General features: G+C 59.3%; 52 protein-coding genes, 5 tRNA genes and 2 pseudogenes (2 of these 59 cut by a window edge). 31 read left to right on the top strand and 28 right to left on the bottom strand.

Annotated features, from left to right (window positions below; genetic code table 11):
• Positions 1 to 808 carry the 3' portion of a methyl-accepting chemotaxis protein gene (locus tag CTATCC11996_RS22390; protein WP_003080838.1) on the top strand. It extends 962 nt beyond the left edge of the window, so only the last 808 of its 1,770 coding nucleotides appear in the window; its start codon lies off the left edge, out of view; its stop codon occupies positions 806 to 808.
• 59 nt (positions 809 to 867) lie between these two features.
• Here the strand turns inward: CTATCC11996_RS22390 and CTATCC11996_RS22385 are convergent, their stop codons facing one another.
• Positions 868 to 2,229 carry a GNAT family N-acetyltransferase gene (locus CTATCC11996_RS22385; protein ID WP_003080833.1) on the bottom strand — a complete coding sequence of 454 codons (1,362 nt, stop codon included), beginning with the start codon at positions 2,227 to 2,229 and terminating at the stop codon, positions 868 to 870.
• On the opposite strand from CTATCC11996_RS22385, the gene CTATCC11996_RS22380 reads away from it, so the two are divergent.
• Together CTATCC11996_RS22380 and CTATCC11996_RS22375 are read left to right on the top strand one after the other, a co-directional pair.
• On the top strand, positions 2,228 to 3,874 hold the full coding sequence (locus CTATCC11996_RS22380; RefSeq protein ID WP_003080830.1) for an NAD+ synthase: 1,647 nt from the start codon (positions 2,228 to 2,230) through the stop codon (positions 3,872 to 3,874). The two genes, CTATCC11996_RS22385 and CTATCC11996_RS22380, sit on opposite strands and share 2 nt — an antisense overlap.
• A 51-nt stretch (positions 3,875 to 3,925) precedes the next feature.
• Positions 3,926 to 4,264 (top strand): P-II family nitrogen regulator, encoded by a 339-nt coding sequence (locus tag CTATCC11996_RS22375; protein ID WP_003056652.1) that lies wholly within the window; start codon positions 3,926 to 3,928, stop codon positions 4,262 to 4,264.
• Between the two features lie 134 nt (positions 4,265 to 4,398).
• Here CTATCC11996_RS22375 and CTATCC11996_RS22370 read toward each other — a convergent pair whose 3' ends face one another.
• Genes CTATCC11996_RS22370 through CTATCC11996_RS22345 form a run of 6 tightly spaced genes read right to left on the bottom strand, consistent with a single transcriptional unit; the run spans position 4,399 to position 7,866 of the window.
• Entirely contained in the window at positions 4,399 to 4,992 is a 594-nt protein-coding gene (locus CTATCC11996_RS22370; protein ID WP_003080827.1) for an LOG family protein, read from the bottom strand.
• Positions 4,989 to 5,387, bottom strand: a complete 399-nt coding sequence (locus tag CTATCC11996_RS22365; protein ID WP_034350025.1) for a diacylglycerol kinase — start codon at positions 5,385 to 5,387, stop codon at positions 4,989 to 4,991. Before CTATCC11996_RS22365 ends, CTATCC11996_RS22370 begins: the two co-directional genes overlap by 4 nt.
• Before the next feature lie 12 nt (positions 5,388 to 5,399).
• A complete protein-coding gene (locus CTATCC11996_RS22360; protein WP_080569928.1) occupies positions 5,400 to 5,948 on the bottom strand; it encodes an RDD family protein in 549 nt (182 codons plus the stop codon).
• Positions 5,949 to 6,006: 58 nt separating this feature from the next.
• Complete coding sequence (locus CTATCC11996_RS22355; protein WP_003080821.1) at positions 6,007 to 6,822, bottom strand: DUF3106 domain-containing protein; 816 nt, start codon at positions 6,820 to 6,822, stop codon at positions 6,007 to 6,009.
• 22 nt (positions 6,823 to 6,844) lie between these two features.
• Complete coding sequence (locus CTATCC11996_RS22350; RefSeq protein ID WP_003080811.1) at positions 6,845 to 7,300, bottom strand: DUF3619 family protein; 456 nt, start codon at positions 7,298 to 7,300, stop codon at positions 6,845 to 6,847.
• Positions 7,297 to 7,866, bottom strand: coding sequence for an RNA polymerase sigma factor (locus tag CTATCC11996_RS22345; protein WP_003080808.1), 570 nt, complete (start codon positions 7,864 to 7,866; stop codon positions 7,297 to 7,299). Before CTATCC11996_RS22345 ends, CTATCC11996_RS22350 begins: the two co-directional genes overlap by 4 nt.
• Before the next feature lie 265 nt (positions 7,867 to 8,131).
• Between CTATCC11996_RS22345 and CTATCC11996_RS22340 the strand changes: the two genes are divergently transcribed.
• From CTATCC11996_RS22340 to pbpG, 7 genes are all read left to right on the top strand, one after another.
• A complete protein-coding gene (locus CTATCC11996_RS22340; RefSeq protein WP_003080805.1) occupies positions 8,132 to 9,919 on the top strand; it encodes an acetolactate synthase 3 catalytic subunit in 1,788 nt (595 codons plus the stop codon).
• 158 nt (positions 9,920 to 10,077) lie between these two features.
• A complete protein-coding gene (gene ilvN / locus CTATCC11996_RS22335; RefSeq protein ID WP_003056638.1) occupies positions 10,078 to 10,569 on the top strand; it encodes an acetolactate synthase small subunit in 492 nt (163 codons plus the stop codon).
• Between the two features lie 72 nt (positions 10,570 to 10,641).
• The gene (gene ilvC, locus CTATCC11996_RS22330; protein ID WP_003080801.1) at positions 10,642 to 11,658 is read left to right on the top strand and encodes a ketol-acid reductoisomerase; all 1,017 of its coding nucleotides are present in this window, start codon (positions 10,642 to 10,644) and stop codon (positions 11,656 to 11,658) included.
• Between the two features lie 199 nt (positions 11,659 to 11,857).
• A complete protein-coding gene (gene pssA, locus CTATCC11996_RS22325; protein WP_003056635.1) occupies positions 11,858 to 12,727 on the top strand; it encodes a CDP-diacylglycerol--serine O-phosphatidyltransferase in 870 nt (289 codons plus the stop codon).
• Between the two features lie 231 nt (positions 12,728 to 12,958).
• Entirely contained in the window at positions 12,959 to 14,632 is a 1,674-nt protein-coding gene (gene leuA, locus CTATCC11996_RS22320) for a 2-isopropylmalate synthase (protein ID WP_003080790.1), read from the top strand.
• A gap of 103 nt (positions 14,633 to 14,735) precedes the next feature.
• Positions 14,736 to 16,274 carry a 2-isopropylmalate synthase gene (locus CTATCC11996_RS22315; RefSeq protein WP_003080789.1) on the top strand — a complete coding sequence of 513 codons (1,539 nt, stop codon included), beginning with the start codon at positions 14,736 to 14,738 and terminating at the stop codon, positions 16,272 to 16,274.
• Positions 16,275 to 16,386: 112 nt separating this feature from the next.
• The gene (gene pbpG / locus CTATCC11996_RS22310; RefSeq protein ID WP_003080786.1) at positions 16,387 to 17,601 is read left to right on the top strand and encodes a D-alanyl-D-alanine endopeptidase; all 1,215 of its coding nucleotides are present in this window, start codon (positions 16,387 to 16,389) and stop codon (positions 17,599 to 17,601) included.
• Positions 17,602 to 17,711: 110 nt separating this feature from the next.
• On the opposite strand, the gene CTATCC11996_RS22305 is transcribed toward pbpG, so the two are convergent.
• The 6 genes from CTATCC11996_RS22305 to CTATCC11996_RS22280 all read right to left on the bottom strand — a co-directional run bounded on the left by CTATCC11996_RS22305 (position 17,712) and on the right by CTATCC11996_RS22280 (position 23,154).
• The gene (locus CTATCC11996_RS22305; RefSeq protein ID WP_003080783.1) at positions 17,712 to 18,545 is read right to left on the bottom strand and encodes an IclR family transcriptional regulator; all 834 of its coding nucleotides are present in this window, start codon (positions 18,543 to 18,545) and stop codon (positions 17,712 to 17,714) included.
• Positions 18,546 to 18,643: 98 nt separating this feature from the next.
• Complete coding sequence (locus tag CTATCC11996_RS22300) at positions 18,644 to 19,414, bottom strand: arginyltransferase (RefSeq protein WP_003080780.1); 771 nt, start codon at positions 19,412 to 19,414, stop codon at positions 18,644 to 18,646.
• A gap of 28 nt (positions 19,415 to 19,442) precedes the next feature.
• Positions 19,443 to 20,192: a leucyl/phenylalanyl-tRNA--protein transferase gene (gene aat / locus CTATCC11996_RS22295; protein WP_003080779.1), complete on the bottom strand. Its 750-nt coding sequence runs from the start codon at positions 20,190 to 20,192 to the stop codon at positions 19,443 to 19,445.
• 172 nt (positions 20,193 to 20,364) lie between these two features.
• Positions 20,365 to 20,919 (bottom strand): elongation factor P, encoded by a 555-nt coding sequence (efp, locus tag CTATCC11996_RS22290; protein ID WP_003056627.1) that lies wholly within the window; start codon positions 20,917 to 20,919, stop codon positions 20,365 to 20,367.
• 194 nt (positions 20,920 to 21,113) lie between these two features.
• Positions 21,114 to 22,235, bottom strand: a complete 1,122-nt coding sequence (earP, locus tag CTATCC11996_RS22285) for an elongation factor P maturation arginine rhamnosyltransferase EarP (protein ID WP_003080776.1) — start codon at positions 22,233 to 22,235, stop codon at positions 21,114 to 21,116.
• Positions 22,236 to 22,239: 4 nt separating this feature from the next.
• A complete protein-coding gene (locus CTATCC11996_RS22280; protein ID WP_003080773.1) occupies positions 22,240 to 23,154 on the bottom strand; it encodes a LysR family transcriptional regulator in 915 nt (304 codons plus the stop codon).
• Positions 23,155 to 23,340: 186 nt separating this feature from the next.
• Between CTATCC11996_RS22280 and CTATCC11996_RS22275 the strand changes: the two genes are divergently transcribed.
• The 7 genes from CTATCC11996_RS22275 (at position 23,341) to CTATCC11996_RS22245 (ending at position 30,255) form a co-directional block, all read left to right on the top strand.
• The gene (locus CTATCC11996_RS22275) at positions 23,341 to 24,573 is read left to right on the top strand and encodes a CaiB/BaiF CoA transferase family protein (RefSeq protein WP_003080767.1); all 1,233 of its coding nucleotides are present in this window, start codon (positions 23,341 to 23,343) and stop codon (positions 24,571 to 24,573) included.
• Positions 24,570 to 25,550, top strand: coding sequence for a hydroxymethylglutaryl-CoA lyase (locus CTATCC11996_RS22270; RefSeq protein ID WP_003080764.1), 981 nt, complete (start codon positions 24,570 to 24,572; stop codon positions 25,548 to 25,550). The genes CTATCC11996_RS22275 and CTATCC11996_RS22270 overlap by 4 nt, the downstream gene beginning before the upstream one ends.
• A 164-nt stretch (positions 25,551 to 25,714) precedes the next feature.
• Complete coding sequence (locus CTATCC11996_RS22265) at positions 25,715 to 26,701, top strand: Bug family tripartite tricarboxylate transporter substrate binding protein (RefSeq protein WP_003080761.1); 987 nt, start codon at positions 25,715 to 25,717, stop codon at positions 26,699 to 26,701.
• A 206-nt stretch (positions 26,702 to 26,907) separates the two neighbouring features.
• Positions 26,908 to 28,860 (top strand): excinuclease ABC subunit UvrC, encoded by a 1,953-nt coding sequence (gene uvrC, locus CTATCC11996_RS22260; protein ID WP_003080759.1) that lies wholly within the window; start codon positions 26,908 to 26,910, stop codon positions 28,858 to 28,860.
• Positions 28,861 to 28,920: 60 nt separating this feature from the next.
• Positions 28,921 to 29,484: a CDP-diacylglycerol--glycerol-3-phosphate 3-phosphatidyltransferase gene (pgsA, locus tag CTATCC11996_RS22255; protein WP_003066269.1), complete on the top strand. Its 564-nt coding sequence runs from the start codon at positions 28,921 to 28,923 to the stop codon at positions 29,482 to 29,484.
• 408 nt (positions 29,485 to 29,892) lie between these two features.
• Positions 29,893 to 30,165, top strand: a complete 273-nt coding sequence (locus tag CTATCC11996_RS22250; protein WP_003056615.1) for an HU family DNA-binding protein — start codon at positions 29,893 to 29,895, stop codon at positions 30,163 to 30,165.
• Positions 30,166 to 30,179: 14 nt separating this feature from the next.
• Positions 30,180 to 30,255: transfer RNA gene (locus tag CTATCC11996_RS22245), tRNA-Val, on the top strand.
• 290 nt (positions 30,256 to 30,545) lie between these two features.
• Here the strand turns inward: CTATCC11996_RS22245 and CTATCC11996_RS22240 are convergent.
• Complete coding sequence (locus CTATCC11996_RS22240) at positions 30,546 to 31,748, bottom strand: GGDEF domain-containing protein (protein WP_003080757.1); 1,203 nt, start codon at positions 31,746 to 31,748, stop codon at positions 30,546 to 30,548.
• A gap of 608 nt (positions 31,749 to 32,356) precedes the next feature.
• On the opposite strand from CTATCC11996_RS22240, the gene CTATCC11996_RS26415 reads away from it, so the two are divergent.
• The gene (locus CTATCC11996_RS26415; RefSeq protein WP_236597857.1) at positions 32,357 to 32,602 is read left to right on the top strand and encodes a hypothetical protein; all 246 of its coding nucleotides are present in this window, start codon (positions 32,357 to 32,359) and stop codon (positions 32,600 to 32,602) included.
• Between the two features lie 1,814 nt (positions 32,603 to 34,416).
• Positions 34,417 to 34,746, top strand: coding sequence for a hypothetical protein (locus CTATCC11996_RS22220; protein WP_003080748.1), 330 nt, complete (start codon positions 34,417 to 34,419; stop codon positions 34,744 to 34,746).
• A gap of 167 nt (positions 34,747 to 34,913) precedes the next feature.
• Here the strand turns inward: CTATCC11996_RS22220 and CTATCC11996_RS22215 are convergent, their stop codons facing one another.
• On the bottom strand, positions 34,914 to 35,834 hold the full coding sequence (locus CTATCC11996_RS22215) for an MgtC/SapB family protein (RefSeq protein ID WP_236597856.1): 921 nt from the start codon (positions 35,832 to 35,834) through the stop codon (positions 34,914 to 34,916).
• Positions 35,835 to 36,346: 512 nt separating this feature from the next.
• Positions 36,347 to 36,602 (bottom strand): annotated as a pseudogene (locus CTATCC11996_RS26495) (hypothetical protein).
• A 117-nt stretch (positions 36,603 to 36,719) separates the two neighbouring features.
• Here CTATCC11996_RS26495 and CTATCC11996_RS22210 point away from each other — a divergent pair.
• Both CTATCC11996_RS22210 and CTATCC11996_RS22205 read left to right on the top strand, forming a co-directional pair.
• Positions 36,720 to 37,079: a hypothetical protein gene (locus CTATCC11996_RS22210; protein ID WP_003080742.1), complete on the top strand. Its 360-nt coding sequence runs from the start codon at positions 36,720 to 36,722 to the stop codon at positions 37,077 to 37,079.
• A 716-nt stretch (positions 37,080 to 37,795) separates the two neighbouring features.
• Positions 37,796 to 38,098 (top strand): hypothetical protein, encoded by a 303-nt coding sequence (locus CTATCC11996_RS22205; protein ID WP_003080736.1) that lies wholly within the window; start codon positions 37,796 to 37,798, stop codon positions 38,096 to 38,098.
• A gap of 369 nt (positions 38,099 to 38,467) precedes the next feature.
• Here the strand turns inward: CTATCC11996_RS22205 and CTATCC11996_RS22200 are convergent, their stop codons facing one another.
• The 7 genes from CTATCC11996_RS22200 to CTATCC11996_RS22175 all read right to left on the bottom strand — a co-directional run bounded on the left by CTATCC11996_RS22200 (position 38,468) and on the right by CTATCC11996_RS22175 (position 43,473).
• On the bottom strand, positions 38,468 to 39,157 hold the full coding sequence (locus tag CTATCC11996_RS22200; RefSeq protein WP_003080731.1) for an alpha/beta hydrolase: 690 nt from the start codon (positions 39,155 to 39,157) through the stop codon (positions 38,468 to 38,470).
• Positions 39,158 to 39,413: 256 nt separating this feature from the next.
• Positions 39,414 to 39,560: a hypothetical protein gene (locus CTATCC11996_RS25765; RefSeq protein WP_003080726.1), complete on the bottom strand. Its 147-nt coding sequence runs from the start codon at positions 39,558 to 39,560 to the stop codon at positions 39,414 to 39,416.
• Positions 39,561 to 39,680: 120 nt separating this feature from the next.
• Positions 39,681 to 39,956, bottom strand: a complete 276-nt coding sequence (locus CTATCC11996_RS22195; RefSeq protein WP_003080724.1) for a hypothetical protein — start codon at positions 39,954 to 39,956, stop codon at positions 39,681 to 39,683.
• A gap of 43 nt (positions 39,957 to 39,999) precedes the next feature.
• Complete coding sequence (locus CTATCC11996_RS22190) at positions 40,000 to 40,254, bottom strand: hypothetical protein (RefSeq protein WP_034350069.1); 255 nt, start codon at positions 40,252 to 40,254, stop codon at positions 40,000 to 40,002.
• 285 nt (positions 40,255 to 40,539) lie between these two features.
• Positions 40,540 to 41,493 (bottom strand): alpha/beta hydrolase, encoded by a 954-nt coding sequence (locus CTATCC11996_RS22185; protein ID WP_003080715.1) that lies wholly within the window; start codon positions 41,491 to 41,493, stop codon positions 40,540 to 40,542.
• Between the two features lie 2 nt (positions 41,494 to 41,495).
• Positions 41,496 to 42,380 (bottom strand): alpha/beta fold hydrolase, encoded by an 885-nt coding sequence (locus CTATCC11996_RS22180; RefSeq protein WP_003080712.1) that lies wholly within the window; start codon positions 42,378 to 42,380, stop codon positions 41,496 to 41,498.
• A 37-nt stretch (positions 42,381 to 42,417) separates the two neighbouring features.
• Positions 42,418 to 43,473 (bottom strand): sugar phosphate isomerase/epimerase family protein, encoded by a 1,056-nt coding sequence (locus CTATCC11996_RS22175; protein ID WP_003080707.1) that lies wholly within the window; start codon positions 43,471 to 43,473, stop codon positions 42,418 to 42,420.
• 195 nt (positions 43,474 to 43,668) lie between these two features.
• Here CTATCC11996_RS22175 and CTATCC11996_RS22170 point away from each other — a divergent pair, with 195 nt between their 5' ends.
• The 7 genes and pseudogenes from CTATCC11996_RS22170 (at position 43,669) to CTATCC11996_RS25760 (ending at position 50,438) form a co-directional block, all read left to right on the top strand.
• Entirely contained in the window at positions 43,669 to 44,229 is a 561-nt protein-coding gene (locus CTATCC11996_RS22170; RefSeq protein WP_003080704.1) for a TetR/AcrR family transcriptional regulator, read from the top strand.
• 669 nt (positions 44,230 to 44,898) lie between these two features.
• Positions 44,899 to 45,744: an arylamine N-acetyltransferase family protein gene (locus tag CTATCC11996_RS22165; protein WP_003080703.1), complete on the top strand. Its 846-nt coding sequence runs from the start codon at positions 44,899 to 44,901 to the stop codon at positions 45,742 to 45,744.
• A 944-nt stretch (positions 45,745 to 46,688) separates the two neighbouring features.
• Complete coding sequence (locus tag CTATCC11996_RS22160; RefSeq protein ID WP_003080701.1) at positions 46,689 to 48,587, top strand: SurA N-terminal domain-containing protein; 1,899 nt, start codon at positions 46,689 to 46,691, stop codon at positions 48,585 to 48,587.
• A 65-nt stretch (positions 48,588 to 48,652) separates the two neighbouring features.
• A tRNA-His gene (locus CTATCC11996_RS22155) sits at positions 48,653 to 48,728 on the top strand.
• Between the two features lie 140 nt (positions 48,729 to 48,868).
• Positions 48,869 to 48,944 (top strand) — tRNA-His (locus CTATCC11996_RS22150).
• 367 nt (positions 48,945 to 49,311) lie between these two features.
• Positions 49,312 to 49,926 (top strand): annotated as a pseudogene (locus CTATCC11996_RS25270) (IS5 family transposase); the annotation flags it as partial.
• A 359-nt stretch (positions 49,927 to 50,285) separates the two neighbouring features.
• Positions 50,286 to 50,438, top strand: coding sequence for a hypothetical protein (locus tag CTATCC11996_RS25760; RefSeq protein WP_155278082.1), 153 nt, complete (start codon positions 50,286 to 50,288; stop codon positions 50,436 to 50,438).
• A gap of 26 nt (positions 50,439 to 50,464) precedes the next feature.
• On the opposite strand, the gene CTATCC11996_RS25930 is transcribed toward CTATCC11996_RS25760, so the two are convergent.
• Positions 50,465 to 50,614, bottom strand: coding sequence for a hypothetical protein (locus tag CTATCC11996_RS25930; RefSeq protein ID WP_003080696.1), 150 nt, complete (start codon positions 50,612 to 50,614; stop codon positions 50,465 to 50,467).
• Positions 50,615 to 51,946: 1,332 nt separating this feature from the next.
• On the opposite strand from CTATCC11996_RS25930, the gene CTATCC11996_RS22135 reads away from it, so the two are divergent.
• Both CTATCC11996_RS22135 and CTATCC11996_RS22130 read left to right on the top strand, forming a co-directional pair.
• On the top strand, positions 51,947 to 52,147 hold the full coding sequence (locus CTATCC11996_RS22135; protein ID WP_003080693.1) for a CsbD family protein: 201 nt from the start codon (positions 51,947 to 51,949) through the stop codon (positions 52,145 to 52,147).
• A 168-nt stretch (positions 52,148 to 52,315) separates the two neighbouring features.
• Positions 52,316 to 52,392 (top strand) — tRNA-Met (locus tag CTATCC11996_RS22130).
• Between the two features lie 541 nt (positions 52,393 to 52,933).
• Here CTATCC11996_RS22130 and CTATCC11996_RS22125 read toward each other — a convergent pair.
• A tRNA-Pro gene (locus CTATCC11996_RS22125) sits at positions 52,934 to 53,010 on the bottom strand.
• Between the two features lie 70 nt (positions 53,011 to 53,080).
• Complete coding sequence (gene infA / locus CTATCC11996_RS22120) at positions 53,081 to 53,338, bottom strand: translation initiation factor IF-1 (protein ID WP_003056533.1); 258 nt, start codon at positions 53,336 to 53,338, stop codon at positions 53,081 to 53,083.
• 410 nt (positions 53,339 to 53,748) lie between these two features.
• Between infA and asd the strand changes: the two genes are divergently transcribed.
• Positions 53,749 to 54,612 (top strand): archaetidylserine decarboxylase, encoded by an 864-nt coding sequence (asd, locus tag CTATCC11996_RS22115; RefSeq protein WP_034350012.1) that lies wholly within the window; start codon positions 53,749 to 53,751, stop codon positions 54,610 to 54,612.
• A 64-nt stretch (positions 54,613 to 54,676) separates the two neighbouring features.
• Here the strand turns inward: asd and CTATCC11996_RS22110 are convergent, their stop codons facing one another.
• Together CTATCC11996_RS22110 and CTATCC11996_RS22105 are read right to left on the bottom strand one after the other, a co-directional pair.
• A complete protein-coding gene (locus tag CTATCC11996_RS22110) occupies positions 54,677 to 54,937 on the bottom strand; it encodes a hypothetical protein (protein ID WP_003056528.1) in 261 nt (86 codons plus the stop codon).
• 74 nt (positions 54,938 to 55,011) lie between these two features.
• Positions 55,012 to 55,195, bottom strand: partial view of a [protein-PII] uridylyltransferase gene (locus tag CTATCC11996_RS22105; protein WP_042437996.1) — the 3' end only. The gene runs 2,459 nt beyond the window's last position; only the last 184 of its 2,643 coding nucleotides appear in the window; the start codon falls outside the window, past its right edge; its stop codon occupies positions 55,012 to 55,014.

Genomic DNA, 55,195 nt, shown 5'->3' with positions numbered 1-55,195 from the left:
TCAAATGGCGATGAATGCTTCCCAGGTGGCAGCGCAGGGCGGTGCCGTGGTGGCCGAAGTGGTGGAAACCATGAAGGGCATCAACAACAGCAGCCAGCAGATTGCCGACATCATCACGGTCATCGACTCCATCGCCTTCCAGACCAATATCCTGGCGCTGAATGCGGCTGTGGAAGCAGCGCGCGCCGGTGAGCAGGGCCGTGGTTTTGCCGTGGTGGCGGGCGAGGTGCGTACCCTGGCCCAGCGCAGTGCCGAGGCCGCCAAGGAAATCAAGGCCTTGATCAGCACCAGCGTGCAGCGGGTGGAGCAGGGCACGCAGCTGGTGGACAAGGCCGGTGCCACCATGGCCGACATCGTGTCGGCGATCAGCAGGGTGACGGATCTGATGGCCGAGATCAGTGCCGCCAGCCAGGAGCAGAGCCAGGGTGTGGCCCAGGTTGGCGAGGCGGTGACGCAGATGGATCAGACGACGCAGCAAAACGCGGCGCTGGTGGAGGAAAGTGCTGCCGCCGCCGGCGCGCTGCGCAAGCAGGCGCAGGATCTGGTTCAGGCCGTGGCGGTCTTCCAGCTGCCTGCCAGTGCGCTTTATGACCAGGCACCCAAGGCTGCAGCCCGCGCAACGGCACCGGCCGTGGTCGCCGCTGCCGCCCCGGCGCGTCAGGCACCTGTGCGTCGTGTGGCCACCCGTCCTGCCCCCATGCCGGCAGCCCCGCGCTCTTTGATGGGGGGCGCTGTTGCGGGTGAATCTGCACCTGCCCGCAATGCGCCCAAGTCCTCGCTGAACGAGGATGACTGGGAAACCTTCTGAATGTCTCCCGGAGTCTGAGCTTCAAGGCCGCTGCAAAGTGGCCTTTTTTGTCTCTGCCTTCAGGTCTTGCGCAGCGGGCTATGGGATTGCAGCTCCTGCACATACTGGGCCATGCCTTCGCCTTCGCGCTGCAAAAAGCGCTCGATGGCATCGGCAAAAGCCGGGTGGGCCACCCAGTGGGCACTCGGCGTTTCCACGGGCAGCAGCGCGCGGGCCATCTTGTGCTCGCCCTGGGCGCCGCCCTCGAAGCGGGCAAAGCCGTTGGCGATGCACCATTCGATGGGCTGGTAGTAACAGGCTTCGAAATGCAAGCTGTCGATCCGCTCCAGAGCGCCCCAGTAGCGGCCATAGGCGACATTGTTATTGATAGCTGCTTGCGCTTGTCTACCATCAAAAACCAATGGTTTTAATGCTGAATTCATTGGTTGATGGGCGGTAATAGCTATCAAACTTGATGCTACAGGTTGTCCGTTGCGCTCGGCAATGAACATCACCCAGTTCTCGGGCATGGCAGAGGCTATGGCGGCAAAGAACTCCGGTGTCAGATATGGCGGGTTGCCATGCTCCAGGTAGGTGCGCTCGTAGCAACGGTAGAAGAAGGACCAGTCCTGCGCACCAATGTCGCGGCCCTGCAGGGCCTTGAAGCTTACGCCGGCCTCGACAACCTTGCGCCGCTCCTGGCGGATCTTCTTGCGCTTTTCCTGGTTCAGCGAGCCCAGAAAATCGTCGAAGTCCTTCCAGCAGGGCGGTGTCGTTGCGGTGTCGGCGCAGGCCTGCATGCTGGCGGGTTCTGCCTTGGCGGGCACGGTGGTGCGCGCAGCGGGGAGCGCGGGCGGCGTGTTCGTCCAGTGAAACTGCACCGTGCTGCGCTGCATCCAGCCGGCCGCAGCGCAGGCGGCAAGATCGTCGGCATCACCGAAAAGCAAGTGAAGTGATGACAGCTGCTGCTCGGCTGCCCAGGCCTGGACGGCATGCACCAGCGCCACGCGCAGCGCCTGGCTGCGTGCCAGCAGACGCGAGCCGGGCACGGGCGTGAAGGGGACGGCCAGCAAGCCCTTGGGGTAGTAAGGCAGGCCATGCTGCTGATAGGCGCGCGCCCAGGCCCAGTCGAACACATATTCGCCGTAAGAGTGGGTCTTGATGTAGAGGGGGCAGGCAGCCAGCAGCTCATCGCCGTCCCAGATGGTGATGACCCGGGCGATCCAGCCGGTGTCGGGCGTGGCGCTGCCGCTTTGCTCCATGGCCGCCAGGTATTCGTGGCGCATGAAGGGCGTGGGCGTGGATTGAGAGGCCAGCAGCACATTCCAGGTTTGTGCGTCCAGCTGCTGCACGCTGGCAAGCACGCGAGTGATAATCTTGTTTTCGGCCATGCCCTGATTGTCGCGGGGGCTGGTGGCCTCACCGCCTAGCTTGCTTTTCATGACGCTTTCCATTTGCTGTGCCCAACGCAATTTTGTTGTGGGAGACCTCTCTGGCAATGTCCAGAAAATCATCGCCGCTGCTGCTGAAGCTTATGCCAACGGTGCCCGCCTGCTGCTCACGCCCGAGCTTGCCCTGTGCGGCTACGCGGCTGAGGATCTGTATCTGCGTCCGGCATTCTTGGAGGCCTGCGACGCGGCCCTGCAGCAATTGCAGCAAGCCAGTGTCCAATGGCCGGGGCTGGCGCTGGTCATCGGTCACCCGCAGCGCGATGCGCAAGGTGAGAAACTGTTCAATGCTGCCAGCGTGCTGCGCGATGGTCAGCAGATTGCGCGCTATTTCAAACAGCTGCTGCCCAATTTTGGCGTGTTCGACGAACAGCGCTACTTTGCGGCCGGCGAAGAGAGCTGTGTCTTCGAGCTCGACGGCATCCAGATCGGGTTGCTGATTTGCGAAGACGCCTGGCATGCCGGCCCGGCTCGTATCGCCGTGGCCGCAGGCGCCCAGTTGCTGGTCGTCATCAATGCCTCGCCATTTCATAGTGGCAAACCCCTGGAGCGCGAGGCGGTGATAGCGCAGCGCGCCGTTGAAAACGCGGTCCCACTGGTCTATGCCCATCTGGTGGGCGGCCAGGACGAAGTCGTGTTCGACGGCTGCTCGTTTGCGGTGGACGCCAGAGGTCAGGTGGCGGCTCGCGCGGCAGCTTTCGATGAAGAGCTGCCCGTGGTGGCCGCGCAACTGGTGGATGGATGCGTGACGCTGATGGGCCAAGTCAAGCCCCAGCTGAGCCACCACCATGCGCTTTGGTCTGCGCTGGTGCTGTCCGTGCGCGACTATGTCGGCAAGAACCGTTTTCCGGGGGCACTCATCGGCCTGTCGGGCGGCATGGACTCGGCCCTGGTACTGGCTATCGCCGTGGACGCGCTGGGGGCGGACAAGGTGCGCACGGTCATGATGCCTTCGCCCTATACGGCCGATATCAGCTGGCTGGATGCGCGCGAGATGTCCGAGCGCGTGGGCGTGCAGCACGAAGAAATCGATATCGCGCCGCAGTTCGAGGCCTTCAAGGCTGCGCTGGCAGGCACTTTTGCCGGGCGCGCCGAAGACACGACCGAGGAAAACCTGCAAGCCCGTATTCGCGGTACCTTGCTGATGGCCATGAGCAACAAGTTTGGCTCCATCGTGCTGACCACAGGCAACAAGAGCGAGATGTCCACCGGCTATTGCACGCTGTACGGCGACATGGCCGGAGGCTTTGCCGTCATCAAGGATGTGTTCAAGACAGAGGTTTTTGCGCTGGCACGCTGGCGCAATGCCAACGACCCCTTCGGCACCGGGCTCGATCCCATTCCCGAGCGCATCATCACGCGTCCGCCCAGCGCCGAGTTGCGCCCCGATCAGAAGGATCAGGACAGTCTGCCGGACTACGAGGTGCTGGATGCCATCGTGTCCCGTTACATGGAAAACAACGAGAGCATAAGCTCCATCGTCGCCGAGGGTTTTGCGCCGGCGGATGTGGAGCGAGTCACGCGTCTGATACAAATCAACGAGTACAAGCGTCGCCAGGCGCCGGTCGGTCCACGCCTGACGATGCGCAGCTTTGGCAAGGACTGGCGCTACCCCATCACCAACAAATTTCGCGCCTGAGGCTCTGCCTCCGGTGTTTTGCCGATTTCAATCAATTGAGGAACCAGCCCCATGAAAATGATTACCGCCGTCATCAAGCCCTTCAAGCTCGAGGAAGTGCGCGAGGCCCTGGCCGAGTGTGGGGTGAATGGTCTGACCGTGACCGAAGTCAAGGGTTTTGGTCGCCAGAAGGGCCATACCGAGCTCTATCGTGGCGCTGAGTATGTGGTCGATTTCCTGCCCAAGGTGAAGATCGAAGTCGTGGTGCGAGATGAGGACGTGGACCGCTGCGTGGATGCAGTCGTCAATGTCGCGCGCACCGGCAAGATTGGTGACGGCAAGATCTTCATCACCCCCGTGGAGCGGGTGGTGCGCATCCGCACGGGCGAGCTGGACGACACTGCTGTCTGAGCCGCCATGTCGCGCCCCTGTCATGCGCCCCAGTCAAAAAGCCAGACCTTGAGTCTGGCTTTTTTCATGGCCCGGAGCCGGGCGTGCGCATTGCCTGCAGGCCGGCGGATGCCGCCCTGCAGGGTTTTCAGGGCTCAGATCACCGAGCGCAGAGGCGGGGTATCCAGTTGGCTGCCGGCATTCTGGACGAGATTTTGCAGCAGGGCCGAGGTGTCGCTGCTGCTTTCGATCAGGCCCATCTGCCACTCGCCCATGAAGCCGTTGCCCACACAGGACTGAAGAAACTGCAGCATGGCGTCGTAATAGCCATCCACATTGAGAATGCCGACGGGCTTGTCGTGGTAGCCCAGCTGGCGCCAGGTCCAGACTTCGAACAGCTCTTCAAACGTGCCGATGCCGCCGGGCAGGGCCACGAAGGCATCGCTGCGCTCGGCCATCATGGCCTTGCGTTCGTGCATGTTCTTGACGATGTGCAGTTCGTCGCAGGCCTGGTTGGCCAGTTCCTTGTCGACCAGTGCCTGAGGGATGATGCCGACGACGCGGCCGCCAGCTTGTTGCGTGGCTTCTGCCACCACGCCCATCAGGCCGCTGCGTCCGCCGCCATAGACCAGCTGACCGCCGCGCGAGCCTATCCATTGGCCCACGGCCTTGGCGACTTCGGTGAATTGAGGGTTGGTGCCGGGGCGTGAGCCGCAGTACACGCAAATGGAAAAAGCGGGTTGAGTCATACGATGAAACGGTGATAAAGAGCGGCAGCCCAGACGGCTGCGCACAGGCACAGGGCCAGAAATACGGCGGCGCTGCCCATGTCCTTGGCTTTCTTGGACAGCTCGTGCCATTCGGGGCCGATACGGTCTATGGCTGCCTCTATGCCGGTATTGAGCAATTCCACAATGAGCACCAGGATGACGCTGCCGGCCAGCAGCGCTGTCTGCTCCCAGCTCTGGCCCAGCCAGAGCGCCAGAGGAATCATGACAGCAGCACAGATGGCTTCTTGCTGAAATGCCTTTTCATGCCAGCCGGCCTTGAGGCCAGCCAGCGAGTAGCCGCCGGCATGCAGCACCCGGGACAGTCCGGTACGGCTTTTTTGCGGGTTGACGGGGTCGGGTGAGGAGGTGCTCATGGAGAGGTCGGGTCAGCGGATGCGTTTGGGAGTGGGGGCCTGATGCACCAGCTGGGTGCCGGCCCAGGCATCGTGCCAGAACTGCTTTCGGGGGTGAAAGCGGCTCAGCAAGGCCCAGATCAGAATCCAGCCCATGAGCAGCACCAGCACTTCCAGTGGCGGCAGGCCCAGCGGGTAGAGCAGGGCCAGCGGCGGCAGCCACCACATCCAGCTGGCTGCGTAGCGCAGCAGGGCGCGGGTTTGCGTCAGGGGGCGGCCTTGGGTATCGACCACGCGGATATGCCAGGTCTTCATGGCCAGCGTCTGCCCCTTGCTCCAGAACCAGACAAAGTAAATCCCCAGCACCACCAGCATGAAGGCCTGCAGCAGATGACGGTTGTCGAGTGCATTGCGCGTCTGCGACAGCGTGCCGAACAGATAGCCGGCGATGAACACCACGCCAAACAAAAGCATGCCTTCATAAAGCCAGCAGGCCATGCGGCGGCGCAGGCTTGGAGCTATGAAATCAGGAGTGGATAAAGGTGCTGCACTGCCTTCGCGGATCGGGGTGTCTTGCTGCATGAGGGCATTGTAGGGCTCGGGTCAGCGGGCTTGGCGCTCGGTTGCCGCGCCGATACTGTCATTGGTGGGCGTCTTGACTTGGCGCATCCAGCGGAGGCAGGGTGATCGGTGTGGCGCGAGGAATGTCTACGGGAGCCGTCTCCACAATCACCGAGGGCGTACGGATGGGGTGCGTCTCCACCATGGCTGGTGTTGCGGGCACGGGCGGTGGTGGGTGATGAATGGTTGCGGGCGGAATCTTGGGCAGATTGGGCACCGTATTGGGTGAGGCCGTGGCAGCAGGAATGCGCGCCAGCTTCTTGGAAGGCACGGGCTTGATGGCGGGTGCGGCGCTTACCACCTTGGGGGTGGCGCGGGCGGCCAACAGTCGCTTTTCCTCATCGCTCAGAGCCTGGTAGGCCTCCCACTGGGCCTGTTTGTCGGTCGCGAGCTTGTTGGTAATGGCGAAGTTCAGCCGGGCCTGGTTGCGCTGGGCGGCACTCAGGCCGGACCAGGCTTCCATGCGGTCATGAAGCTTTTGCTGTTCGCGCTCGCTGAGTTTGTCAAAGCCATCCGCCAGGGCAATCCAGCGGCGCTTCTGTACCGAGCCGATCATGGCCCAGCGCTCTTGCAGCGGCTGCAGAATCTCGCGCTGGTGGCTGCTGAGCTCGCCCCAGCGTGGGCCCGAAGCCTGTGCCGTGGCTCTTTGGCGCGTGGACGGGTCTGCATGCATGGATCTGGATGCAGCGACCGTGGCGGGGGGCACGGAGCTCGGTGCCAGCCTGACTTGCTGTACGACATTCCATCCTGTCCAGCCCAAGGCCACCAACAACAGCGCCGCCATGATGGCGGCGGTGTTGTCGGGTTTCAGGAGGGAGCGCTTCTCAGTGGGCATCAAGACAGAGGTGGCAGGCTGTTTAGTGTTCTGATGGAGTGGCTGCCGAGGTCTTGAGGTACTGGATGAAACCAGGGTCAGAGTAGGCAGCAGGGGGCAGATCATCGGTCAGCAAGGCGGTATCGACCTCGGTGACTTCGCTCAGCATACTTTGTTCGGTGTCGGAGTTGTAGATTACCAGGCCCGCAATGAGTGCAAAAACGGGGATGGCCGAGACCAGGGTGCGCCACCAGCCGTTACCCTCGTCGGGGTTGCCCAGTGTCAGGGTGCTGCCCTGGGCAGAGGTTGCGGTGCTGGCCTGAACGCGCAGCACAGACGCTTCGCGGCGGCGTATGGACACGGCTTGCTCGCGGGAGGCGCGCAGGCGTTCGGTGACTTCATACGGGAGCAAGGCTTCACCCTCACTCAGTCGGGCAGTGATTTGACGGGCAATACGGTCGACGGCCTGTTCTTGCCGGAGGGTGGGCACGGATTTCATAACTCGATTCCTTTGGCCTTGAGTGCCTTGCTCAATGTTTGGATGGCGCGGAAGCAATGGGTTTTGACGCTACCTTCTGAGCAACCCATGGCGGCAGCGGTCTCCGCGACATCCATCTCTTCCCAGTAACGCATGAGAAAGGCCTCGCGTTGACGTGCAGGCAGCTCCTGTATCTCTTTTTCTATGCTTTGCAGTGTCTGCTTGCGTTCGGTCAGGCTCTCGGCGTTGCTGGAGGCTGCTTCGTTGCTATTGGTGGCATAGGTTTCCAGCCAGTCGAAGTCGCTGTCCCCGTCTACGGAAGACTCCAGGTCGCTGAAGTGGGTGAAAACGGCTTTCTGGGTCTTTTGGCGGCGAAACCAGTCCAGGGTGCTGTTCGACAGAATGCGCTGGAACAGCATCGGCAGCTCGTTGACGGGCTTGTCCCCATAGTGCTGGGCCAGCTTGAGCATGCTGTCCTGCACGATATCCAGGGCGGCCTCCTCGTCACGGACATGGAAAACGCTGCGTTTGAAGGCGCGCTTTTCGACGTCTTTGAGGAATGCAGACAGTTCTTGTTCTGTGGCCAAGAGAGAGTAACCCTGGAGAAAGCGGGAGTTAGGTAGTGGCGAAAGCGGCCGATTATCGCATCCGATGATGTTTTTTTGTGTACTGCATTTGAAGGTCTTGTTGCAGTGCGATAATGATCTTCAACTTAAAGAAGCAAACGGATCACGGTCCGGCGTACACACAAACGTCCATGGCATGTGGTCTTAAGTCCTAAACCGGCCTCACAAGGGCTTCAGGCTAAGGGCACCGAAGGTTTTTCGTTAGAGAAATTCACAAAGGTTGATCATGGAAATCTCCAAAGCCGAGCTGGCCTCTGCAGCTGCTGCATCGTCCCCCAAGGGCGCCCAGGAATTGATGGGCTCCGAAATCCTCATCAAGTCTCTTCAGGCTGAAGGTGTCAAGCACCTGTGGGGTTACCCTGGCGGGGCAGTTCTCTATATCTACGACGCGCTCTACAAGCAGGACAGCATTCAGCATGTGCTGGTGCGCCACGAGCAGGCGGCCGTGCATGCTGCCGACGGTTTTGCGCGTGCCACCGGCGAGGTGGGCGTGGCGCTGGTGACTTCCGGCCCCGGTCTGACCAACGCGGTGACGGGCATTGCCACCGCCTATACCGACTCCATCCCCATGGTGGTGATTGCGGGTCAGACATCGACCAATTACATCGGTACCGACGCATTTCAAGAGTGCGACACCGTGGGCATCACTCGTCCCATCGTCAAGCACAACTTCCTGGTCAAGGATGTGCGCGAGCTGGCCGAGACCATGAAAAAGGCTTTCCACATCGCCCGCACCGGCCGCCCCGGCCCTGTGGTGGTGGATATTCCCAAGGACGTGTCCTTCAAGAAGGCGCTGTACACAGGCTATCCTGAAAAAGTGGAAATGCGCTCGTACAACCCCGTCAAAAAGGGTCATGCGGGCCAGATTCGCAAGGCTCTGCAGCTGCTGTTGACGGCCAAGCGCCCCTATATCTATACCGGCGGCGGCGTGCTTCTGGGCAATGCCTGCAACGAGCTGCGCCAGCTGGTGGACATGCTGGGCTACCCGGTCACTCACACCCTGATGGGTCTGGGTGCCTACCCCGCCAGCGACAAGAAGTTCCTGGGCATGCTTGGCATGCACGGCACCATCGAAGCCAACAATGCCATGCAGAACTGCGATGTGCTGCTGGCTGTGGGTGCTCGCTTTGACGATCGCGTGATCGGCAATCCCAAGCATTTCATGTCGGTGGAGCGCAAGATCATCCATATCGACATCGATCCTTCCTCCATCTCCAAGCGCGTGAAGGTGGACGTGCCTATCGTGGGCGATGTCAAGGATGTGCTGAGCGAGCTGATCGCCATGCTGCGCGAGTCGGCCCAGCGTCCCGATGAGGCAGCTCTGGGTCAATGGTGGAACACCATCGAAGGCTGGCGCAGCCGCGACTGCCTGAGCTACGACAAGTCCAACACCGAAGTCATCAAGCCTCAGTATGTGGTCGACACGCTGTGGAACATGACCAAGGATGCGGACGCCTACATCACCTCCGATGTGGGTCAGCACCAGATGTGGGCGGCGCAGTATTACCGCTTTGATGAACCCCGTCGCTGGATCAACTCCGGCGGTCTGGGCACCATGGGTGTGGGTCTGCCTTACGCCATGGGTATCAAGCTGGCCAAGCCCGACTCCGAAGTCTTCTGCATCACGGGCGAAGGCTCGATCCAGATGAACATCCAGGAGCTGGCTACCTGCAAGCAGTACAACACCCCGGTGGTCATCTGCGCGCTGAACAACCGCTTCCTGGGCATGGTGCGTCAGTGGCAGGAAATTGAATACTCGGGTCGCTACTCGAGCAGCTACATGGATTCGCTGCCCGACTTCGTGAAGCTGGCGGAGGCCTTCGGTCACCGTGGCCTGCTGATCGAAAAGCCTGCCGATGTCGAAGCTGCGCTGCGCGAGGCACGTCGCATCGTGCGCGAGGAAAGCAAGACGGTCTTCCTGGACTTCCGCACCGATCCGACCGAGAACGTGTTCCCCATGGTGCAGGCCGGCCGTGGCATCACGGAAATGCTGCTGGGCGCTGACGACCTGTGATGCGTGGACAGCCGGTTCTTCAGTGAAATCGGTCTCAAACGCTTACATTTCAATCGCAAGCAGCTATATTTTAAATAGCATCTTTTGACGAATCTATTGTCCGCCGAGCCTGGCACTTACCGGTGTCAGGGGAGGGCGGCGAAAAGAGGAATCTCCCAATGAAACACATTATTGCCGTGCTGCTCGAGAACGAGCCTGGAGCACTGTCGCGCGTCGTGGGCCTGTTTTCTGCCCGTGGCTACAACATCGAATCCCTGACTGTCGCACCGACCGAGGACCCCTCGCTGTCGCGCATGACCATCCTCACCACGGGCTCGGACGATGTGATTGAGCAAATCACAAAACACCTGAACCGACTGATTGAAGTGGTTAAAGTGGTGGACCTGACCGAAGGTGCCTACACCGAGCGCGAGCTGATGATGGTCAAGGTGCGTGCCGTGGGCAAGGAGCGCGAGGAAATGAAGCGCATGGCGGACATCTTCCGCGGCCGCATCATCGACGTGACCGAGAAGAGCTACACCGTGGAGCTGACCGGCGACCAGTCCAAGAACGACGCCTTCCTGCAGGCCATTGATCGCACTGCCATCCTTGAGACCGTTCGCACGGGCGCCTCGGGTATTGGCCGCGGCGAACGCATTCTGCGTGTCTAATGGCTGTTTGCACCACTTTTGAATCTGAATAAACCTTTTCAACCCCCTCAAGATAAGAGACCTGGAGCCATCATGAAAGTTTTCTACGACAAGGACTGTGACCTGAGCCTGATCAAGGGCAAGACTGTTGCCATCATCGGCTACGGCAGCCAAGGCCACGCACATGCTCAAAACCTGAACGACAGCGGCGTGAAGGTTGTGGTCGGTCTGCGCAAGGGCGGCTCTTCCTGGGACAAGGTCGGCAAGGCCGGTCTGACCGTGATGGAAGTGAACGACGCGGTGAAGGCTGCCGACGTGGTCATGATCCTGCTGCCCGACGAGAACATCCCCGAGGTGTACAAGAACAACGTCGAGCCCAACATCAAGTCCGGCGCTACCCTGGCTTTTGCTCACGGCTTCAACGTGCACTACAACCAGGTCGTGCCCCGCGCCGATCTGGACGTGATCATGGTCGCCCCCAAGGGCCCCGGCCACACCGTGCGCTCCGAATACCTGAAGGGCGGCGGCGTGCCTTCCCTGATCGCCATCTACCAGGACCAGTCCGGCAAGGCCCGTGACGTGGCCCTGTCCTACGCTTCCGCCAACGGCGGCGGCAAGGGCGGCATCATCGAGACCAACTTCAAGGAAGAAACCGAGACCGACCTGTTCGGCGAGCAGGCCGTGCTGTGCGGCGGTGCCGTGGAACTGGTGAAGATGGGCTTCGAGACTCTGACCGAAGCTGGCTACGCTCCCGAAATGGCCTACTTCGAGTGCCTGCACGAGCTCAAGCTGATCGTTGACCTGATGTATGAAGGCGGCATCGCCAACATGAACTACTCCATCTCCAACAACGCGGAGTATGGCGAGTACGTGACCGGCCCCGAAGTCATCAACGAAGAATCCCGCAAGGCCATGCGCAACGCCTTGAAGCGCATCCAGAGCGGTGAATACGCCAAGATGTTCATCAGCGAAGGCCGTCTGAATTATCCTTCGATGACTGCCCGTCGTCGCCAGAACGCCGATCACGCCATCGAGCAAGTGGGCGGTCAGCTGCGCTCCATGATGCCCTGGATCTCCAAGAACAAGCTGGTCGACCAGACCCGCAACTGATGCAGGCAAGTCATTCGGCGCGAGCCGGATGACTGCGCTTGGGCAAGAGGCCACCTTCGAGGTGGCCTTTTTTCATTCCGGATGCGATCTGTGTGGCGGGTACACTGGTGGCAGGGACATGGCCGTGATGGCCATGCTTGAAATACTATCGTTTTAATAGCTGCATGCATTTGACATGCAAGCACTGGAGGTCTGTTTGATGCAAAACAGCAATGATTCTGCCGATCTGAGTGGAATGCCGCGCAAGCCGCGCAAAGGCATTTATGTGCTGCCCAATCTGTTCACGCTGGCAGCGCTGTTTGGCGGTTTCTACGCCATCGTCATGGCCATGAACAACAAGTTCGAACTGGCGGCCGTGGGCGTTTTCTGCGCCATGGTGCTCGACAGTCTTGACGGCCGCGTGGCGCGCATGACGCACACGCAAAGCGCGTTCGGCGAGCAGATGGATTCGCTCTCCGACATGGTGTCCTTTGGTGCCGCGCCTGCGCTGATTGCCTATGAATGGGCCTTGCGTCCCCTGGGGCGCTGGGGCTGGATTGCCGCCTTCGTCTATTGCGCCTGCGCGGCATTGCGCCTGGCGCGCTTCAACGTGAATACGGCCGTGGTGGACAAACGCTACTTCCAGGGCATGCCTTCGCCTGCGGCCGCGGCTCTGGTGGCGGGCTTTATCTGGCTGACCAGTGCCTTGATGGTTTCCCATCGCGATGTGCCCATCTTTGGCGATGTGATTTCCTGGTTCGGTGGCTATCCCACGGATCGGGCCGATCTGTCCTGGATCATGTTCGCCATCACGCTGTTCGCGGGCCTGACCATGGTCACCAATATTCCCTATTACAGCTTCAAGGACATCGGCGGCGCCAAGAGCATGCCGTTCGTCTCGCTGGTGGTGGTGGCGCTGCTGATGGCCGTGGTCAGTATCGAGCCTGCAACCATGCTGTTCCTGGTGTTTGTCGGTTACTCGGTCTCGGGCTATGTGATCTATGTTTGGCGTCGTGCCAAGGGCGAGCAGGTCAGCATCGTGGCGACCTCCAAGGACGAACCCGACGAGCGCGGCCTGCACGACGATTGAAACCTTCGTCGAAAAAATCCTGGCCCTGTCAACTTTTCTTGTGTTAAAGTGAGCCGCATGCAAAACCTGTCGCTAGCTCTACTACTAATGTCCAACGGGCAGAGAAAGTAGCGCGCGCGTACAAACACACCCTACTTGGCGGCCCGTAGCATCAGCGACGGGCCGTTTTTGCTTTTGGGCGTCGCTGGAGCTGGGTTCAATTTCCTCTAATTTCGACTAAAGAGACTCACCATGTTGCAAAACCCTTCCACCAAATACCGCGCTTTCACCCCCGTGCGTCTGACCGATCGCACCTGGCCCAACGCGGTCATCACCAAGCCCCCGGTCTGGTGCAGCGTGGATCTGCGTGACGGCAACCAGGCCTTGATCGAGCCCATGGACATCGAGCGCAAGGTGCGCATGTTCGAGCAACTGGTGAAGATCGGCTTCAAGGAAATCGAAGTCGGCTTTCCTTCGGCCTCGCAGATCGAGTTCGACTTCATGCGCAAGCTCATTGAGGAAAACCGCATTCCCGACGACGTGACCGTACAGGTGCTGACCCAGGCGCGTGAGCACCTGATTCGTCGCACTTTCGAGGCGCTCGAAGGCGTGCCCCGCGCGATTGTCCATCTCTACAACGCCACGGCTCCCGTGATGCGCCGCGTGGTGCTGAACATGAGTGAAGACGAGATTGTGGAGTTGGCGGTGACCAATGCGCAGATGTTCAAGGACATCGCGGCCCAGCACCCCCAGACCAAGTGGACTTTCCAGTATTCGCCCGAAATGTATTCGGACACCGAGCTGGAGTTCTCCAAGCGCGTGATCGACGCCGTCACCGATGTCTGGCAACCCACGCCCGAGAACAAGTGCATCATCAACCTGCCCACCACGGTGGAGCACTCCACGCCCAATATCTTTGCCGACATGGTGGAGTGGACACATCGCAACATCAAGCGCCGTGACAGCGTGGTGATCTCGGTCCATCCGCATAACGACCGCGGCACGGGAACGGCGGCTGCCGAGCTGTCCCTGATGGCTGGCGCGGACCGTCTGGAAGGTTGCCTGTTCGGTAACGGCGAGCGCACCGGCAATCTGGACGTGGTGAATGTGGCGCTCAATATGTATATCCAGGGCGTGAACCCCGGCCTGGATTTCTCCGACATCGACGATATCCGCGCAACGGTCGAGCATTGCAACCAGTTGCCCGTGCATCCTCGTCATCCTTACGTGGGTGACTTGGTCTACACCTCCTTCTCCGGCTCCCACCAGGACGCCATCAAGAAGGCTTTCGCCGCCCACAAGGAAGGCGATATCTGGGATATGCCTTATCTGCCCATCGATCCCAAGGATCTGGGCCGCAGCTATGAGGCAGTGATTCGCGTGAACAGCCAGTCGGGCAAGGGCGGCATTGCCTATCTGCTCGAGAGCGAATACGGACTTCAGCTGCCCCGCCGCCTGCAGATCGAATTCAGCCAGGTCGTGCAGCGCGAGATGGATGCCAGCGGCAAGGAGTTGTCAGCTGCGGATCTGTGGGAGCTGTTCCAGCGCGAATATGGAGTCAACACCGTCAAGGCGCCTCAATATCGCCTGAGCGAGGCAGATGGGGTGGTCAATATGACTTCCCACATCGAGATCGCCGGAGAAAAGTATTTTTTGGAAGGCGAAGGTACGGGCCCCATTGATGCCTTCGTGCAGGCGTTGTCGGCTAACGTCGGTCGCAATGTGCGCGTGCTCAACTATGCCGAGCATGCGATTGGCGAGGGTGCGAATGCCAAGGCGATTGCCTATGTGGAATTGCGCGTGGATGACGCTCAGGTCTGCTACGGCGTAGGGGTGGATGCCAATATCGTTTCCGCCTCGTTGCGCGCCATCATCTCGGGAGTACAGCGCGTTACCGCTGTCGCTGAAGAGGCGGTAGCTGCTTAAAAGGTTCAAAGCCGGTGTCGCCAAAAGCGCACCGGCTTTTTTGTCGGCAATCCTCCAGTCAAAACAGGCGTCTACCGGCGCCATCACATAGAGAGTCCCCACCATGTCCGATCAGCTCATTATTTTTGACACCACCTTGCGTGACGGCGAGCAGTCGCCCGGCGCTTCCATGACACGCGATGAAAAGCTGCGCATTGCCCGTCAGCTGGAGCGTCTGAAGGTCGATGTGATCGAGGCGGGGTTTGCTGCGGCATCCAATGGCGACTTCGAGTCCATCCAGACCATTGCACGTGCCATCAAGGACTCCACAGTCTGCTCGCTGTCCCGCGCCAACGATCGCGACATCGCGCGTGCGGCCGAGTCGTTGAAGGGGGCCAACCGCGCTCGCATTCACACCTTCATCGCCACCAGTGCGCTGCACATGGAGAAAAAGCTGCGCATGACACCCGAGCAGGTGCTGGAGCAGGCCAAGCAGGCGGTGCGCTTCGGGCGCAATCTCATTGAAGACATCGAGTTCAGTGCCGAGGACGGCTATCGCAGCGAGCCCGATTTTCTGGCGCGTGTGATCGAGGCAGTCATCAAGGAAGGTGCAACCACCATCAACGTGCCCGACACCGTGGGTTACGCGATTCCCGAGCTCTATGGCGAATTCATTCGCAACCTGCGCGAGCGCGTGCCCAACAGCGACAAGGCCGTCTGGTCCGTGCATTGCCACAACGACCTGGGCATGGCGGTTGCCAATTCGCTGGCGGGCGTGAAGATCGGCGGTGCGCGCCAGATCGAGTGCACCATCAACGGTCTGGGCGAGCGCGCGGGTAACTGCTCACTCGAAGAAGTGGTCATGGCCATCAAGACGCGCAAGGACTACTTCGGTCTGGATGTGAATATCGATACCCAGCATATCGTGGCCGCCAGCCGCCTGGTCAGCCAGACCACGGGCTTTGTGGTGCAGCCCAACAAGGCTGTGGTGGGGGCCAATGCCTTTGCCCATGCCTCCGGCATTCATCAGGATGGCGTGCTCAAGGCACGTGACACCTACGAAATCATGCGTGCCGAGGATGTGGGCTGGGCGGCCAACAAGATCGTGCTGGGCAAGCTCAGCGGCCGCAACGCCTTCAAGCAGCGCCTGCAGGAGCTGGGGGTGGAGCTGGACAGCGAAGCTGCCATCAACCAGGCCTTCACGCGCTTCAAGGAGCTCGCGGACCGAAAGAGCGAGATTTTTGACGAGGACATTCTGGCGCTGGTGAATGCCGAAGGCGCGGAGCACCAGGACAATCAGTTCCAGTTCATTTCGCTGGCCCAGCAGAGTGAAACAGGTGAGCGCCCACATGCCAGCGTGGTCTTCAGCAATGCAGGCCGGGAAATCAAGGCCAGCTCCGAGGGCAATGGCCCGGTCGATGCCTCGTTCAAGGCCATCGAGTCCGAAGTCAAGAGCGGTGCTGAGATGGTGCTGTATTCCGTCAATGCCATCAGCGGCTCAACCGAGAGTCAGGGCGAGGTGACGGTGCGCCTGCAGCGCAGTGGTCGCGTCGTCAACGGAGTGGGTGCTGACCCCGATATTGTGGTCGCTTCGGCCAAGGCTTATCTGAGCGCTTTGAACAAATTGCATAGCAATCAGGAAGTTGTTGCAGCACAAGGTTGACTGCTGGATTTATAATTTCACTCAGATTATCGAGAAGGTTGTGCAAGTGCTTGTCACTGCACGACTTTTTTGATTGAATTAAATCCTTACACCTTGTTGTCTGGAGTATCGCATGCAGCTGCTGCGTCCATTTCGCCTTGCAAAACTCACTCAGGTGGTGTCTTTGGCTCTGTTGAGCTGCGCTCTGGCTGCTCCGGCAGCACATGCGGCAGCGCCCAAAAAAGACTCCAAAAAGCCCGTGGCTGCTGCGGCTTCGGCTAAGAAAGCGGCCAAGGAGCCGGCTGGCAAGGTTCGAGCTGCAGCGCAGCCCAAAAGCGCAAAGGTTGCCAAAGGCAAGCCGGAAAAGGCAGACGCCAAGCTTGCAAGCAAGAAGGGCGGAAAGACTGTCCTAGCAGCCAAGGCCGAAAGAGACGAGAAGAGCGGCGGCAAGAAGCGTCTGGCCAGGGCAGGAGCGGCTGGCGCTGCGGTTGCGGCGGCCGCAGCTGCCACGGCGGTCGAGCCCGCACGCCTGTCCTATGGGCAGATGGCGGGTCTTCACTCCGTCTCGGATCCCCTGGATCTGCAAAGCAGCGTGGCTTATGTGATCGACCAGGACACACATGAGGTGCTGCTGAGCAAGAACGATCAGGCAGTGCTGCCGATTGCTTCGCTGACCAAGCTGATGACGGGTCTGCTGATCTCTCAGGCTCGGCTGCCCATGGACGAGATGATCACCATCACGCAGGACGATGTGGATACCGAAAAGCACAGCAGCTCTCGCCTGCGTGTCGGTACCACCTTGACGCGTGCCGAGATGATGCATCTGGCGCTGATGTCCAGCGAGAACCGTGCTGCCCATGCCCTGGGACGCACCTATCCCGGCGGTCTGGCGCAGTTTGTGCAACTGATGAACTCCAAGGCGCTGCAGCTGGGCATGAAGGACACGCGCTATGTCGAGCCCACCGGCCTGTCCAGCAGCAACCAGTCCAGCGCACGTGACCTGGCGCGCCTGGTGGCGGTGGCCCACGCGGATCCGTTGATGCGCGAATACTCCACATCGCCCGGTTATGAAGTGGCCGTCGGTCGCCGTACGCTGCAGTTCAACAACACCAACCGTCTGGTCAAGAGCGACAACTGGGATATTGGCCTGCAAAAGACCGGCTATATCTCCGAAGCTGGACGCTGCCTTGTGATGCAGGCCCATGTGGCCGGGCGCAAGCTGATCATGGTGTTCCTGGATTCTGCCGGCAAGTTCAGCCGTCTGGCGGATGCCGAGCGTGTGCGCCACTGGATGGAAAGCAAGGGACCCACCGCCAGCAATACGATTGCAAGCCGTATCAGGGGCTAAGCAGGTAAAGGTCCAGTCAAAAAGCGCTACCCAGGTAGCGCTTTTTTATTGGGTCTACACCTGAAAGGGCATTCCAGCCCTTTTGCGGATTGCGAGAGACGCCCCTGTATTCAACTGTGCTGGCTGCGGCTGTAGGGATTGGGGGCGGCCTGAGCCGGGGCCGGGCGTGTGCCGCTGAAGCCCAGGGCCACGGAAATCTCCTGCACCGTGGCCTGCAGCCTGGGGGCCCAGCTCTCATCGAGCCGGTCGGCCGGGGCAGAGATGGACAGGCCCGCAATCAGCTTGCTCTGGTCGTCGTAAATGCCGGCGGCCATGCAGCGCACGCCCAATTCCAGCTCTTCGTTGTCGCGGGCAATGCCGTATTGGCGTACCTTGGCCAGCTCATGTTCCAGATCACCCAGCTGGGTGATGCTGAAATGGGTCTTGCCCGGCAGGCCGGTGCGCATGGCGTAGGCGCGTACCTGCTGGGAGTCATCGGCCGCCAGGAACAGCTTGCCGTTGGAGGTCAGATGCAAAGGAGCATGGCCGCCAATGGCGCGTACCACCTGCATGCCCGAGCGCTCGCTGTAGGCGCGTTCCACATACACAATCTCGTCGCCCTGGCGCACGGACAGGCTGATGGGCTGCTGAATCTGCTTGTAGAGCTGGCGCATGGGCGTCAGCGCCACTTCACGCACATTCAGCCGGGCCTTGACCAGGTTGCCCAGTTCCAGAAAGCGCATGCCCAGACGGTAACTGCCCGATTCGGGACGATCCACAAAGCGGCCCAGTGCAAGGTCATTGAGGATGCGGTGCGTGGTCGATGGATGCAGGCCTGTGCGTTCGCTGATCTCCTTCAAAGAAACCGCTTCCTCACGCGATGCCAGCACGTCGATCAACGTGAACATGCGTTCCAGAACCTGGACGCTGGGCTTTGCGGAGGCCGATAGGTCGTCTTTTTTCATGCGTTGGAGATACTTTGCGGGATGAGGGCATTCTAGCGGTGCTGCAGCCGTGCAGCCATGTCATCCGCTCATATATCCATGTGCTGTTTTTTGTGGCGTCACTCTTCAATTTGCGAGCGCACAATGCTCTGCCTGTCTACGCGTTGCCATAGCTCGCCCTGGCGAATCTCATGTGGCAGAAAGCTGGCCTTGTAGCGCATCTTCTGGCTCTCGGAGATCCAGTAACCAAGATAGACATAAGGCAGGTTCATGGCTTTCGCCTGCTGGATTTGCCACAGCACATTGAAGGTGCCGTAGCTGGCGTGGTCTTCCGGGTCGTAGAAGGTGTAGACCGCCGACAGCCCGTCCTCCAGTACATCCAGAATGGAGAGCATTTTGAGTGTGCCGGGCTGACCGTCTGTGCCCGGCTCGCGGAATTCGACCAATCGGGAGTTGACTCTGCTTTGCAGCAGAAACTGCGTGTACTGGTCCACGCTGTCGTTGTCCATGCCGCCGCCGCTGTGGCGGTGCTGCTGGTAGCGTAGGTAGAGCTGGTAATGCTCGTCGGAGTAGTGCAGGCGCTGAATGGAGGCGACAAGTTGCCCATGCTCTTTTGCAGCGCGCCGCTGGCTGCGGCTGGGGCGGAACTCCTGCGCCAGAATTCGCAGGGGAACGCAGGCCTTGCAGCCATCGCAATAGGGGCGGTAGGTGAACATGCCGCTGCGCCTGAAGCCCAGCGTGACCAGTTCCGAATAGGTGGTGTTCTGAATCAGGTGACTGGGTGTGGCGACCTGAGAACGTGCCAGCCGGCCCGGCAGGTAGCTGCAGGGATAGGCTGCCGTGGCATAGAACTGCAGGGCATGTAGCGGGAGATCGTTCGGGTGCGTCATGATCGGACTCGGCTGCAGATGCGGTGCGTCAAGCTTCACTGTGGCTTAGCAACTGCTCCCAGTATATGGGGCTGAATTGCCACTGCATATCAGGCAGCTGCGCCTGGGCTTGAACAGTCCGGGCAAATTGTGCTCTGGTGATCTCTCGTGCGCCCATGAAGGAAAGGTGTGCCGTGGCCTGCTGGCAGTCGATCTGCGGCACCTGATGAGCCCTGCACAGGGCCACCAGTGCCGACAGTGCGATCTTGGAAGCATCGGTTTGCAGGGCGAACATGGATTCGCCAAACACCGCTTTGCCAAGCGCCACGCAGTAGAGGCCGCCTGCCAGCTGGCCGTCGATCCAGGTTTCCACGCTATGTGCAGCGCCTTGCTGATGCAGTTCGGTATAGGCATCGACGATGCTCTGCACAATCCAGGTACCGTTCTGTCCGTCGCGAGGGGTCTGGGCGCAATGCTGCATCACCGTGGCAAAAGCGCTGTCGATGCGAATTTCACAGTGCGGATCGTTGCGAAATTTCTGCAGTCTCTTGCGCAGGCTGCGGTGCAGGCGAAACTCGTCGGGATGCAGGGCCATGCGCGGGTTGGGAGACCACCAGAGCACCGGCTGTCCCTCGCTGAACCACGGGAAAATGCCTTGGCTGTAAGCCGTGCGAAGACGTGCTGCATCAAGCGTATTGCCGGCGGCCAGCAGTCCGGGAATGGGATCCCGCTCGCCCCAGGTCTGATCAATGGGGGGGAATTCTTGTTCGGGCTGCAGCCAGGGCAGGGAGTGCGTCATTGGCATTGGGAGTGGATGGACTGCCCTTAGTCTTGCACAGACTGAAGCGGTTTTGCGCGTCGCGGCGGATGACGGGGGCTGGCGTAATCCCGCTGCCGGCGGCGGAAATGAAAAAAGGCTTCTCGAAGGAAGCCTTTTTTCTGGGGGAGCAGCTGCGGCAGCTGCCGCCACATTACACGCGCTTGCGGTATTCGCCGGTGCGGGTGTCGATTTCGATCTTGTCTTCCTGGGACACGAACAGGGGCACGGCCACTTCGAAGCCGGTAGCGATCTTGGCGGGCTTCAGAACCTTGCCGGAGGTGTCGCCCTTGACGGCGGGCTCGGTCCAGGTGATTTCGCGCACGATGGTGGTGGGCAGTTCGACGGAGATGGCCTTGCCGTCATAGAACACCACTTCGGCAGTCATGCCGTCTTCCAGGTAGTTCAGTGCGTCAGCCATGTTTTCGGCTTCGACTTCGTACTGGTTGAACTCTTCGTCCATCCACACGTACATGGGGTCGGCGAAGTAGGAGTAGGTGCAATCCTTCTTGTCCAGGATCACGTTGTCGATCTTGTCGTCGGCCTTGAACACGTTTTCCGTGCCGAAGTTGCCGATCAGGCTCTTGAGCTTCATGCGCACGGTAGCAGCGCCACGGCCGCCACGAGCGTATTCGGTCTTCAGAACGATCATGGGGTCCTTGCCGAACATGATCACATTGCCTGCGCGGATTTCTTGAGCGATTTTCATGGCTTGCTTGCGTTTGAAAGGTTGGAGCCGCTCTACACGGCAGGCAAGCTGTTCGCAATGGTCGCTGGAGAAAGCAACGCATCAAAGGTGCGGCGGCGGGGCCTGCCGCATGTACCGCGGCGGGGCGCGACCCCGAAAGCAAGATCGCTCGGCATACCGGCTGCGACTGCCCTCAGAGAGGCAAAACGTGGATTTTAGCTTTTTTCGGCGACAAAAGCTTGAAGCTGCTCAATCAGTTCGGTTTGCTCCATCAATCTGGCGCGTGCAGCCCTGATGCAGCAGGCCCATTCGTCCAGCATTTGTCGGTTGAGCAAAGGCAATGTTTGCGGTGCGGTCATGCCATTCCAGGTGTGGTGAAAGCGCCTGAGGCTGTCCGGGGCCTGGAGCCAGTCCAGAAAAGCGTTCAGCTTGTCGTGGTGGGCGTTGTCATGCTGAGGGTAGATCTGCCAGACCATGGGCTGGCCGGCCCAGAGCGCACGTACCAGGGAATCCTCGCCACGCACCAGATTCAGGTCGCAGGCCCAGAGCATTTCGTCGAACCGGGCCTGAGGGCGGGCTGGCAGATAGAGCGGCTGCATCTGCTGCGCTTGGGGCAGCGCCTGCACGGCCGTCGTGGCGCGTCCGGGGGTCACGAGCAGCCTCGCATTGAGCGCCTGCTTGTCCGAGAGCTGCGCGAGCAACTGGGGCAGGGCGGCGGGCTCGTAGCAAAACAGCGAGACGGCACATTCGCCGTGCTCAATGCCTTGTGCGCGGCGCCACGACTCGCGTTGGGCCATGAAGGCCTGCTGGCGCTCGGCCAGGTTCTGCTCGCGTACCAGTGAGCCGGTTGCCGCCGTAAAGCCGGGGTAGAAGAACCAGCGTGTCAGCCCGGACGCGGGGCCGCTCATGATGCGTGAGGGCAGGCGATGGCAGCGCTCCACATAGTCTTCGGCCGAGAGATATTCGAGATTGATCCAGACCGGGGGCTTGCTCTTCGACGCCTTGTCAGCAATGGCGCTCACGAATGCTGCGGGAATCTCGCATCCGAAGGCCTCGACGACCACATCGCCGATTGGCGCAGGGATGTCAGCAGCCTGCGCGGGCCAGGCATGCACGCTCAAGCCCGGCGGCCAGGGCTGAGGGGCCATCCATTGCAGGGCGCTGGCATCGTCCATCCACAGGCGTACCTGCTGGCCGCGTGCGGCCAGTTCTGCGGCCGTGCGCCAGCACACCCCCACGTCGCCAAAGTTGTCTATGACCTGGCAGAAGATGTCCCAGCACAGCGATGGATGCGGTGGCGTGCTGGCGGATAGGGGCAATGGTGCGAATTCGGGCATGGGTTCAGTCTTGATGGGTTGAGGCGCTCTGGCACAGGTGCTCGACCAGCAGTTGCGCGACGCTCGAGAGTGCGTCCTGGGAGCGTACGCAGAGCATGAGCTGGCGCTCGGCCCAGACTTCGTCCAGGCGGATGCAGCGCAAGGGCAGTGCGCCCATGTAGATATGGGCGCTGCCCTCGGGGAGAATGCCCACGCCCAGGCCGGCGGCCACCATCAGGCACAGGGCGTCGTAGCCCGTCACCTTCATGCGCAGACGCGGCTGCAGGCCCTGGTCGGCGGCAGAGCGGGTGATGAGATGGTTGAGCGCGCTGTCGGCATGCATGCCGATCAGATCATGCTCGAGGACTTGTTCCAGGCGCAGTCTGTGCTCGCCGGCCAGCGGATGGGATTGGGGCATGACCACGGCCAGCCGGTCCCTGCGATAGGGACGCAGGCTGATCTTGCTGCCGTAGCTGCCGTTGTTGAGCAGGCCGATATCGGCTTCGTTGTCGGCCACGGCTCGCGCGATATCGGTGCTCACGCGCTCCTGCAGCCTCACGTCCACCAGTGGGTGCCGGCTCAGAAAGCTCTGCAGCTGGGCCGGCAGAAACTGGGTGATGCTGGAAATATTGGCCATCACCCGCACATGACCGCGCAGGCCTTGCTCGCCACCCTGGGCATAGTCCTTCATCTGCGTGGCGATGCCGTCCAGCTCGTTGAGCACGCCACGCGCCATGTTCAGCAGGGCGTAGGCGGCGGCCGTGGGCTGGCTGCCCCGATTGCTGCGTGTGAACAGCTCAAGCTGCAGCTGATCCTCCAGCTCGGCCAGGCGGCGGCTGGCGGCCGAGGGGGCGATGTGCTCGCGTGCTGCGGCACGCGCGATGGCGTTTTCCTCCATCACGGCCACAAACAGGCGCAGGGTGATCGGGTCCAGTTTCATGAGGACTGCATTATCCCGCCTGGCTATGCCCAAATGCGATGGCAGCTTCGCATTTCAGCGTTTTGCAGGACTGTTCTTCAAGGGCAAGATGATTGAAAAGCCGCTTTGCGTGGTGTTGGTCAACGCAAAGCAGCACAGCAAGACAGGTAGCGAGAGACAAACAAGAGACAAACAAGAGACAAACGCATGACGACGATGAATATCCAAGACCCTGCCACACAGACTGCCACGCCGCGCGCGCTGGAAGGGGTGAAAGTGGTGGAAATGGGCCAGCTGATTGCCGGTCCCTTCTGCGGCAAGACCCTGGGCGAGTTTGGTGCCGATGTCATCAAGATCGAGGCGCCCGGTGCGGGCGACCCGCTGCGCAACTGGCGCCTGATCAAGGAAGGCACCTCCGTCTGGTGGCAGGTGCAGTCGCGCAACAAGCGCTCGGTCGCGCTCGATCTGCGCCAGCAGGAGGCGCAGGCCGTGGCGCGTCAGCTCATTGCCGAAGCCGATGTGCTGGTAGAGAACTTCCGCCCCGGCACGCTGGAAGGCTGGGGCATGTCGCCCGAGGAGCTGCACGCCATCAACCCCGGCCTGGTGATTCTGCGGATCTCTGGCTACGGTCAGACCGGCCCCTATCGCGATCTGCCGGGCTTTGGTGTGATCGGCGAGGCCATGGGCGGGCTGCGCCATCTGACGGCCGAGCCGGGCCGGGTGCCGGTGCGCGTGGGCGTGTCGATCGGCGATACGCTGGCGGCCCTGCACGGCGTGATCGGCGTGATGATGGCGCTGTACCACCGCAAGGTGAACGGCGGCCCCGGCCAGGTGATCGACGTGGCTCTGCATGAGGCCGTGTTCAACATCATGGAGAGCCTGATTCCCGAGTACAGCGCCTTTGGCGCCGTGCGCGAGGCCGCCGGCAGTGCGCTGCCAGGCATTGCGCCCTCGAATGCCTACCCCTGCCAGGATGGCTGGGTTCTGGTTGCGGGCAATGGTGACTCCATCTTCAAGCGGCTCATGACGGCCATCGGTCGCCAGGATCTGGCCGATGCACCCGACCTGGCCGACAATGCGGGCCGCGTCCAGCGCGTGGCCGAGATCGATGCCGCGATTGGCGCCTGGACGCAGGCACGCAGCGTGCAGACGGTGATGGACGAGCTGGGCGCGGCACGCGTGCCGGCCGGCAAGGTCTACACGGCCAAGGATATTGCCGAAGATCCGCATTACCGGGCGCGCGAGATGATTCTGACCCAGCGTACCCGCGATGGTTTCGAGCTTCAGGTGCCGGGCGTGGTGCCCAAGCTCTCGCTGACGCCGGGCACGGTGCGCAGCAGCGCCCCCCATGTGGGTGACGACACCGATGCCGTGCTGGCTGAAATTGGTCTGAGCGCCGAGCAGGTCGCCCGGCTGCGCGAGAAAGGCATCATCCAATGAGCACGCCAAATGTCTGGAATGGCGCGGGTCGCCGCATCCATATGAACGAAGTCGGCACGCGCGACGGTCTGCAGATGGAACAGGCCTTTGTGCCCACCGAGGACAAGATCGCGCTGGTCAATGCGCTGTCCGAGGCCGGCCTGTCCAAGATCGAAGTCACGGCCTTTGTCTCGCCCAAGGCCATCCCGGCCCTGCGCGACGGCGAGATCGTGATGCGCGAGATCGTGCGCCGGCCGGGCACGGTCTACACGGCGCTGGTGCCCAATGTGCGCGGCGCGGAGCGTGCCATCGATGCACGGACTGACGAGCTCAATCTGGTGATGTCGGTCAGCGAGACGCACAACCTCTGCAATCTGCGCATGCAGCGCAGTCAGTCTTTCGAGGCGCTCAGGCAGGTGATCGCCACGGCGCAGCAGGCGGCAACGCCCGTCAATGTGTCTCTGTCCTGCTGCTTCGGCTGCCCCATGGAGGGCGATGTGGCCGAGGCCGAAGTGCTGGACTGGGTGCAGCGCTTTGCCGATCTGGGTGTGCAGGGCATCACGCTGTGCGACACCACGGGCATGGCCTATCCGAGCCAGGTGCATTCCATGGTTCTGGCCTTCAGGGCGCGCTGGCCGCAGCTGGGCCTGACCCTGCATTTCCACAATACGCGCGGCATGGCGCTGGCCAATGTGCTGGCCTCCATAGCTGCGGGTGCGGATCGCTTCGACGCCTCGATTGGCGGTCTGGGCGGCTGTCCCTATGCACCGGGCGCCTCGGGCAATGCCTGCACCGAAGAGATCGTGCATGCGCTGCAGCTCATGGGCTATGACACAGGCACAGACCTAGCCCGCATCGTGGCGGCTGCTCGCAGCCTGCCGGCACTGATAGGCCACGAGACGCCCAGCCAGATCGTCAAGGCCGGCACGCGCTGGGATCTGCACCAGCCGCCAGCGGATTTTGCCGAGATCAAGGAACGCGCCCAGGCCAGGGCCTGAGACTGTTTCGCCCCCACTGCATCGGCTCTTTCGGGGGAAGGAGCTGACGCGGTTTACCGCCCCACGGCTTGCGCAAATTCGGATCAGGCATGGTGTCTGGCCAATACAGATGCCCGCTGCCCACCCTTGTTGGCGCAAGTCCCCATTCCAATCAGGAGACAAACATGACTGTTCAACGTCAACGCCTTCATTTCATGCTTGCGACGGCCGCTGCCGCGGTCGGCCTTGCCAGCGCCCCGGCCATGGCCCAGGGCAGCTATCCCAGCAAAACCGTGCTGATGATCGTGCCCGCTGCCGCGGGCGGCACCACCGATCTTGCCGGTCGCATGGCCGCACAGGCGCTGGCGCCGGTGATCGGGCAATCGGTGGTGGTGGACAACAAGGGCGGCGGCAACGGCGCCATTGCAGCCAATCTGGTCAAGCGTGCCGATGCCGACGGCTACACGCTGCTGATGCAGTACTCCGGCTACCACGTCATCTCCCCGCATCTGACCAAGGCCCGAAGCTGGGAACAAAGCGACTTTGCCCCTGTGGCCAATGTGCTGTCGGCGCCGCAGATCATCGTGGTGCGCTCCGAGCTGCCCGTGAAGACGCTGGCCGAGCTGGTGAGCTACACCAAGGCCAATCCCGGCAAGCTCAACTACGCCTCGTCGGGCAACGGATCGTTGCAGCATGTGACGGGCGCCATGCTGGAGCAGCAGGCCGGCGTGAAGATGGTGCACGTGCCCTACAAGGGCACGGGCCCGGCGCTGCAGGACCTGCTGGGTGGCCAGGTGGACCTGACCTTCGGCACCGCGCCTCCCTTCATGCCGCATGTGCAAAGCGGCAAGCTGCGCGTGCTGGCCGTGACGGGCAAGCAGCGCCTGCCCAGCCTGCCCAATGTGCCCACCACGGCGGAAGCCGGCTACCCGGGCGTGAACGCCACCTCCTGGTTTGCCGTGTTTGCGCCCAAGGCCACGCCACAGCCCGTGATCGACAAGCTGGCTGCCGATATCAAGAAGGTGGTGGAGGACCCCGCCTTCAGGAAAAAGGCCGAAGAGCAGGGCGCCACGGCAGACTATATGAACCCGCAGCAACTGGCGGCCATGGTCAAGACCGAATATGGCAACTGGGCGCAAGTGGTGAAGTCGTCCAAAATCGAAGCCGAGTAAGCTGCAGGACGCAGGGATTTCCCCAAATCCCTTGGATCTAAAAAAGGAGCTGCTACCGCTTGACTGATAAGGACCTCAGATTGAAAAGTATCTGAAATTCAATCTCATCAAGCGCTGGCAGCTCCTTTTATTGATATGCAGAACGTTGCCCGGTCGTTTGAGCCGCTTGCTGCCGGATTCGTCCACATGCGCAGACAATAGCGCCCATGTCTTCCACGCATTCCGCCGAACTGCTGGCCCAGGTGGCCGCGCTGCCGCCATTGCCCGGCGTCTATCGCTATTTCGATGCTGCCGGTGTCCTGCTCTATGTGGGCAAGGCCATCAACCTCAAGCGCCGCGTTTCCAGCTATTTCCAGAAGGACCATGGCGGCACGCGCATAGGCCATATGGTCAGCAAGATCGCGCGGCTGGAGACTACGGTGGTGCGCTCCGAAGCCGAGGCGCTGCTGCTGGAAAACAACCTCATCAAGACGCTGTACCCCAAGTACAACATCCTGTTCAGGGACGACAAAAGCTATCCCTATCTCAAGATCACCGGTGTGGCCCACCGGGACGGCAAGGAGGGCGAACCTGCGTTTCAGGAGTTCCCGCGCATTGCCTACTACCGCGGCGCCGTGGACAAGAAGCACCGCTACTTCGGCCCCTATCCCAGTGCCTGGGCGGTCAAGGAAAGCATTCAGCTGCTGCAGAAAGTCTTTCGGCTGCGTACCTGCGAAGACACGGTGTTTGCCAACCGCAGCCGCCCCTGTCTGCTCTATCAGATCAAGCGCTGCACCGGCCCCTGTGTGGACCTGATATCGCCCGAGGCCTATGCGCTGGATGTGCGCAATGCCGAGGCCATGCTGCGCGGCGAAACCAGCGAGCTGCTGCAGCAGCTCGAAGCGCGCATGATGGCGCATTCCGACAGGCTGGAGTTCGAGCAGGCGGCCGAGGTGCGCAACCAGCTCACGGCGCTGTCGCGCGTGCTGCACCAGCAGGCGATCGAAACCACCGATGACAAGGATGTGGACATCCTGGCCGTGCGCGTGCAGGGCGGCCGTGCCTGCGTGAATCTGGCCATGGTGCGCGGCGGCCGCCACCTGGGCGACCGGCCTTACTTTCCGGCGAATCTGGGCGATGCCGCATCGGTCTACTCCAGCGAGGAAGAAGTGGACGCCGCAGCCGAGGCGCGGCCCGTGGAGGAGCTGGTGCTGGAGGCCTTTATCGCCCAGCACTATGTGGGCGTTGCCGTGCCGCCCACGCTTGTCGTCAGCCATCCCGTGGAGAAGCGGCTGGTGGAGTTGCTGACCGAGCAGACCGGCGTGCGCATCACCGTGGTCCAGCAGCCGCGCGAGCAGCGCCGCATCTGGCTGGAGATGGCGCAGAAAAATGCCGACATCCAGCTGGCCCGCCTGCTGGCCGAAGAAGGCTCGCAACAGGCGCGCACGCGCGCCCTGGCCGAGGCGCTGGACCTGCCGGTCGAGAATCTCGACGAGCTGACCATCGAATGCTTCGATATCTCGCACACCAGCGGCGAAAGCACCAAGGCGTCCTGCGTGGTGTTCCATCACCACAAGATGCAGAGCAGCGACTACCGCCGCTTCAATATCGAAGGCATCACCGGCGGCGACGACTATGCGGCCATGCGCCAGGTGCTCACGCGGCGCTACAAACCCGTGGCCGAGGCGCAGCGCGAGGCGGGCGGCGCCGAGCTGAGCGGCAAGCAGCCGCATTTGCCCGATCTGGTGCTGGTTGACGGCGGCAAGGGCCAGGTCAGCATGGCGCGCGAGGTATTCACGGAACTGGGCCTCGATCTGTCGCGCATCGTGGGCGTGGAAAAAGGCGAGGGCCGCAAGGTCGGCCTGGAGGAACTTGTGTTTGCCGACGGACGCGACAAGGTCTACCTGGGTCATGACTCGGCGGCGCTGATGCTGGTGGCGCAGATTCGCGACGAGGCGCACCGCTTCGCCATCACCGGCATGCGCGCGGCCCGCGCCAAGGTGCGCACGGGCAGCAGCAGTCTGGAAGACATTGCCGGCGTGGGGCCCAAGAAACGGGCGCGATTGCTGCAGCGCTTTGGCGGCGTGCGCGGCGTGGCCGATGCCAGCGTGGACGATCTGATGACCGTGGAGGGCATTTCCGCAACGCTGGCCGAAGAAATCTACAAGGCACTGCATTGATGCAGGCTGCGCAAGCACGAATCCGCGCTAGCGCTGCGTGCTCGTGACACAATGACACCCATGTTCTTCACCATCCCTACTGTGCTGACCCTTACGCGGATCGTGGCGATTCCGCTCATCGTGGGGGTGTTTTACGCGCCGCTGGATCAGGCGACCCGCAATCTCATCGCCACCGTGATGTTCATCGTGTTTGCCGCCACCGACTGGTTTGACGGCTATCTGGCGCGCAAGCTCAATCAGACATCGGCATTCGGTGCTTTTCTAGATCCCGTTGCCGACAAATTTCTGGTCTGTGCATCGCTGCTGGTGCTGGTTCATCTGCAACGCGCCGATGTGTTCGTGGCGCTGATCATCATCGGACGCGAGATCGCCATCTCGGCACTGCGTGAATGGATGGCTCAGATCGGTGCCAGCAAGAGCGTGGCCGTGCACATGATCGGCAAGGCCAAGACCATGGCCCAGATGGTGGCCATTCCCTTTCTGCTCTATGACGGAGTGGCGTTCGGAGTGATCGATACCGGCGTCTGGGGACAGTGGCTGATCTGGATTGCAGCGGTGCTGACCGTCTGGTCCATGGTCTACTACCTGCAAAAGGCATTGCCCGAAATTCGTGCCAGGCTCTGACATCCGAAGTGGAGCTCTCTGAAAGCGCTTGTTCATCAAGCGCTTTTTTGCTATCTGGTGGGCTGTTTTCGAAGCGGCAAAAAGACTTTGCGGCGCTGCCTCGCATGACTTGATCGGACTGCAGATTTTGTCAATTGTTGTCAATCGGTGAAGCCGACACGGAAGAAGCTTGAAAAAAGCCGCTGTGGATGGCCGAACCCGCTCAAAAACCGCATAGAATCTGGTTCTGTCGCTGGAATGCGCAGCGCGAGTTGGCGTCAAAAATGTCAGCGGCTTCAGGTAAAAATGGGCTTGCCCATACGCAAAAACTGATAGGCTGGCTTCCGTCTTCATCGCGACTGGTTTCTTGTTACGCAAGACTTGCGTTTGCAGAGACATTCCATTCACTTATTTCTCGAGAGGCATCTTGTGAATAAAACCGAACTGATTGAGCACATCGCTAACAACGCCGATATTTCCAAGGCCGCAGCTGCGCGTGCACTGGACTCCACGATCGACGCAGTGAAGAAAACACTGAAAAAAGGTGGTACAGTATCGCTTGTTGGTTTTGGCACATTTGCTGTTGGCAAGCGTGCAGCTCGCACCGGTCGTAATCCCCGCACCGGCGATTCCATCAAGATCAAAGCGGCCAAGGTGCCTAAATTCCGTCCGGGCAAAGCATTGAAAGATGCTCTGAACTGACACCCAGTTTTAGTGGGTCCTTAGCTCAGTTGGTAGAGCGGCTCCTTTACACGGAGTAGGTCGGCGGTTCGAGACCGTCAGGACCCACCACTAAAAAACTAAAGAAATCAAGGGCTTAGAGCGATCTAAGCCCTTTTTCTTTGCCCTCTCCATCAGCCCAAGTAGCCGCCACAAGCCGCCTCTACCAACCGAAAATCGTTGTCTGCCAGCTTTGCACGGATTTGCATGGCGCGTCTTTTCAGGTGGTAGGCATGGCAGGCAAGAAGTAGTTTTCCAACGGCTCCTGGCAATTCACGTTCAAGAAAAAGTGCGTGCTCGATAGGCCTTCGGTACTTCACGTTTTCCGCAGCGGCCGAGGGTGATGAATACGCAGCTAATTTTCAAGCTGCAGGTCTGCTCCACAGCCGATGAGTCTCTACAGATATATCCGGATAGAAAACCCCTGATACATGAACCCGATCACGCCCAGCATTCTTGGCTTGGTAGAGGAGTTGATCGGCTTCCTTCATGGCTTGCTCAAACTGGAATGGCTTGGTGATCAATGAAATCCCAAAGCTCATGGTCAATTTCGGGCCCGTCGGAAGAACGGTATTTTTTGACCCGAGGTCACGCTGGATTCGCTGGGCAATGAGCTCCGCATCTCCCAGCGTTATGTCGGCCAATAGCAGCACAAACTCCTCACCACCGAACCGAGCAACCAGGTCGTGCTCTCGCACATTGTTCTGCAGAGTCGAGGAAACCAGTTGCAGCACCATGTCGCCTCGCTCGTGCCCCCAGGCATCGTTGATGCGTTTGAAGTGGTCTATGTCGCAGGCCAGCACTGCCATGGGATAGCGTCTCATGTCGGTGAGACGCTTCTGGGCATGCTCTTGAAAAGACCGGCGATTCAGGATCTGCGTCAAAGCATCAATGTCGCGTTCCTTGCGCAGCTTGCCGACTGTTTCCTTCACGGCAATCGCGCTCATCACCACGGTGAAGAGCAGCGAGAAATTCAGAATGCTCAGCAGCGTCAGGATCCAATAGGGCGACCTTGGCAGGGCCCGTAGATCCGTGTATCCCAGCAGCCAGATCAAAGCGGGTCGCGTGAAGGTATAGGCAGTGAAGCTGATGCTCAGCCAGAGCAGCGATTTGTCAAGCCAGTCATATGAGTTTTTCTTTGAGTGGACCTGCAAGATGGGGAGCAGCAAAACAAGGCTGGAGCCAACGCTGAAAGAGCTCACCCGGGCCCAGACATTTGGCTCGACCTGGCTGAATTGGTAGAGAGCAGCCAGGGTGGCTATGGCGATAAGCAATGCAACTCGTGGTTGCGTCGATACACACCATCTCTGAGCCCAGCTTTTGGCAAGACACCACGCGCTCAGCAGATAACAGCTGCCGATCAGTAGTGCGTAGCGATTCAGCTCCTGCGGAGAAAGCAGAGTCTGTGCTCCGAGAGCCGGAGCAGTGAGTGAATAGGCGCAAGCTTGCCAAAGCAGAAATCGTTGGGGTCGTTGGACAAGCCAGGCAACGATCAATATGGCTGCAAGAGCCATAATCGCCAGCGACGGCGTCAGAACCAGGATGAGGTCGTTATTCGCGAACATCTGACCATCGCCTCCTCGATCAAAGATCGAAACGGTTTAGCGTTGCCTGCTCCTCGATTGCAAAACGAAAGCCTTTGGCAGCTATTCATACATCTTGGTTTGGGTCATCACAAGTCATTGCAATGCCCAATGCCTGATCCATGTCATCCGGATTCGACTTTGTAGAAGTAGACGCAGTCGATACTCATTTCTGAAAATAAATAGAACTCGTTACTGCTGTGCTTTCGGAGCCAGTCAATGTTGTGGCTGCATTAAGTCTCCAAGGAAAAAGCCCGCGAGCGGGTGCTGCGGGCTTCAGTTGAGAGGAGGCGCTTTCGTGGCGACTGGGCGATCAGGTTGTCATGGTGCCGCCGGCGCTGCGTTGGCCGATGGGAAAAGTCGGTTTGATATGCTGACAAGTCATCGCAATAAACGGGAAAGCTATGTCGAGTCTGGGATCGATCGCGCTAGTCGTTGGCGGCGCTATGAGCGCGTTTGCCGCGCTAGCACACCTAGCGTGCATTGGAATTGGCGCTCCCGCATACCGAGTGATGGGGGCGAGCAATCGGATGGTCCGCGCTGCCGAGGAGGGAAGATCTCAGCCAGCGCTGATAACGGTTTTCATCGCAATGATTCTGTTCCTGTGGGCTGGCTATGCATTGGCTGGAGCTGGCGTCATTGAGCATCTACCGTTCACCAAGCTTGCGCTCACAGCTATCTGTGTCGTGTATCTGGGGCGGGCGGTTGCGTTTCCTTTTCTCAAGCCGGTGTTTCCTGCCAACACGCAGACTTTCTGGCTGGTGTCATCTGGCGTATGTCTGGTGATTGGGCTGATTCACCTGGTTGGTGTCATTGAGTTGTGGGATGCACTCTAGGCACTTCTCAGAGCAACACATAGTGCCCCGAGCCAATGCTCATGATGTCGAATAGATGGCCATCGAGCGGTTGCTGCGGGCTTGAATAAAGAGCTGTGACTGATGACGGGAGCGGGAATATTTGTTTACAGGGTGGTCTGACTACGAGTCATAGACTGGAGACAACAACTAACAAGGAGTTGCCATGAAGAATTTGTCCGTTCTGGCTGCTGTTGTGGCTGTTGCTGCATCACTTGGTGGATGTATCGTTGCTCCGTACGATGGGTACTATGGTCACGGCCACGGAGGTCACTACGACCACGATCGTGGGGGACGCTATGGCTACGAACAGGGGCGCTGGGATAACGACCGAGGCTCGCGACCCAACCGGCCCGACAGACGGCCGGATGACCGTTGGAGGTCGCAGTACTGACCATAGGGGCTGTGGCGCTGAATAAAAAGGCCCCGACTGGCGGGGTGAGCGCACTGTGAAGTGAGGGGGGAGGTTGATGACGCAGCGTTTCGCCAGACAGGGGTCCAGCAACAAGTTTGCACACATGGGCTAATAAAAGTTGCTGCGCCATCTGGCATGTCCACTTTCGCTCACGACGCGGAAGCTGCGCCGCGCTTCCAATAGGCCGCAGCCCAGGCGAATTCCTGAGTCCCGTACCTGCTTGAGTAGTCAGGCCGGATGGCCTTGCATTCAGGGCAAAAAAGCCACCTGTGAAGGTGGCTGTTGAAAATGAAATCGGCGCCTATAGGTCGGCTGAGAACTTCGGCTACCAGTATCGATAGCCATGGCGCATGCGCGATGGCCTCTTCTCTTTCCTTCTCTTGTCTTTCTCAGGAGGTCCGCACTGCTCCACATTGGATGGGGTGGGGAAATTTTCTCCCCTGGCGAAAACTCGTTTGGCTGTTCTCCACGCTTTCAAGAACGACGATGGGATGCGGCTGATTGACATATAGACCTCCGGTCTATCGCAGAGAGCAAGAGCAGTTCGCTTGATCTCAGAATTCCTTTGTCAGGTCCTGTCGTTGGCATCAGGTGCCTGAGGCTTGGGCGGTGCCGCTTCTTGCTTTGTTGACGGCTCTTGATCGAAGCTTGATGGAGCAGGCGGGAGTTCTGAGATGGGCTCAAGGATGATCGACCACATGTCGCGCCAGAACGCGAGGTATCTCTCGTACAGAAGGTGTGCAAACATATAGACCTCCGTCTAAAGCAGCAAGTCAAGATGACTCGCATGTGCCCACGTTACGCTTCTAAAAGCCCTTAAAGAGCACAAGCAAAAGCCACCTCGAGGGTGGCTGGCAAAAAAACGCCCAGGGCGGGCATGGGTTAATCGATGAAGCCGAGGTCGTGCAGAGCTTCTGCCTTCTGGGGCACTCAGCAACCTCGATCAGCAGCACGCCGTCAGGCCCATGCACATTGCGCTGGCGCGCCCAGGGCTTGCTCTATGCGTTCGACTCTGTAGCCATTCCGCTCCCTATCTCGGTGGTGTTGATGCGTGTCATCGACTCACTCTATCCAAACCGGAGGCCTGCAAGCAAGACTCTGGTTTGCACTCCTGATCTCGCTCAGTGGCTGGCGCTGCTTGCGCAGTCGGGTTTGCGATGGCTGGACTGATTGCGTCAAGAGGTCGCGAGTCTCAAGTCCCCGGTGCTCACGGTCACATGCCCGGTATCAGTTGTAGAGCAGTTTGATCTCATTGGGTCTTTCCTCTGCGTACCAATGAAAAGTCAGGACGCAGATGTCACCACATCCCCTCTAGAGAGGGGTAGCGGCGCGCGATGAGGTCAGTACGATCCTTGCTCACACTCAAAGGAGATAAATGCTCATGAAAGCAGAACTGATGATCTTGGCCACATTGATGTCCGCAGGCACGGCTTTTTCTGCACATGCCGATGAGGCAAAGGCAGCCATAGCTTCAGGAACCATCAATATGGCCGCGAACATGAATGAGCTCGCTTTGGCTTGTGGGCATATGAGTGCCCCGGATGTGGAGGCTGGCCGCATCAAGCAACGCGATGCTGCCATCAAGGATCTTGGTGTTGCTTCCGCCAGCTACGACAGGATGTACGGGGCTTACGCTGCCGACTTCAAGAAGAAATGGGGCACCATGACCCCGGCAAAACAAAAAAGTACCTGTGATCAGATGAAGCGCTAGCAGTGCCTTCATATCCTGCAAACAGGCCCGCCGCGGCGGGCTTTTTGCATGTTCTCACCTGTTGCAGGGAGGGCGCGCCGGAGTCTTCTCAATAGCCTTCCATCAAGAGCATCTTCTTCATACCGGCCGCAATCATCGCGCACCAAATCGCTGACGGGCAGTCCGCATTAGCCAATCCATAGCAGTGACAGGCCTGCTCCAGTCACCATGGAGGCCAGTCCCAGGCTGATTCGCGTTCCGTATTTAAGCCCTCCGACGGCGAACGCCAGTACGGATTTGGCGATTGCGCTGGAGGCAAGAATTACAACCAATCCCCACTGGGCGGTGGGCAAGGGCAAACTACCTGACGCAAAAAGCTGTCCCAAGCTGGCAGCAGCGGCATGCAGTTCGGCCAAAGCAGCAAATGCTGCCGCGACCAGCACGCCGGTGCTGCCAAAGACATGTTGAAGCCAGGCGCCGAGAACCAACATCAGCGCGATGGTGCTGGCAATCAGCAATGCCGTTGAAAGCTTGAATACCCGTTCGGTCTCAAATTCAGTTTGCGTGGCTGTTTTTTGTCGATTCAGCAATCCTGTGGCTGCAGCCAGCACAAGGCAGAGTGCGGCAACGAGTAGAGGAAGTGCCATGGACAGCATCAGCGCCATGGATGTTGCCGAGAGAATTGCTATGAACAGGCATAACGAGGCCAACTGAGCCAACATGGCGCAGCCAAAAGCCTGCGCCTGCTGTTGCTTGTCTGACTTGGCCAGGTTTCCAAGGCTGGCGACAGCCGCGGTAGATGACACGAATCCGGAAAAGAATCCGGTCACAGGCAGACCCCAGTGCGGGCCGAGCACTCGAGTCAGTATGTGGCCCAACATACCGACAGCCATGAACAGCACGACCACTTTCCAAAGGGCTGCGAGGCTAAGCACACCCCATGGATCTACGGGCGCTTGCGGCAGAAGTGGCATCACGACCAGTGCTGCAGCGGCCAACAGAAGGCCATCCCTCAATTCATTCTCTCTGAGTAACTCACGACTCCAGCGCTGTATTGGTCCTTTTGAATGCACCAGTAAGGCGCAAAGAATGCCCAGAGCGGCAGTCAAGGTAGGGCTCTTGTGCGATAGGGCGCCCAGAGTTAACGAAAAAAGTAGAGTCACTTCACTGGTCAGGCCTGGGTCACTGGGGGCTGATTGCCAGTAGGCTGCAACGGTCAGTGCCCCGACCAACAGAAGTACTGCAGCAAAGGGCAGCACGCCTAACCACCACGCCGCGCAACCAAGCAACGCTGCTATGGCATGGGTACGAGTTCCAGCGATGCTCTCTCGCTCACTCCCGCGACGCTCGCTCACGAGACCAATAAGCAGACCACAGCCTAAGGAGACTACCCAATGATCAACACCGGCCCAACTCAGCTGCATAAGTCTCAACCCCTCGATCCGAGCAAGGCTGCTCCACTTGATAGGACTGCAGCCTTAGCTACTACTCGCAGCATAGTCGAGCATGAGATGACGCCGCAAGCAGTGATAGCTGGATCGTAAAACGCTCAAATCCCATCTATTTCAGTCCCCCGGCATGAAGGAACTCAGCACAGGAGGAGCCAAGGCCGCGCGCTCCCTCAGTAGCCTTCAAACAGAGGCATTCCCGTCCCATTGGCCGCAATCATCACTCCCGTGGTGTTGGTGTCGATTTCAATTGGGGCTGCCCACAACTCATTGGGCTTGCCGAAGGAGTTGACGTGATTGAACTGCCTTAATTTATCCGGCGGCAGTTTGATGAGCTCGGGGTAGGTGTTGTTGTGCGCATTTCCAGCGCCTCTGGAAAGACTGGCAAACGCGCTTGTGGACGGTGTGGATCAGTGATTCATCGGCCATGACGTGATTGTCTCAGAGCAGGTTGCGCCATGGTGTGCGACTGGAAACATCCACACACAAGCTTTGCCGCTGCCTCTTGCGACAATCGCATCTCGACAAAAGCAAAGGAGAGAGGCCGTGACTTCCATCCCTCGCTGGTCTTCCGTCATGAGCGTAAAGGACCCTCTATTGGATGCTCAGCACATTGAGCTCCTCGAAATGTGCCGATCAATCCAGCAAGATCTCGATAGAGGGCATGGGCAGAACTGGACGCTTGAGCAGAAACTTCACGAGTTCGCATTTCTGCTGGAAGAACACGAGGAAATTGAGGCCCGTGTCTTTGGTTCACGTGGACAGAATCTGACACAGGAGCAGTCCAATCAACGTGCTGCCGCTTTGAGAGACGTCCAAGCTCTCGCTGATAACTTTGAACGGAAAAAGTACGATCCAATTGCAGCCCGGCAGAAGGTTGCACATTGGATACAGTTGCACTTTTGATGGCTCCAGTCTGGGTTGATGAGTTCTGGCTATGTCAAATCCATATTCGCAGGCAACTGCACGTTTGGGACGTGTCATCTCGCTATGCGATCTGATATGACGGCGGAGCGTTGCCAGATTGAATGGCGCTAGTGTTCAGGCCTGCGCTTGGCTCAGTTTCTGCGCACTGTCAGCTTGCCATCGATATTGGCGACGGCATACACAAGGATGCCTGTGCGCTTGGTTTCACCTCGACCATCCATCGCGGATGGCACTCACCTTCACCTCCTCTGCACTGGTGTGGAGCGGGATGTCGTCGCAGCTATTTTGAAAATAGCTGGACTCGCTATTCAACCTGCGCAGTGCTCCATCCTCGTTGGAGCTTCCCAAGCACAGCCGCTGGTAAATAGGTCAGTCATCAGCTTGGTAGACAGTATCAGCTCAAATTGAGGTGTAAGCATGGGACTCCAGAAGGCAAAAGTCCGCTTTATGGCGGACTGTGCAGATTGAAAAGTTGGAGATTGCTGGAGCTGAGGATTGCAGCCCAGGCGGTATTGCTCATTGGGCTCATAGTGTGAGATGGCGCACACTTGTTGTGGGCTGGGCAGATGCGGTACCTTACAGGTCAGGGCGACTGCGAGGGGATGGCCGATTTGATTGGTGTGTTCCGGGAGAGTCGGAATATCAGCCAAGTTGACAGGACTCTTCACGCGATGGTCCCTAGCTAGGAGGTCGCCATGGAAACGATCGAACAGATGGCTGAAAGACACATCCGCGAGTCTGAAGCGGACTTGGTCCATATCGATGTGTTGATGAAGCGTGCGCAGAAAATGAGTGCGAACGCTGCCGATCAAGTGGAAGCTGAGAGGCTTTTGGATCAAGCCATGAGGCAGCGCGCTAAATTAGATCTGCATCTCGCGGCCCTAAGGAGCAAGCAAGAGTCTGATTACGATAAGTTGGCCGAGGAGGGCAAGCGCTTTAAGGAGACGCTTGAAAAAATACGGTCGAATATTGAAGTCATGCTGGCTTCCTGGCTTTGACTGCCAAACGGTCGCGAAGATGGGCAACCCCCGAGGGCTTCTGCGTGGAGTCGCTGTCGGCAAAGACTGCCTGTTGTGGAGCCTCCTCCTGCACCTGTGGATCGCCCAGCCAGCCCATGGCAATGCGCTCAGCCCATGTTCTTGAGCATTGGGGCTTCAGGGCGTAAAAAGCCCGCTCAGTGACGGGCTTGTGTAGTGCCGATTGAAAAGGGGTACCGTTTAGAAGTCGCGACGACCAGAGTGCAACCAGGCCGTGAATTTCACGAGCGGGCTCGAGCATGTGATGCGGGCTCCAACGGTCTTGTGTTCTCGAATGAGATGTCCGCGTAGATTGTTCCTGTGACGACGTTCCCTCTGAATGAAATGTCTTCAGACAGTCGATGTAGCAGCTTCCTGAATCAGCTTGGCGATTTCGGCAGGATGAGAGGCGAGAGAGGCGTGGCTAGCATCCAGTGTGAGAACCTTTTTTGGGTTCATGCGGCCGGACATCCAAACCTGGTTCTCAGGGGCAATCATGTGGTCCTGGCTAGACACCTGATACCAGCAAGGCTTGTGTTTCCAGGCAGGCTCGCTGACGGTATCTCCAAAGGTGCTTGCCAGAGGTGCCTTCTGGGTTGCCGCCATGACGAACCCATCGTCTGACGAAAGATCCTGGCAAAAACTTTCGTGGAACTTGTCTGGCTTCAGCCACAGATAGCCATCACTGTCAGGAACCAGGTTCGGGGCAGCCACAGGCAAGTGCTTTTGAGTGATGCCACCGGGACTCTCACCCTTATCAGGAGCAAATGCCGCGACGAAGACGAGCGCTGCCACATTCGGGTGGTTGCCTGCTTCGCTGATGACTGCGCCTCCATAAGAGTGTCCAACTAACACGACCGGACCGCCGACCTGAGCGATCATTTTGCGGGTGCGTTCGGCGTCATCGGCAAGAGAAGTCAGAGGATTCTCTACCGCCCGTATGTCCTCGTAGCCCAGACTCTTGAGCTCAAGGATAACCTTGGCCCAATGGGCTGCACCGCCCCAAAAGCCGTGCACAAGTATGACCGCTGGCTTGCTCATAGCGCTAACTCCTTGTTGGTTGATCGCTCTGTGACGGTGTGGAAATCGCTTCAGTTGATGGCTGAAAAGCTATTGCTACCCTCTGCAATACGACTGCAGTCGAGCAAATATAAATTCAAGCATTTGAAGGGCTTGTAAGGTTTGGTCTGACATTTGGATTGCTCACAAATCCTTACCTCCAGCATTTCTTGATCGGCCTCACTGGAATAAGGACTCATCTACCGGGGGCAGAGGACTGGCCAGCGAGCTTGGTGATCTAGCCAAGAAGCGAGATGCCAAAGTAAATCCGCTGCAAGGCCAGGTGGTTGTGGACCGGGTGCTGATCGAGATTGTTGGTGCCGTTGGTGGCTAGCGGCGATCGAATGATTTCGACCTGAGCAGTGAGTGCACGATGGGGCTTCATTCAGGATCCACACAGCAGGTTTTGATAGTGCTGCTGCGGCCTTGTTGAATCACCGGCCATGCATTGGCCCGACAGCGCTTGCTCGATGACTCGGCCGTCTTTGATGGAAAAGAGGTTGCGTCAGACAACATCGTCGCTATCGGCGCAGTTGCCAAAGAAAGTCGTTTCGCGGCAGTACGCACCCAGTCTGGTGCTGACGTCGTCGCGAGCTTCAACGTCAGGCGAAGCGGCATGTGCCTTCATTGGCATGGCGGAGAAGACAGGATGGGTACCGAGCGCCTCCACCGGCATTGCTTGCCAGCTATCAAGGCTGGCTTGCCGAACCGCTGGCTCGATAGCGTAGCCGACCGGCACTGCAGCGGCAACACCAGTCACGGCAAATTGAAAAGCTCTCATCTGCCACAGTCCTCCTGAGCGAAGGAACGTAGAAGAGAAGTTCTCAGTAACCTTCGATCAAAGGCATTTCCGTCCCATCGACCGCAATCATCACTCCCGTGGTGCTTGTGTCGATTTCAATTGGGACTCCCCACAACTCATTGGGCTTGCCGAAAGAGTTGACATGATTGAACTGCCGCAGTTCTTCTGGCGGCAGTTTGATGAGCTTGGGGTAGGCATTGTTATGGGCCTTCCAATGACGGAGGAAGGACTGGCAAACGCGTTTGTGGACTGTGTTGATCGGTGATTCATCGGTCATGGCGGAATTGTCGCAGAGCCAGCCGGCGTGCCTGGCGTCCAATCGGATACGGCCTGAAGCGCAATGGTGACTGGTCGACGCCAACATCGACTTCAGGCTGATCTTGGTTACGCGCAGCCGCAGGCTTGAGAGGCTTCAGTCATTACAGCTCCTTCAGGCCGCGATACCTTAGTCAATCTTGGGCGGCAATGCGCTGAACGCGCAGGTCGCCGCCGGCAAGCTGTTGGGCTGGCCGGCGCAGTGCAGCCTTGTCGTCAAGATGCGGCAGAGGACGGATGACTGGCCCTAGCCCAGCGCCCGTCGCACGCCGATGCCTGCCATGTAGAGCAGTTGGCGCGCTGCCGGGGCTAGTCCCAGCATGTGGATGCATCCATGGATCATGCCCGGCAGGCGCACGGCCGTCACGAGCACGCCATCCTCCTGCAGGCGAGCGGCATAGGCCTCGGCTTCATCGCGCAGCGGGTCATACTCGCAACTGATCACCGTGGCTGGTGGCAAACCGACCAGGCTTGCGGCGCGTGACGGGGACACTTGCTCCAGTCGCCCTTGCGCAGGATCTGCAAGGTAGGCTTCGTAGCAATACGCCATGGTCGCTCGGGTTAGGGAGTGGCCATCGCCGAACAGATCGAAGGACGGGGAGTCCATGGCGGCGTCCAGCGCCGGGTACAGCAATAGTTGGTGGGCAATGCTTGGCGCGCCGCCGGCACTCCAACCATCTCCATGCCTAGCGGCCAGACAGGCTGCTGCAGCGAGGTTGCCGCCCGCGCTGTCTCCGGCCACAGCGATGCGGCTGCGGTCCAGTCCAAGCCTTTCGGCCTGTTCGAAGGTCCAGCTCAAGGCGTCGCAGAAGTCTTGCAGCGGCACCGGAAAGCGGTGCTCGGGGGCCAGCCGGTAGTCCACCGAGATCACCACCGCCTCCGTCGCAACAGCGAGCGCACGGCAGGGGTTGTCGTACAGCTCCATGGAACCAAGGCACCAGCCCCCGCCATGCGCGAAGACCAGGGCAGGCTGGGGCGCGTCGGATGCCGACGGCCAGTACACACGCAGACGCAGTGGGGCACCGTCGCGCGCACGCAGCGTGAAATCTCCCGTACGCGCAACGGGCTCGGCCGGCCCATGCAGTGCACGCAGTCCGATGTCAGTGGCCTGCCTCAGCTGCGCCAGCGTGGGCGCAGTTGGGGGTTGGGGCATCCGGGCCTGCTCCCGCAGGTAGCGGGCAATATCAGTGTCCAGAGGCATGATTACCGCGTCCTTTGCAAGAACGGCAGCAGTTCGGCGATGAAGGCCTGGGCCGCCTCCTCCATGATGAAGTGACCACAATCGGGCACGATCACGCCGGACAGATCATGGGCATGCCCACACAGTGTGGCCAGCGGCGCATCGCCTGTCGCGTGCTCTGCACCTATGGCCAGCACCGGCATGCCCAGCGGGCGCTTTGCGCGTTCACGATTTTGTCGAATGGTCTCGGGAATTGCCCGGTAATAGGCGAAGCCGCCGCGCAGCCCGCCCGGTGCCGCATAGGCGTCGACGTAGGCATCAACGGCCACACGATCACGCCGCAGCGACCATCGATTGAACATGAATTCCAGATAGGCGCGCTCGCGGCCCGCGATCAGAGTCTCGGGCAGGTCGGCCAATTGATTGAACATGAAATGCCACAGGAAGATGTTCTGCTCAGGCGGCGCGAAGATGCTGGGCTCTGGAGCCAGGCCCGGGATCACGGCCTCGGTCAGCGCAAGCGATTGCACGGCCTGGGGCTGGTCGCTGGCCAGCGCATAGGCCACCCACATGCCCACATCGTGGCCCGCGACCTGGTAGCGCTCGTGGCCCAGCGCCAGCATGGTGCGGTGCAGGGTCTGCGCGATGGCACCCGTGTCGTAGCCCGTCTCAGGCCGGTCCGAAAAACCGGTGCCCGGCGGATCGACGGCAATTGCCTGAAAACCCTGCGCAGCCAGCGCTTGCATGACGTGGCGCCAGGCATACCAGGTCTGGGGCCAGCCCGGGATCAGCAGCACCGGCGAGCCCTGGCCGGCCATGATGCAGTGGACGCGGCGGCCGTCGATGCGCACATAGTCGTGGGTGAAATCATCCTGGGCTTGCGCAAGGGTGGAGGGGAAAGCATTCATGGGTCTGTTTCCTTTTTCGAATCGGAAGCCGGGGGGCTCAGGCGATGCCGAGCATGGTGTTGATCTGGCGCTGGCCCACGGGGGCACCGGCGAAGTCGTCGAAGATCCTGTCGGTCACGCGGATGATGTGGCGGTTGATGAAGTCCACGCCTTCCCGTGCGCCGTCCTCCTGATCCTTGAGGCAGCACTCCCATTCCAGAGATGCCCAGCCCTGGTAGTCGTACTGGGCGAACTTGGAGAAGATGGTCTTGAAGTCCACCTGCCCGTCACCCAGGGAGCGGAAGCGCCCCGCCCGTTCCAGCCAGGAGGAATAGCCGCCGTAGATGCCTTGGCGCCCGCTGGGCAGGAATTCCGCGTCCTTCACATGGAACATGCGGATGTGCTCGCGGTAGATGTCGATGTAGTCGAGATAGTTCAGCTGCTGCAGCACGAAGTGGCTGGGATCGAACAATATCTTGCAGCGTTCATGGTGACCGACCAGTTCATGGAAGCGCTCGAAACTCGTGCCGTCGTGCAGGTCCTCGCTGGGGTGGATCTCGTAGCACAGGTTCACGCCCTGCTCGTCGCAGGCGTCCAGGATGGGGCGCCAGCGGCGTGCCAACTCCTCGAAGGCGGTCTCGATGAGGCCCGCTGGGCGCTGCGGGAACGGGAACAGATAGGGCCAGGCGAAGGAGCCCGAGAACGTACCCATCTCCGTCAGGCCCATGCGGCGCGAGGCGCGGGCCGAGCGCTTGAGCTGCTCCAGCGCCCAGGCCGTGCGCGCCTGCGGATTGCCGCGCAGGGCCTCGGGGGCGAAGCTGTCGCACATGGCGTCGTAGGCAGGATGCACGGCGACGAGCTGGCCAAAGATGTGCGTGGTCAGCTCGCTGGCCACCAGGCCGTGCGAGGCAAGCATGCCGTTGACGTCGTCGCAGTAGGCCTGGCTTTGCGCGGCGGTGGCCACGTTGAACAGGCGCTGGTCCCAGGCCGGGATCTGCAAGGCCTTGAAGCCCACGCCTGCGGCCCAGCGTGCAATGTCCTCCAGCGAATTGAACGGTGCCTTGTCGTCGGCGAACTGCGCAAGATGAAGGCTTGGCCCTTTGATTGTCTGCATGTTTTTCCTTGCTTTGATGTATTGTTTGTCAATCGACAAAGAATAGTATCACGCAAACGCAGTCGCTTTCGACAGGCAGGTGTGCTGCGACGTGGATGACACGCCGCTAAGATGCCGCACCGACTTTTGAGAGGAACAAGGAAGATGGCTGGAAGACCCAGGGAATTTGATCGGGACCAGGCGCTGGAGTGCGCCATGCTGGCGTTTTGGCAGCGCGGCTATGAGGGCACATCCATGGCCGACCTTGTCCAGGCCATGGGCATCGCCTCGGCCCGCATCTATGCAGCCTTTGGCAGCAAGCAGGCGCTGTTCCGCGAAGCCATACAACGCTATGAGTCCGGGGCCGGCTGCTTTGCCGATCGGGCCCTGGCCGAAGAGTCACTGGTGCGTGAAGCCATCTCACGCATGCTGCGCGATGCGGCGACCACCTATACGGAACCAAGCCGGCCACAAGGTTGCATGGTTGTCATGGCAGCGACCAATTTTGCGCAAGAGAACGAGGAAGTGGCAGCCTGGCTGGCCGTGCACCGTCGCCAGCGCACACAGTCCATCATCGACCGACTGCAACGCGCAATGGACGAGGGCGAGTTGCGGAAAGATGCGGATGTGCAGTCCCTGGGCGACTTCTATGCCACGCAGTTGCACGGCATCTCAGTACAGGCTCGTGACGGCGTGTCGCGCCCGCGCCTGCTCGCTGCTTCCGCGACCGCTATGGGGGTGCTGGACCAAGCGTTGTGCCCGGCTCTGAAGCCTTGAGCTGCAGTGCGGCTAGAGTGAGTCTGCGGACAATTGAGTCAGGCGCTTGTTCAAGCGGGGCAAAGGCTGATTCCTGAGCACATGTTGCCCTGCAGACGGCCCGGGCACAGAGTCCATGGGGAGAATCTAGCAGCGGTTTGCACAATGGTTCGGTGAGGGCGTGTAGGCACGCGGCGGCTCACTTCGGGCAAAGCTACTGCAGCACGCTCTATTGGTGCTTAAGCGTCACTCATCGGAAAACCGTCGTGGACGCGCACCACCATCGGCCTCCGGATGACCGTTTTTTGAGCAGTGACGGCGAGGCCATGCTATCCATCAGGTCGGCGACAACCGAAGCATCGCGGACATGGACAGGCGAGTCTGAAACGACCGGGTGTGTTGTGTGCGGCCACGGCTCTCGGCCAGGAGCGCAGCTCGCTCGGCTGTGTTCAGAGTTAGGCGACGACAGGTTGCGGCCACTCAAGCTTGGCAACGTGGTCGCTGCACATTCCAGTACCCTGGATTGCAGGAGTTTGGAGGAGGCGCCTATTGCTGAAGTCCGAGCTGGTTACACAATAGTTCGGGCATACGTTCTCTGAATCCTTTAGTCCTATAGATAGGGGGCTGTGAGACAGGTATAACTTGCAGGGCACCTCCAATCTGAGGCAGTCCTTGAGAGGAAAACCCGAAATGGCACATGACTCACCCAGCCAGGGTGGAATGACCCTGGCGCCTGACCAGTTGGACGCCTATCTCGCAAAGATCGGGGTCAATCAGCCTGTTTCGCTCGACCACGACAGTCTGTCAAAACTGCATCGGGCCCATCTCATGACCTTTACCTGGGAGGCACTGGATGCTTTCATGGGATGGCCGTCTTCGATCGCACCAGCCGCTGCCTTCACAAAAATGGTGAAGAGCCAGCGAGGAGGCTGGTGCTACGAGATGAACGGGCTGTTCGGGGCTGCACTCGACGCTTTAGGGTTTCGCGTGACCCGCCTGTGTAGCGGTGTCAATCGTGAAATCCTGGGCGATGCGGTCATTGGTAACCATCTGAGCTTGCGTGTCGATCTCGATCGTCCCTATCTCGCAGAGGTCGGCTTGTCCGATGCCATCGTCGAGCCTGTGCCGCTTGCCCCGGGGCCGATCAGCCAACGCGGCTTCGATTTTTCGATCATGCCGACGGACGACGGTTGGCTGCGCTTCAGGAACCATACGCGTGGCATGGCGCACAGTTTCGATTTCCGGCCCGATTACAGCGATGAGATTGCCATCTCCAGCATGCTTGGCTGGCTGACGCAGGATCCTGGCTCTCCGTTCACCAACGCGCTGGCGATTCTGCGGCATACGCCAAATGGCTATGTCAGCCTGAAAAACGATTGTCTGTGCCGCGTAACGGCAGACAGCACTACCGAACAGCGCATCTCGAGCGCCGATCAATTGGCCGACACGTTCGCAACGATTTTTCACATCGACGTTCCCCCGTATGAGGGTGTCTGGGAAAAGATCCAGACGATCCGTGGTGAGGCAACCACCTGAACAACCCTGGAGATCAGTCGAAGTTGGCAGAAGATGGTGAGACTCACCAGGAGCTTCTTGTTCCCCGAGACGATCTGCCAGCGCTGATCGACGGCCCAACCGGTGTCAGTTGACCCTCACGCAGGTACCGGGTGGAGAAGGGCCACCTGCTGGAAGGCGGCTGACATGCACTGGAGCAGATTTGTCGCCAGTGCCAGCCTGTCTTGGTGCGGCGCAGTTCGGCTTCCTTCTGAGAAGCGCCAGCTCGGCCAGAACCAACCGAGCACGCTCACCGAGCGGTTTTCACCGAATGGTCGTTTGCGTTCGGGGGCGTCGATGCCATGCAGCCTCACCCTGACCTTTTCGCATTGCCCAGGCCCTTCACATCGGGCGCTCAGGGCGTCGTCTTTGAGATGTCGACGAGCAAGCCAAGGAGGACGCCTGCAGTATCGGATAAGGGTGTTCTGCGAGCAGCTTCCGTAGCCTGGGCCAGGCGTCAAACAGTGCATGCTTCAGCACTCGCGTGCGTGTGCGTCATCCTCGAATGTGGGTGCTCAGAAAAGCTGGAGACTTCTGCAAGTTGCTGATATTTATGGAGATATGAAGCTTTGCGCAGAGTGGGGCGGCGGTTCGGGGCATCCAGTACCCACCACCAAAACGCACAGAAGGCTTGGAGAGTGCTAAGCCTTCTGTGCGTTTCGGCGTTTGTTGCTACTGAAGGTCACGGTTGTTCGGGGTATTTCTATGCAAGATGCACTGGCTCTACAGCGGCAATGGAAAAGCTGGCAGTTAGAATGGACAGGATTAGCCTAACCCTGTTGGTGGAGGTTGGATGGCAGTTCTGTAGAGCATCAGTGCCCTGTAGAGGCCCGGTCGGTGGCGCAAGCGGGTCGCACGGCTTTCACCATTGTTAATGAGGCGAACGTAAGTTCGCCTTTATTTTTGCTGCCGCAGAAAGATTGACCATGTTCGAATCCATCCGCAAGCATTCCAAGTTCGTGATGATCTTGTTGTTCTTGCTGATCATTCCCTCTTTCATTTTTGTCGGAGTCAACCAGAACTACTTCACCGAGTCCAGCCAGACCGTGGCCCGCGTGGATGGGCATGACATCACCCAGCAGGACTGGGATAACGCTCACAGGGCTGAAAGCGACCGCCTGCGTGCGCAGAATCCGACCATGGATGCCAAGCTTCTCGACTCGCCAGAGGCGCGTTATGCCACGCTGGAAAAGCTGGTGCGTGATCGCGTGCTGGCTGCTGCTGCTGCCAAGATGCACCTGACAACGCCCGATGCACAACTGGTGCGTACCTTGCGTGAGATCCCCGCGATTGCCTCATTGCAAAAGCCCGATGGCTCGCTGGATGCCGAAGCCTACAAGGCTCTGGTGGGCTCGCAGGGCATGACTCCCGAAGGGTTTGAAGCCAATCTGCGTCGTGAACTGGCTCTCAATCAGGTACTGGGTTCCGTGTCTTCGACCAGCTTCACGACTGCTGCACAGCTGCAGCAGGCCATGGATGCTCTGTATCAGCGCCGCGAAATTCAGGTTGCCCGGTTTGATGCCAGCGCTTTTGTCGGCAAGGTACAGCCCACGGAAGCCGAACTCAAGGCCTTCTATGAATCGCACACCAGCCAGTTCAAGCAGCCCGAGGCTGCCACAGTGGAATATGTGCAACTGGATGTGGCGACGGTAGAGAAGAGCATTGTCCTGAGTGAAGATGATCTGCGCACCTATTACAAGGAAAACGCGGCCCGTCTTGCCGGCCCGGAAGAGCGTCGTGCCAGCCACATCCTGATCAATGCGGCCAAGGATCTTCCAGCTGCAGAGCGTGAAAAGGCCAAAGCCAAGGCAGAGCAACTGCTGGCCCAGGTGCGCAAGGATCCCAAGAGCTTTGCCCAGGTGGCCAAGGCCAATTCGCAGGACCCCGGCTCTGCTGCCAATGGTGGTGATCTGGGCTACTTCGGCCGAGATGCCATGGTCAAGCCATTTGAAGAAGCCGTTTTCAAGATGAAGCAGGGCGACATCAGCGATGTGGTCGAGTCTGACTTTGGCTTTCACATCATCGAGCTGACCGGCATCAAGCAGCCCAAGGTCCCCTCGTTCGAGGAAATGCGTCCCAAGCTGGAAGCAGACCTCAAGCAGCAACAGGCTCAGCGCAAGTTTGCAGAGGCGGCAGAAGCCTTCTCCAACGCCGTTTACGAGCAGTCCGAAAGCCTCAAGCCTGTGGCCGAGAAGTTCAAGCTGAGCATTCACAAGGTCGAGAACGTGACGCGTGAGCCAGCCCCTGGTGCGCAAGGTCCTCTGGCCAACAAGCGTTTCCTTGAGGCGCTGTTCTCCGCAGATTCTCTGGAGAACAAGCGCAATACCGACGCAGTGGAGCTGGCTCCCAGCAACCTGGTGGCTGGCCGTGTGCTGAGCTATGCTCCTGCACATACTCAGTCCATGGATGAAGTGGGTGAGAAGCTCAAGCAACTATATGTGGCGCATCAGTCCGCAGAGCTGGCCAAGCAGGAAGGTAAGGCCAAGATGGCCGAATGGAAGGCCAAGCCTGAAGCTGCCCAGCTGCCTGCGGCCGTCGAGGTGGGGCGCGATCAAGCCAGGGATCTGCCGCGTGAAGTGCTGGATGCCGCATTGCGCGCCCCCACGAATGCCCTGCCTGCATGGGAGGGTGTCGATCTTGGCAATGCAGGTTACGCGGTGATCAAGGTCAACCGCATTGCCCAGCGTCCTGCGCAAGATGCTCAGGTGCTGGAGCAGCAAAAGGCGCAGTTCACGCAGTGGTCTTCCATGGCTGAAGTCATGGCCTACTATGAACAGTTGAAGAAGACCTTCAAGGTCCAGATCAAGGTTGCGCGTCCTCAGTAAGGCATTTAAATCAGGCGCGAGTTTATTTGCGGTCTGATTTATGCATTACAATAGATGCTTCTACGGTGGCTGTAGCTCAGTTGGTAGAGTCCAGGATTGTGATTCCTGTTGTCGTGGGTTCGAGTCCCATCAGCCACCCCAGAATTTTGAAAACGCTCTGCAGCGCAGAGCGTTTTTACTTGATGAGAGGTTTTTACCTTGAATCGTTGCTAGTTCAGTGTTTGTTGCTCTCAAATTTGATTGGAGAGCTCAAATTCTGAAGTAGAATAGAGACTTCTACGGTGGCTGTAGCTCAGTTGGTAGAGTCCAGGATTGTGATTCCTGTTGTCGTGGGTTCGAGTCCCATCAGCCACCCCAGTTTATAAAATGCCTCACAGGTTTTCTTGTGAGGCATTTTTGTTTTTGCAGCCCTGCTGAGCAGGGTGCGCAGGCCGCTTTGAAGTTCTCCTTCCTCGCGAAACAGACCGTCCGGCGCTGAACGCCTCGTGACAGTGGTTGTTGGCGGTGCGCGCCTTCAGTTGCCGCTCATGGTTGAGCCGCGGCCGCCCCGAAAGAAGACGATGTGCAGTATCACTACGGCAGGGCGCTGTTGCATAACTCCTGCACTCAACTGCGATGGCCCCACCGGATGAGTGAATCGAGCTGGAGCAAGCAGCGCTTGCCGCACCATAAACTGGAGGTTGTACAGCACAGCATTGAAGGCCCGAGGTGATTTGAGCATCCGAAGGGGCTGGAGGTTCAGGTGCACTCCCGTCCAAGCCGAAGTGGCCTGTATTTGCTCGCAGACTCCATGAGCATCAAGTTCTTGGGGGGAGGTGAATGGAAAGCCAGGAAGCATGGCGCCGTCGCCAATGGCGCAAGGTGCATCTGGGCATAGACGCACAGACAATGCAGATTCGAGCCATCGTCGTGACCACTAACGAGGTGGGTGATTCGCCAGTAGTGGCTGAGCTGCTTGGCCAAATACCCAACACCTGAAGAGGTGGCCAGCTTTACGAGCGACGGCGCATATGACGCGCAGGATGTGCATGAAGCATGTCACGGCCGCAGCGCTATCCCCATCCCCATCATCCCGCCACGTAAAGGAGCAAGACCGCGTAAATGGTTGGCCTTTACGCATCGCAACGAGGCCGTTAAGGCGTGCAAGCGAGTGGGGCGCGCTATCTGGAAGCGCTACAGCGGCTACCACCGCTACAGCTTGGTGCCAACCAAGATGAATTGCTTCAAACGCCTGGGGGAGAAAGCGATGGCCAGGACGTTTGAGCGTCAAGTCGTTGGGCTCAATATTCGTGCATCCATCCTCAATCGATTGACTGAGCTGTGCATGCTGCAGACGGTGGGGCCGTTGCATAACTGGGTCTGGGGAAAGCGCCGCCTCAAATGGAGTTATGCAACAAAGCCCTCCGACACGGTATTGGCCCTGGCGACAAGGCGCTTCTGATGCTCAAGCTGCATTCCTGGGCTCGCATCACAGCCATCCGGGGCTGTGGTGCCTCACCAAAGTCAGGCTCATACGAGGCCACAGAAACAAACAACCAGTTCAAGGCCGGCGAGGTGTGGGCAGGAGCTTCACTTGCTTACACATCGAATACCTGTAAGCGATTGAATAACCTAGACTTGTTGCTATGAAAAAGTTACTTGGAGTCTCGGCATTCGCGTTGTTCTTGTCCGGCTGCTATGCACATCACGGACATGGTTATGGGCACCGTCACCATGATGGGTTCTACGGGCATCCGCACGGTCACAAGCATCATGGCCATCGGTCAGGTGGTCATGGCGGAGGACATAAGCACCACGGCGGGCGTGGGCATGGTCGACGCTAGGCCTCAAACACAAAAAAGCCACCTTTGAGGTGGCTTGGTTTATCTGGAGACTGTTTAGAAAGCGTCGACGCTGTACTCGCCTTCGGGAGGGTTCTGGGACAGCATCCGCAGAACTTCTTCAGGGGAGCGCGGTTCCGGCATTGGCGTCATGATCTCTTGAATCGTCGCTTTGAGTTCAGGATAGGCGGCGTACAGGTAGGTCATGGCAACTCCTTGAAGGGTGGATGGAAGCTGATGTGTTTCTTTTTAACGTTTGACTGTGTCAGTTCGTTGACAGGAATGTAAGTCGCGAGGTGTGCTTACAGATTCTCAGGCAGGCATTGCACGGTCCTGTCGTCCAGTCACTGGCTGTCTGCCCGGACAGGAAAGGCTGCGCGTGCAGCGACTCGGATCGCACCGCCAGGAGGAGGCTGAGGTCGGTATCCGCCCAAGCCGGACCAGCGGCTCAGGGTATCGCTGCTGCGCAGGGCAGACGGCAAGCGCGATGGCGCCAAGCGGTTTGGTCATGGTTCTTCATCCTCTTCGCCGCAACGCAGCGAGTTGGATCATTAGCGGCGATGGCAGGGTTTTGCCGGATACTGGCAGTCAATCTGGTGCAGGGCTCTGTCAGCCATGTGCGGTGCGTGATGGCGCGGTCGAGAAACTCTGACAGGTGCTCCAGACGGAGACGGGCTTGTGATTGCGCAATGGCATTTGGCCGTGCTGCTGTGGCAGTCGACTTACTGGCTCGATCGTGGAAAAAAGGCTTGGCTAATAGGAGAGGGCCGCTGGCTAGCTAAAACGCTGCAAGCCCTCGCTTGTCAGCGCCCCACGATGAAGAGGCGGTACAGCGATTTGCTGCACCATGAGATGAATCATAAACGCAATTGAGAATCGTTTGCAAATAACCGTGCGATTCTCAGGACTATAGAAAGAAAGTGCCAATGCCTGGAGGTATGAAACTGAATTGCTCCAAGAGTTGCTCGATAGATACGGGCGCTGGGTTCAGGAGCGTTTGAAGAGGTTGCGATGTGCCAGTGCCGAGGAGCGGTATCAGTCTCTGCTGCAGGAAGATGAACCATCAATCTCTTTTATTGCGGACTGGCGCTAGACAGGCTCAGCTTGAGCTGCAGGCCGCGTCCATGAAGTTCCATCATGTGCTGTTTGCGGCCTAAGTCCTGAAGAGTGAGCACTTGAACTCTGTGCGCTGGCGCCTGGCCAAGGCTTGCATGATGCTCAACCCATGGTCTGCGTTCCCTCTGGTTGATATTTCGGATGCTGCTGACGTATGCCCGATAAGGCATACCTCTATAGCGGCCATTCATCGCGACACTGAGGCGTATGTCCTGCCTGTTTATCGGTATTCAGCGGCGTGGCCAAAGTCCCAAGCATGATCCGCTGGCGCCTTATTTTGCGTTTACCGTTGTGAGCACGTTGATAACGTGTAAGGGCTTGTGCTGCATGGATGCCTTGGCTGGTCCCACGGCCGTAGGCTCTCGCTAGAGCTTAACTTTGACCCAAGCCGCATTTCGCGGCTTTGTTCATAAGGAGGGCATCATGAATCCTGATCAAACCAAGGGTGCGCCGAAGGATGCTGCGGGCGGGGTTCAGGAGAGGTTTGGTGAACTCATGGTCAGTCCTGAACAAGAAGCCAGGGGGATCGCAAAGGAGGTTGAAGGCTTCGCTCAGAAGAAGGCCGGTGATCTGAAAGAAGCGATTCAAGAGGCGGTCAAAAAAAATAAGCTGCAAGTGCTCTAAAGAGCAAGCCCGGCTAGGTTCGCCATCTGGCTTTTGTGTTGCTCCCTGTCCGGGTTTATTACTGAATATTTATTCATGCTGTGAATTTATACATATGTGCTACAATCCAGCGGTCGGGGAAATCATGCTGGCGCCTAGGAATGGTGGTTGGCCCCCGACGCGGAATATCGCGAGGTGGAGCAGTCTGGTAGCTCGTCGGGCTCATAACCCGAAGGTCGTTGGTTCAAATCCGGCCCTCGCAACCAATAAAGCCCTGGTCGGAAACGGTCAGGGCTTTTTTGCCATCTTTATGTCATATTTCGAGAGCAAGATACGCGTCGCTAGGTTCAGGTTGTAGCACTGAAAGATGGCTTAACCCCTGGCGCCAATTCCCAAGCCCTGGCTGTAGCAGCCGGGGCTTTTTCTTTTTTGCCTTCTGTCAGGCGAGAGCTGGTTGCTGTGGCCAGGGCTTTGTCTCGTCGGCTTTTCTTGTTCTCTTGTGTCAGCCAAGGCTACGCCCGGGTGACATGACGCACGGGTGATGAGAGGGCTGCTTCATCGCTCACGGAGAGCTCCTGCATGTGTCACCTTTGGCCGAAGGTGTGGAAGCTGGAATTGCGGAGGCAGCCGGTTTTCTTGCCTTGAGGGCGCAAGGCATCAATGTTTCGTGCTGGCCTTAGAGGGGTAAGGCGGTTCTTGGTCTGCTGCCAAGCCACAAATAAATATGATGGCGCGTATAAGCCGGCAAAGTTGCGAAGCATAGACAGACAAAAGGGGTTAGATCTTTCGATCTAACCCCTTGTCATTTGGTCGGAGCGGCGGGATTCGAACTCGCGACCCTCTGCTCCCAAAGCAGATGCGCTACCAGGCTGCGCTACGCTCCGAAGCCTCTATTCTAACTACAAAAAATTGCTCATTTTTTGAAAGTGCCGAATTTTTATGGCGAGGCGCTATTTATTTTGAACGAGGTGTCGTGGGGGCCGGGCCACGGTTGGCCAGATGGCGGAAGGTGATGCGGCCCTTGGTCAGGTCGTAGGGCGACATTTCCAAAGACACTTTGTCGCCGGCCAGAATGCGGATGTGGTGCTTGCGCATCTTGCCGCCGGTATAGGCAATCAGTTGGTGACCGTTGTCCAGCGTGACGCGAAAACGCGAGTCAGGCAGGACTTCCGTCACGGAGCCTTGCATTTCAATCAGTTCTTCCTTGGCCATTTGTTCAATCTCTCAGAAAAGGTCAGTTGCGGCGCTTGCTCGTCATCACCACGGAAAAGGCCTGAGCAGTACAAGTGCTCAGGCCTCAATGTGGCAAGGGCGCTGCGCTGTTTGCGCAGACCGAACAAAAGGCCGATATCCAATCAAGCCATGCTGTGAAACAGCATTCAGCTAAACATTGGAATTGTAGCGTCTAGCCTTCGCTTATGCCCTCATAAAGGGGTAAAGCGTCGCAGCGATGAGACGGGTGCATGGGTCTTTGTCATGACGCTTGCATCATTGAGATGCCATGACCGGGTGGTTGCCTGGATGGGGAAAACGCCTGTAGCCCTCAAAGACAGCCGCCGCTGCCGTGGTCTTGGCTAGAATCCTGTTCGACAGCTCTATAACTTTGATAGCAAAATCCCATTGTGTCTGATCGACTTGCCGTACTTTCCCAATATTTCTTGCCCAAGCAGGCGCTGACCGCGCTGATGGGAAAACTGGCGCAAGCCGAAGCTGGCGGATTGACGACGGCGGTCATTCGCCGCTTTATCCAGCGCTACCAGGTGAACATGGCCGAAGCGGCCAATCCCGATCCTGCTGCCTACAAGACCTTCAATGCCTTTTTCACACGTGCGCTCAAGGATGGTGTTCGCCCTCTGGCACAGGCGGACTGGATTTGCCCGGTAGATGGTGCGATCAGCCAGTTCGGCAGGATCGAAGGCGAGCAGATATTTCAAGCCAAGGGGCATCAATACAGTGCGACTGCCCTGGTAGGAGGCGATGCGGCTCTGGCTCGTCAGTTCGATAACGGCAGTTTTGCCACGATCTATCTGAGCCCGCGCGACTATCACCGCATTCATATGCCTTGTGCCGGCAAGCTGCGCAGCATGACCTATGTGCCAGGTGATCTGTTCTCGGTGAACCCGGTTACCGCACGTGGCGTACCCGGCCTGTTTGCGCGCAACGAGCGCGTGGTCTGCGTGTTCGATACCGACCATGGCCCCTTCGTGCTGGTACTGGTGGGCGCGACGATCGTGGGCAGCATGGCCACGGTGTGGCACGGTCTGGTCAACCCGCCCCGCCCAGGCCATATCAAGACCTGGAATTACGAGGGTGCCGAAGCAGTGACGCTGGCCAGCGGCGAGGAGATGGGCCGCTTTCAGCTTGGCTCCACCGTGGTCATGCTGTTTCCTCAGGCTGCAGGCCTGCAGTTCAATCCGCAGTGGCAGCCGGCGGCGCCGGTGCAACTGGGTCAGGTCATGGCCAACGCCCAGATCAAACTGGGCTGACAGCCGGGTTCCATAGAAAAAGCCGCTGATGCCATGAGCTCAGCGGCTTTCTTGTTTTGAGGGATCAAAGAAACCAGGTCAGCGGCTCGGGCCTGCGCTCGGTGGTGAACACCGTGGGGGCAAGACTCAGGCGATCGGGTTTTACCGGGTCGTCGTGACCTCGGAGGTAGACCATTAGTTCGCGTCTGCGCAAGATGACATGGCTGACGATTTCGCGTCGGCCATTCTGAGTGACCTCGGTGCCGGGGCGAAACAACGGCATATGAAACAGGCCACTGCGTGTGGTGGGCGGCGATGCCGCAACTTCATTGGAGGCGAGCTGCATGGGCTTTCCGTAGTAGTGGTGACTGCTTATCGGCAGCGAATCATCAAACTAAAGCCCGAATTGCCAGGCCTGGTTCAACCGGGCTGGGCCAGGGCCTTGAGCAGCTCGGTCTCCATGCGCAACTGACTGTTGTTGTCCTGCAGTTCAGGGCCTTCGATGAGGAAGGTGTCTTCCACGCGCTCGCCCAGGGTGCTGATCTTTGCCAGATGCACGCTGATATGGTGCTGGGCCAGGATGCGAGCAATGATGTAGAGCAGG

Source organism: Comamonas testosteroni ATCC 11996 (assembly GCF_000241525.1).
GTDB classification, from domain to species: Bacteria; Pseudomonadota; Gammaproteobacteria; order Burkholderiales; family Burkholderiaceae_C; genus Comamonas; species Comamonas testosteroni.
This window is presented reverse-complemented; position numbering and strand designations above follow the sequence as displayed.

Excerpts from the sequence above, each read along its gene's own strand:
- CTATCC11996_RS22380 (WP_003080830.1), top strand. The coding sequence starts at position 2,228 with ATGACGCTTTCCATTTGCTGTGCCCAACGCAATTTTGTTGTGGGAGAC.
- CTATCC11996_RS22385 (WP_003080833.1), bottom strand. The coding sequence starts at position 2,229 with ATGAAAAGCAAGCTAGGCGGTGAGGCCACCAGCCCCCGCGACAATCAG.
- CTATCC11996_RS22375 (WP_003056652.1), top strand. The coding sequence starts at position 3,926 with ATGAAAATGATTACCGCCGTCATCAAGCCCTTCAAGCTCGAGGAAGTG.
- CTATCC11996_RS22370 (WP_003080827.1), bottom strand. The coding sequence starts at position 4,992 with ATGACTCAACCCGCTTTTTCCATTTGCGTGTACTGCGGCTCACGCCCC.
- CTATCC11996_RS22365 (WP_034350025.1), bottom strand. The coding sequence starts at position 5,387 with ATGAGCACCTCCTCACCCGACCCCGTCAACCCGCAAAAAAGCCGTACC.
- CTATCC11996_RS22360 (WP_080569928.1), bottom strand. The coding sequence starts at position 5,948 with ATGCAGCAAGACACCCCGATCCGCGAAGGCAGTGCAGCACCTTTATCC.
- CTATCC11996_RS22355 (WP_003080821.1), bottom strand. The coding sequence starts at position 6,822 with ATGCCCACTGAGAAGCGCTCCCTCCTGAAACCCGACAACACCGCCGCC.
- CTATCC11996_RS22350 (WP_003080811.1), bottom strand. The coding sequence starts at position 7,300 with ATGAAATCCGTGCCCACCCTCCGGCAAGAACAGGCCGTCGACCGTATT.
- CTATCC11996_RS22340 (WP_003080805.1), top strand. The coding sequence starts at position 8,132 with ATGGAAATCTCCAAAGCCGAGCTGGCCTCTGCAGCTGCTGCATCGTCC.
- ilvN (WP_003056638.1), top strand. The coding sequence starts at position 10,078 with ATGAAACACATTATTGCCGTGCTGCTCGAGAACGAGCCTGGAGCACTG.
- ilvC (WP_003080801.1), top strand. The coding sequence starts at position 10,642 with ATGAAAGTTTTCTACGACAAGGACTGTGACCTGAGCCTGATCAAGGGC.
- pssA (WP_003056635.1), top strand. The coding sequence starts at position 11,858 with ATGCAAAACAGCAATGATTCTGCCGATCTGAGTGGAATGCCGCGCAAG.
- leuA (WP_003080790.1), top strand. The coding sequence starts at position 12,959 with ATGTTGCAAAACCCTTCCACCAAATACCGCGCTTTCACCCCCGTGCGT.
- CTATCC11996_RS22315 (WP_003080789.1), top strand. The coding sequence starts at position 14,736 with ATGTCCGATCAGCTCATTATTTTTGACACCACCTTGCGTGACGGCGAG.
- pbpG (WP_003080786.1), top strand. The coding sequence starts at position 16,387 with ATGCAGCTGCTGCGTCCATTTCGCCTTGCAAAACTCACTCAGGTGGTG.
- CTATCC11996_RS22305 (WP_003080783.1), bottom strand. The coding sequence starts at position 18,545 with ATGAAAAAAGACGACCTATCGGCCTCCGCAAAGCCCAGCGTCCAGGTT.
- CTATCC11996_RS22300 (WP_003080780.1), bottom strand. The coding sequence starts at position 19,414 with ATGACGCACCCGAACGATCTCCCGCTACATGCCCTGCAGTTCTATGCC.
- aat (WP_003080779.1), bottom strand. The coding sequence starts at position 20,192 with ATGACGCACTCCCTGCCCTGGCTGCAGCCCGAACAAGAATTCCCCCCC.
- efp (WP_003056627.1), bottom strand. The coding sequence starts at position 20,919 with ATGAAAATCGCTCAAGAAATCCGCGCAGGCAATGTGATCATGTTCGGC.
- earP (WP_003080776.1), bottom strand. The coding sequence starts at position 22,235 with ATGCCCGAATTCGCACCATTGCCCCTATCCGCCAGCACGCCACCGCAT.
- CTATCC11996_RS22280 (WP_003080773.1), bottom strand. The coding sequence starts at position 23,154 with ATGAAACTGGACCCGATCACCCTGCGCCTGTTTGTGGCCGTGATGGAG.
- CTATCC11996_RS22275 (WP_003080767.1), top strand. The coding sequence starts at position 23,341 with ATGACGACGATGAATATCCAAGACCCTGCCACACAGACTGCCACGCCG.
- CTATCC11996_RS22270 (WP_003080764.1), top strand. The coding sequence starts at position 24,570 with ATGAGCACGCCAAATGTCTGGAATGGCGCGGGTCGCCGCATCCATATG.
- CTATCC11996_RS22265 (WP_003080761.1), top strand. The coding sequence starts at position 25,715 with ATGACTGTTCAACGTCAACGCCTTCATTTCATGCTTGCGACGGCCGCT.
- uvrC (WP_003080759.1), top strand. The coding sequence starts at position 26,908 with ATGTCTTCCACGCATTCCGCCGAACTGCTGGCCCAGGTGGCCGCGCTG.
- pgsA (WP_003066269.1), top strand. The coding sequence starts at position 28,921 with ATGTTCTTCACCATCCCTACTGTGCTGACCCTTACGCGGATCGTGGCG.
- CTATCC11996_RS22240 (WP_003080757.1), bottom strand. The coding sequence starts at position 31,748 with ATGTTCGCGAATAACGACCTCATCCTGGTTCTGACGCCGTCGCTGGCG.
- CTATCC11996_RS26415 (WP_236597857.1), top strand. The coding sequence starts at position 32,357 with ATGATTCTGTTCCTGTGGGCTGGCTATGCATTGGCTGGAGCTGGCGTC.
- CTATCC11996_RS22220 (WP_003080748.1), top strand. The coding sequence starts at position 34,417 with ATGAAAGCAGAACTGATGATCTTGGCCACATTGATGTCCGCAGGCACG.
- CTATCC11996_RS22205 (WP_003080736.1), top strand. The coding sequence starts at position 37,796 with ATGGAAACGATCGAACAGATGGCTGAAAGACACATCCGCGAGTCTGAA.
- CTATCC11996_RS22200 (WP_003080731.1), bottom strand. The coding sequence starts at position 39,157 with ATGAGCAAGCCAGCGGTCATACTTGTGCACGGCTTTTGGGGCGGTGCA.
- CTATCC11996_RS25765 (WP_003080726.1), bottom strand. The coding sequence starts at position 39,560 with ATGAAGCCCCATCGTGCACTCACTGCTCAGGTCGAAATCATTCGATCG.
- CTATCC11996_RS22195 (WP_003080724.1), bottom strand. The coding sequence starts at position 39,956 with ATGAGAGCTTTTCAATTTGCCGTGACTGGTGTTGCCGCTGCAGTGCCG.
- CTATCC11996_RS22190 (WP_034350069.1), bottom strand. The coding sequence starts at position 40,254 with ATGACCGATGAATCACCGATCAACACAGTCCACAAACGCGTTTGCCAG.
- CTATCC11996_RS22185 (WP_003080715.1), bottom strand. The coding sequence starts at position 41,493 with ATGCCTCTGGACACTGATATTGCCCGCTACCTGCGGGAGCAGGCCCGG.
- CTATCC11996_RS22180 (WP_003080712.1), bottom strand. The coding sequence starts at position 42,380 with ATGAATGCTTTCCCCTCCACCCTTGCGCAAGCCCAGGATGATTTCACC.
- CTATCC11996_RS22175 (WP_003080707.1), bottom strand. The coding sequence starts at position 43,473 with ATGCAGACAATCAAAGGGCCAAGCCTTCATCTTGCGCAGTTCGCCGAC.
- CTATCC11996_RS22170 (WP_003080704.1), top strand. The coding sequence starts at position 43,669 with ATGCTGGCGTTTTGGCAGCGCGGCTATGAGGGCACATCCATGGCCGAC.
- CTATCC11996_RS22165 (WP_003080703.1), top strand. The coding sequence starts at position 44,899 with ATGGCACATGACTCACCCAGCCAGGGTGGAATGACCCTGGCGCCTGAC.
- CTATCC11996_RS22160 (WP_003080701.1), top strand. The coding sequence starts at position 46,689 with ATGTTCGAATCCATCCGCAAGCATTCCAAGTTCGTGATGATCTTGTTG.
- CTATCC11996_RS25760 (WP_155278082.1), top strand. The coding sequence starts at position 50,286 with ATGGGCACCGTCACCATGATGGGTTCTACGGGCATCCGCACGGTCACA.
- CTATCC11996_RS25930 (WP_003080696.1), bottom strand. The coding sequence starts at position 50,614 with ATGACCTACCTGTACGCCGCCTATCCTGAACTCAAAGCGACGATTCAA.
- CTATCC11996_RS22135 (WP_003080693.1), top strand. The coding sequence starts at position 51,947 with ATGAATCCTGATCAAACCAAGGGTGCGCCGAAGGATGCTGCGGGCGGG.
- infA (WP_003056533.1), bottom strand. The coding sequence starts at position 53,338 with ATGGCCAAGGAAGAACTGATTGAAATGCAAGGCTCCGTGACGGAAGTC.
- CTATCC11996_RS22110 (WP_003056528.1), bottom strand. The coding sequence starts at position 54,937 with ATGCAGCTCGCCTCCAATGAAGTTGCGGCATCGCCGCCCACCACACGC.